The sequence below is a fragment of the Mycobacterium sp. 1245111.1 genome, assembly GCF_001673405.1.
Lineage (GTDB): Bacteria > Actinomycetota > Actinomycetes > Mycobacteriales > Mycobacteriaceae > Mycobacterium.
This window is the reverse complement of sequence record NZ_LZLV01000034.1, coordinates 1-56,520: the sequence shown is the minus strand read 5'-3', so window position 1 is coordinate 56,520 and position 56,520 is coordinate 1. Positions and strand designations below refer to the sequence as shown.

Below are 56,520 nucleotides of genomic sequence, written 5' to 3'. Positions count from 1 at the left end.
CCAGGTCGACTTCTTCGGCGAACCCACGAGAATGCCGGCCGGACCGGCGAAACTGGCGATCACCACCGGGGCAGCCTTGCTGCCCGTGCACTGCTGGTACGACGGCGATGATTGCCGAGTCACGTTCTTCCCGCCGTTGGACTGCTCCAGCGGCGACGTCGGCGTCGTCACCCAGTCGCTGGCCGATGTCTTCGCCCGCAACATCGCCGAGCATCCCGCCGACTGGCACATGCTCCAGCCGCAGTGGCTGGCGGATCTGTCGGAGGAACGCCAGGCCCGATTGGCGGAGAGCTGATGCGGATCGGGATGGTCTGCCCGTACTCGTTCGACGTGCCGGGCGGAGTGCAGTCGCATGTCCTGCAGCTCGCCGCGGTGATGCGCGGCCGCGGTCAGGACGTCAGCGTGCTGGCACCGACTTCGCCAGGCCGGCACGTCACATTGCCCGACTACGTCGTCTCGGCCGGCCGGGCGGTCCCGATTCCCTACAACGGCTCGGTGGCACGCCTGCAGATCAGCCCCGCCGTCAGCGGCAAGATCCGGCGCTGGCTAGCCGACGGCGACTTCGACGTCCTGCACCTGCACGAACCGAACGCCCCCAGCGTGTCGATGTGGGCGTTGCGGATTGCCCAAGGGCCCATCGTGGCCACCTTCCACACCTCGACCACCAAGTCGCTGATGCTGTCGGTGTTCGGCGGATTGCTGCAGCCCATGCACGAAAAGATCATCGGCCGCATCGCGGTGTCCGACCTGGCCCGGCGGTGGCAGATGGAGGCGCTGGGGTCCGATGCGGTCGAGATCCCCAACGGCGTCGACGTCGAGGCGATGGCCTCGGCGCCGCTGCTCGACGGGTATCCGCGGCCGGCCAAGACGGTGTTGTTCCTGGGACGCTACGACGAACCCCGGAAGGGCATGGCGGTGCTGATCGGGGCGCTGCCCAGCCTGGTCGAGCGATTTCCCGGCTTGCAGGTGTTGATCGCCGGCCGTGGTAACGAGGATGAATTACGGTCCAAGGCAGGGGATTTGGCCGGTCACCTCCGTTTTCTCGGCCAGGTCGACGATGCCGCCAAGGCGTCGGCGATGCGCAGCGCCGACGTCTACTGTGCGCCGAACCTGGGCGGGGAGAGCTTCGGGATCGTGCTCGTCGAGGCGATGGCGGCCGGCACGCCGGTGGTGGCCAGCGACCTGCACGCATTCCGGCGGGTGCTGCGCGACGGGGAAGCCGGGCGGCTGGTCGCCGTCGACGACAGCGCGGCGCTGGCCGAGGGCGTGATCGCGGTGCTGGACGACGAGTCGCTGGCGCAGCGCTACGTCGCTGCCGGCGCTGAAGCGGTGCGCCGCTATGACTGGCCCGTGGTGGCCAGCCAGATCATGCGGGTCTACGAGACCGTTGCTGTCAGCGGCAACAAAGTCCAGGTGGCCGGCTGATGTGGTGGACGATTGGGCTGGTCGCGGCCCTGGTCGCGCTGCTGCTGGTGCTGGTCGGGTTCGGCGCCTGGGCATATCGGGCGGCCAATCGGCTCGACCGCCTGCATGTCCGTTACGACCTGTCCTGGCAGGCGCTGGACGCGGCGTTGGCCCGCCGGGCAGTGGTGGCTCGGACAGTCGCCGCGAACGCCTTCGGCGGCCCGGTGGACGCCGAAGCCAAGGAACTGGTGGCCGCCGCCGACGCGGCAGAGACCGCTCCCCGCCAGGCCCGCGAAGGATGCGAGAACAAGTTGGCCGCCGCGCTGGCGATGGTCGATCCGGCCTCGGTGCCGGCCGGTGTGATCGCCGAGCTGGCCGACGCCGAAGCCCGCGTGGTGCTGGCCCGCCGATTCCACAACGATGCGGTTCGCGACACGCTCGCGCTGCGCGAAAAGCGGCTGGTGCGGCTGTTCCGGTTGGCCGGAACAGCCAAGCTGCCAACCTATTTCGAGATCGCCGAGCGATCGCAGGCACTCCGGCAGGCCGATCGCCATCCCGTCGACCGCCGCACCTCGGCGCGGGTGGTGCTGCTCGACGAGACCGGGGCGGTGTTGCTGCTGTGCGGTTCCGATCCCGCGGCCGGCCAGGACCTGGCCGCGGCGCCGCGGTGGTGGTTCACCGTGGGTGGCCGGGTCGGCGACGGAGAATCCCTCGGCCAAGCCGCCGTGCGCGAACTGGCCGAGGAGACCGGTCTGCGGGCCGATCCCACCGACATGATCGGACCTATCTGGCGGCGCGACGCGGTGTTCGACTTCAACGGCGCCGAGATCGACAGCGAGGAATTCTTCTTCGTCCACCGCACCCGGCGCTTCGAGCCGAACACCAGCGGACGCACCGAGCTGGAGAACCGCTACATCCACTGCCATCGCTGGTGTGACGCTGCCGACATCGTTGAGCTGGCAAACTCCGGGGAGACGGTCTATCCGCTTCAGCTGCCCGAACTGCTCGCCGAGGCAGCTGCGCAGGCCAGCGCGCCGGATCGGCCACGGCAGCTACAGTCCATCCGCTAAGGCGCTGGCAGCGCGGCCAGGAAATACGATTTGGCGTCCACCCCTAGAATTGGGTGAGACCAGTTGAAGGAGATCGACCGTGGATAGCGCTCAGCCGCACGGCGCAAATGGCACAGCGCGGACCGGAACCGCGCGGGTCAAGCGCGGCATGGCCGAGATGCTCAAGGGCGGCGTGATCATGGACGTCGTCACCCCCGAGCAGGCCCGGATCGCCGAAGGCGCCGGCGCCGTCGCGGTGATGGCGCTCGAGCGCGTTCCCGCCGACATTCGCGCTCAGGGCGGCGTATCGCGGATGAGCGACCCCGACATGATCGAGGGCATCATCTCCGCGGTCACCATCCCGGTGATGGCCAAGGCGCGTATCGGTCACTTCGTCGAAGCGCAGATCCTGCAGAGCCTTGGCGTGGACTACGTCGACGAGTCCGAGGTGCTGACACCCGCCGACTACACCCACCACATCGACAAGTGGAAGTTCACCGTGCCGTTCGTCTGCGGCGCGACGAATCTCGGTGAAGCGCTGCGGCGGATCAACGAGGGCGCCGCGATGATCCGCTCCAAGGGTGAAGCCGGCACCGGCGACGTATCCAACGCCACCACGCACATGCGTGCCATCGGCGGCGAGATTCGTCGGCTCGGCTCCCTGTCCGAGGACGAATTGTTCGTGGCGGCAAAGGAATTGCAGGCGCCCTACGACCTTGTCGTCGAAGTCGCCCGTGCGGGCAAGCTGCCGGTCACGCTGTTCACCGCCGGCGGTATCGCGACGCCGGCCGACGCCGCGATGATGATGCAGCTCGGCGCCGAGGGTGTCTTCGTCGGCTCGGGCATCTTCAAGTCCGGGGATCCGGCGCAGCGCGCAGCGGCGATTGTGAAGGCCACCACGTTTTACGACGACCCCGACGTGCTGGCCAAGGTGTCCCGCGGCCTCGGGGAGGCGATGGTCGGCATCAACGTCGAGCAGGTACCGGAGCCGCATCGCCTGGCCCAGCGCGGCTGGTAAAAACAGTCCGTGTCGATCGAGAAGATCCTTGACCTCGAGCAGCTCGAGGTCAACATTTACCGGGGCAGCGTATTCAGCCCGGAGCAGGGAAATTTCCAGCGCACCTTCGGCGGCCAGGTGGCGGGCCAATCGCTGGTGTCCGCGGTCCGCACGGTCGACCCGCACTTCCTGGTCCACTCATTGCACGGGTACTTCATCCGCCCCGGAGACTCCTCGGCGCCAACGATTTTTATCGTCGAGCGGTTGCGCGACGGCGGTTCGTTCTGCACGCGACGGGTCAACGCGATCCAGCACGGCGAAACGATCTTCTCCATGTCGGCGTCGTTTCAGACCGATCAGGAGGGCATCCACCATCAGGACATGATGCCCTCGGCACCACCGCCGGACGACCTGCCGGGGCTCAAGTCGATGAAGGTGTTCGACGACGAGGGCTTCAAACAGTTCCAGGAATGGGACATCCGGATCGTGCCGCGCGATCAGGTCCACCAGGTCGCGGGCAAGGCTGCCCAGCAACAGGTCTGGTTCAAGCATCGCGATCCGCTGCCCGACGATCCGGTACTGCACATCTGCGCGCTGGCCTACATGAGCGACCTCACCCTGCTCGGCTCGGCCCAGGTCACCCATCTCGACGAGCGTGACCACCTGCAGGTGGCGTCGCTGGACCACGCCATGTGGTTCATGCGGGTGTTCCGCGCCGACGAGTGGCTGCTCTACGACCAGTCCTCGCCGTCGGCGACGGGTGGGCGTGCGCTGTGCCAGGGCAAGATCTTCAACCAGTACGGCGAGATGGTCGCGGCCGTCATGCAGGAAGGCCTGACGCGCTTCTCGAGCGATCACCGTTGACCGCCGTTCGCATCGGCGTCTTGGCGCTGCAGGGCGATGTCCGTGAACATCTCGCGGCGTTGCGTGATTCGGGCGCATCGGCGTGCAGCGTGCGACGGCGTTCGGAGCTTGATTCCGTCGACGGGTTGGTGATTCCCGGCGGGGAGTCGACCACGATGAGCCACCTGCTGCGTGAGTTGGAGTTGCTGGAACCCCTGCGCTCGAGGTTGGCTTCCGGAATGCCGGCCTACGGCGCCTGCGCGGGAATGATACTGCTGGCCAGCGAGATTCGCGACGCCGGAACCGCCGGCCGCGAAGCGCTTCCGCTGTCGGCGATCGACATCACCGTGCGGCGCAACGCTTTTGGGCGTCAGGTCGATTCGTTCGAAGGCGATGTCGCGTTCGACGGCTTCGACGAGCCGGTGCACGGGGTGTTCATCCGCGCGCCGTGGGTGGAGCGGGTCGGCGACGGCGTGCAGGTGCTGGCGCGGGCCGCGGAGCATCCCGTTGCGGTCCGGCAGGGCCCGATGCTGGCGACGGCGTTTCATCCCGAGGTGACCGGCGACCGGCGCATCCACCAGCTGTTCGTCGACATCGTCAACGGCCGGAGTGTTTGAAGTCAGACTTCGCGGTCAAAAGCTGAGCATGAACTCTTCGGCCGGCGACGCGGTGACCAGTAAGTTCGACGATCCCGTCCGGAGTTGGCGCGACATCCCGGGGTGGTTTCAGTGGCGCCGTCATCAAGAGGAGGCGGTGGCGCATTTCCCCGACGGCAGTTGGTTCGGCGAAGTGGGCTGCTATCTAGGGCGCAGCATCTGCTCGCTGGGCGAGGTGGTGCGCGACGCGGGGCTGGGCAACCGGATCGTCGGCGTCGACACCGCGCGGGGAAGCGGCAGCGAAGGCCGCGCCGACATCGACGCGCACGGGCCCGCCGTCGAGCATGGCGGCGGCACCTTCGCCGGGCTCTTGCACCGCAACATCATTGGCTGCGGGCTGGACGACAGGATCCAGCTGGTGATCAGCGACTCCGTCGCCGCCGCTGCACTATTCGCCGATGAATCGTTCGCGTGGGTGCACATCGACGCCCGCCATGACTACGACAGCGTGGTCGCCGACATCACGGCGTGGGCCCCGAAGGTGAAACCGGGCGGCTGGCTGTCCGGGGACGACTACCAGGCCGACTGGTGGCCCGGAGTGGTGCGAGCGGTGAGCGATCTGTTGCCCGACGCCGAGTCCTGGGGGTCGATGCAGTGGCGGTGGATCAAACCGGACTGAACTGGTGCATCGAAGTGCGTCGGCGGTCCATTACACTTCCCGACGTGCGATATGTATCCAGCGTCGCAGCGGTTTTCGCGGCGGTATGTGTCCTCGTCGCTTCACCCGCAGCAGCCAACCCAGTGGTACCGCAAAACAAGATCGACTCTCTGGTGCTCTCCGACGACGACGTCAGCTCGGTCGTCGGGTTGCCGCTGCATCGGATCGGGGGCGTCTACCCGTCGCCCGGTGCCGCGCCGGCTGGCCACGACGAGTGCCAGACGCTGGTCAGCTCCGACGTCAACCAGTGGAGTGGTGACTTCACCGCTTTCCGCCAGCTTGCGCAGCAAGACAATCCGGATGATCTCCAGTTCTCCGTCACGCAATATGTGGCGACATATCCGAATTCGCTCGTCGTCGCACGTGTCTTTCGGCATACCTTCACCACTGATCTGGTAAACCGTTGCAGCTCAAAGATATTGACTGACGCGGGCGGAAACCAGTGGAGCGTTCTCGGCGTCTCGGTGATGGGCGCCGGCGCAACATGGAAGATTGCCGAGTTGCAGGACGGGCAGGATTCCAGCTGGCATTGCGCTTACCAGGTTCAAGCGAAAGGCAACGTGATGTTTCAAATTTCGGAGTGTCAGTTCGGCAACGGAACTCCGGTGGCCGCGCAACTGGTCGACCTGATCGCAAACCGGATTCCGTCCTGATGCGGGCCGATCGCGTAGATGCGCACCCGATGAAACGTGTCCTTGTCGGCGTCGTCTCCATCGGGTTCGCGGCCGTGCTGAGCGTGGGTTGTTCGCACTCGGGACCGGGCGCCAGCCCCGCGCCGGTCCGCCTTCCGGCACCGACGGACACCGCGAAGGGCCAGACGTCCGACGCGCTCGCACCCAGCGGCCCACCGTCGGCCAGCGCATCCGCGAAACCCGTTCCGCCGCCGTTGGTCACGCCGGACCGCCTGCGCACTTTGTTAGTGCCGCCCGACGTGTCGGGACCGATGGTCGGTTCGCCGCTCGGCTTCGAGAAGCTGTTCAATCAGCCCGCGCCGGCAATCGATTTGGGCGACCGCTCGTCATGCGCCGTGCTGTTCGGGCCGACGGTTCACGACTACGGCCGAGATTGGACCGCCTATAAAGGCGCGCAACAGAAAAACGCCGAAGACAACGCCGACCACGTCGTCGGGCAGGGCGCCGGGTCTTACGAGGACCCCGAAGCCGCGCGTCGCGCATTCGCCGCCGCCTTCCCGCCGGCTCTGACGAACTGCAACTCGGTGGCCGTCAACAACCCGCGCGACAACAACACGCAAATCACGTGGCGTTTCGACGTTTCCAGTGTCGACGGCGCCACCGCGCGTTGGAGTCGGGTCCAACTCAACGGGGGCCAACCGACCGATTGGAGCTGCGGGTACGAGGCCCGGCTGAAAAGCAACGTCGTGGTGTACGCCTCGGTGTGTGAGCGCGGCGATCGCGGAGCCGCGGCCGCCGCTCAGCTCACCGACCGGATGCTGATCTGGTTCCCCGACGCCTGATCGGGTTGTCAGCCAACGCGATCGAGAATGTGATCGGTCAGCCGCTTGACCGCCTGAGCCGGATTGCCCTGCTGTCCGACGCTTGATATCGCGATGACGTTGGCGAGGTGCCAGGCGACCACGACGGTGTTGTACCCGGTGTACTGCCCGTAGTACTTGCTCGCCAGCGTCCACATCATGACAACGTCGTTGAGCTTGAAGTCGTAGAGTTCGACCGAGATGCCGGGATGCATCGGGATCCCGCGCATCTGCGCATGGTCGCAGGTGTGGAAAAGGTTGGGGTTGTAGACCGCGTTGAAGCGATCTACTGCGTTGGCTGTGCTGGCGAACGTGCCTACAGCCTGGCTTACGTACATTTGATCTGCGTCGGGCTGATACGTCCACACTTGGCTGCGGAATGCGGAGTAGTCCGTGCCGAACACATCGACGGTGTTGGTGTACGTGAGCACCCGGCAGTCGTCGCGCTCATCCAGGTGATCGGGTGCCCGGGGCCGTACGCCGACCGGGCCCGCTTGCGTGACCGGCAGGCCAACATATTGGCTCACCTCGTCGTCGGATGGGATCAGCGAAACTATCCGTCCCGGAGGGATATTGGTGGCATGGGCGGATGGTGACAGCACGCACAGCGTGGCAACTGTGACGGCGCACAGTGCGGCCGCTCGTACTACCCACGAATGATTCGTCCCGTCTCCGCCTGAGCCGCTATGACGCACGCGGCGATCATATCGACCCGACGGTGCCGCGCAATTGTTGATTGCGAGCATCGATGTCCGACTGGGTGGCCGGGACGAGCACATCGCCGCCGGGGCCTGCGGTGCCCTGCGCGTAGGTGACGTGTGGAAGCTGTTCGCGCTCATACTGATCGAACGCGGCGGCGACATCGTTGGGGTGGTCGCTCAATGCCTCGGCGAGCAGCCAAGCGCCGGTCATCGCCAGGCTCGTCCCGCGGCCCGACAACGGTGACGCGCAGTAGGCCGAGTCGCCGACCAACACCACCCGGCCGCCGTGCCAGCACGGCAGATGGATCTGGCTGACGGAGTCGAAGTAGAGCTCGTCGTCTCGCGAGGCCGCGTCCAGGAGTTCGGGGATCTTCCATTCGGTGTGACCGTCGAAGGCGTCGCGCAGGATCTGCTTCTGTGCGTTCAGATCGTGGTAGTCGTAGTCAATCCAGGACGAGCGAAACATGAACACCGCCAACGCCTTATCGCGATAGGTCGCGATGCCCGCCATGCGGCCTGGGACGTTGTACATCGGGTTGCGGCGATCGGCCTGCACGTGGCCGGGTAGGTCGGCCAGCGCCACGTAGAAGCCGAGATGGCGCAAGTACCGGTCCTCGGGCCCGAACACCAGCCCACGGGTCGCGGAGTGCATCCCGTCCGCGCCGACTACCACGTCGTAGCGCTGCCGCTCACCGGAGGCGAAACGCACGTCGACACCGTCGCCGTCGTCGCGCAGTTCGACGATCGATTCGCCGAAGCGCAGCGCGGTGGCCGGATTCAGGGCTTCGCGCAGTACGGCGGCGAGATCTTCGCGGGGGATCTCGGTGTCGTCGAGGGAGTCGTTGAATTCGCTGTCGGGCATCTCGGCGAGCAGCTCACCGTTGCGACCGACGAACTCGACGCGTTCGCTCATGTCCACGCGGCGAGCGCGAATCGCGTCGAGAACGCCCATCTTCTCGGCGACCTCCAGCGACGCGCCGCGGATGTCGATCGGAGACCCGTTCACCCGCAGATGATTCGCGCGCTCGACGATGGTGACGTCGTGGCCGGTGGCGCCGAGCGTGATGCCCGCGCTGAGTCCGGCCATGCCGGCGCCTGCAACCAGAATCCGCATCAAAACCCTTCCCTCGATAAGATACGATGTGTATCTAACGGACCTTAGCGCGAGCGGATAGGAAACGCAATGTCTCTTAAAGAAGGGGCGCCGCCGCAGCGCCGACGTGGTGAGGCGCTGGAAACCGCGTTGCTCGATGCGGCGTGGGAGGAGCTGACCGAGCGCGGGTACGACGAGCTGACGATGGATGCGGTGGCGACGCGCGCGGGGACCAGTCGGGCGGTGCTGTATCGGCGGTGGCCGAGCAAGCAGGACCTGGTGGTGGCCACCCTGACGCAGTACGTCAAGACGGAATTCGTCGATGCGCCGGACACCGGGAGTCTGCGCGGTGACGTGATCGGGCTGCTGAAACTGGCCAACAAGCTGCGGGTGCGGCTGGCCATGCTGGTGTTCACCCAGCTCGGCGGGTTCTACCGCGACGCCAACACCAACCTCGCCGAACTCGGGGCCTTCGTTCAGGGCGGTCGCGATGCGATGCTCGACGAGGTGATGGCCCGTGCCGTTGCGCGGGGTGAGATTCGGGCCGGCCAGGTCAGCGACCGCGTCGCGCGGGTACCCGTCGAGCTGTTCCGTTACGAGCTGATGATGACATTGAAGCCGGTCGCCGACGAAGTGATCGAAGAGATCGTCGACGAGATTTTCTTGCCGCTGGTCAGGCTCGGTGCCGCGAAGACGCCGTAAGCGAACCGCCACGTAGACTCGGCAGGCGAATTATGAGCGACAGAAGAGGTAACAGCTGATGAGCGGCCATTCCAAGTGGGCCACCACCAAGCACCAAAAGGCCGTCAAGGACGCGCGCCGCGGCAAGGAATTCGCCCGGCTGATCAAGAACATCGAGGTTGCGGCGCGAACCGGTGGCGGTGACCCCGCGGGCAACCCGACCCTGTACGACGCCATCCAGAAGGCGAAAAAGACATCGGTGCCCAACGACAACATCGAGCGGGCCCGCAAGCGGGGCGCCGGCGAAGAGGCCGGCGGCGCCGACTACCAGACGATCATGTACGAGGGCTACGGGCCGAACGGCGTCGCGGTGCTCATCGAGTGCCTGACCGACAACCGCAACCGCGCGGCCGGCGAGGTGCGGGTGGCGATGACCCGCAACGGCGGCAACATGGCCGACCCAGGATCGGTGTCTTACCTGTTCTCCCGCAAGGGCGTGGTGACGCTGGAAAAGAACGGCCTGACCGAGGACGACGTCCTCGCCGCCGTGCTGGAGGCCGGCGCTGAGGACGTCAGCGACTTGGGCGAGAGCTTCGAAGTCGTCTCCGAGCCAACCGATCTGGTTGCGGTGCGGACCGCCCTGCAGGACGCCGGCATCGACTACGACTCCGCCGAGGCGAGCTTCCAGCCCTCGGTCAGCGTGCCGGTCGACGTCGACGGTGCGCGCAAGGTCTTCAAATTGGTTGACGCGCTGGAGGATAGCGACGACGTGCAGAACGTCTGGACTAATGTCGATCTGTCCGACGAGGTGCTCGCCGCGCTCGACGAGGACTAATCTCCCGCATCGCCGAAATCGACGTTAGCGAGGAGCTGTCTCGCGCTTTCTCACGCTAGCGTCGATCTCGGCGTAGAAGGATTAGTCGTAGCCGTGGCGCATGTCTTCGACGACGCGCGGGTGTTCCAGCGTCGACGGCTCCAGCGTTCGGCGTTGCACGTCGGGTGCGAAAACCGTTGCAGCGTCGAGGACCGACGGGTTGAGGAAGCGCAGTGGCGGCGCGTCGCGGGGAACCGCGGGTCGCGGCGCCGTGTCGCCCCGTCGTGCCAGGGCGAACCCCCAGTCGCCGAACGTCGGGACGTACACGTGGTACGGCGTGACCGCGTAACCTGCTGCGGTGACAGTGGAAATGGTCCGCCAGAACGCGATTGGGGTCGAGTATGGGCTGCCCGATTGCACCACCATCAATCCGCCGGGTGTGAGCACGCGCGACACCAGCGCGTAGAACTCGGTGGAATACAGCCGGCCCAGCACCGGTGTGTCGGGGTCGGGCAGGTCGACGATGACGGCGTCAAACGACGGCGCCTTCGCGGCGCGCAGCCAAGTCATGGCGTCGGCGGTCACGATGTGCACCCGGGGATTGTCCAGCGATCCACTGTTGGCGGAACGCATTGTGGTGCGGGCTAATTCGATGACGGCCGGGTCGAGTTCGACTTGCACGATATTGTCGACGGCGGGGGAGCGCAGCAGTTCACGCGCCGCCAGACCATCGCCGCCGCCCAGTACCAGCACCGAGTGGGCCCCGGCGCCGAGCGCGGGATAGACCAGGCTTTCGGTGTAGCGGTACTCGTCGCGGGTCGAGAATTGCAGGCCGCCGTCGAGGTAGAGCCGCATGTCGTTTCCGCGGCGGGTGACGACGATTTCCTGGTACGCCGACTGTCGGAAAGCGATGATCGGGTCGGCGTAAAGCCTCTGGCGGCTGGTGGTTTCGATGTCCTGGGCTCGCGCCAAGAGGGTGGCAAGCAGTGCAAGTGCCAGGCCCAGCGCGGCCAGCCCCGTCAGCAGCTGCCGCAAGGTCACCACTCGTCGCAGCAGGAAGATCGAAACGACCGCCGCGGCAACCAGATTGATGATGCCGGTGGCCGCGGCGCCGCGGATCATGCCGAGGTGGGGCAGCAGCACGAACGGCCACACCAGTCCACCGATCAGCGCACCCAGGTAGTCGGCGGCGTTGAGGTTGGCCAGCGTCCTGCCGGTGTCGGTGGCACCCGCGGTCCGTCCCTGCTGCAACAGCGTCATCAACAGCGGTACCTCGGCGCCGACCAGTGCGCCGATCAGTGCCGTGCCCACCGCGAGCATCAGCAGGGAGCCACCGATGAACGAGAACATCACGTACAGCGCCGCGGCGGACAACCCGCCGATAATGGCCAGCAGGGCTTCGACCGTGACGAAAGTGATTGCTGCCCAGGGCAGTAACGGCTTGACCAGTAGGGCGCCGGCGCCCAGCGCGGCGATGTAGCCGGCGACGATCAGTGAGGTGGCGACGATGCCGCCGCCGTTCAGGCTGGTCGACAGCGTCAGTAGGGCCAGCTCGTAGATGATGCCGCAGGCCGCACACGCGGCCACCGCGGCGAGCAGGACTGCGCGCCAGCGGGTAGATAGCTCCTGGGCCGGATCGGGCTGCTGCTCAGTCGATGTCATGTCAGCGCGGCAGCGGTCACTCCTCCCACGGCCAGCAGCATCACGGCGGTGGCGAACGCCGCCGGGTGCAATTCTGGCTCGTCGATGTGTTCGTGGAAATCGCCCGGTATCACGAAGTGCATGGCCAAAATGGCGACGCCTTGCAAGATGACGCCGATGATCCCGTAGATGGCTACCCCGATGAGCCCCTGACCGAGTTGTCGGTAGCTGCTGGTAATCGCGCAGATGACGACGGCGGCCACCGCGATGTAGTTGGCGCAGGCGAGGATCACCGCATTGGGGCGACGGTCGATGAATACGAGCTGTCGCAGCTTTCCCGGGGTCAGCACGTCGACGACAGTGAAGCCGAGGACGAGGACGGCCGTGCCGACCAGGAAGTAGGAAATGGTGGCCAGTGCCCCTTGGAAGACCGGATTGAGGTCGATGGAGCCCAACTCAACGGCTAGATACATGACTGAATCTCCTTCTTCTGCAGGTCATTTTGTTCCGCCCGGGCCGCCGGTGCTGCCGCCCGATCCGTGTGACGGAGACCCGGGGTAGAACCCGGGACCGAGGAAGATGAACGAGCCGTGGCTGTAGCCGGCGGCCAAGTCCTCGACGCGGATGCTGCATGGATGCGTCCCGTCGGCGCCGACCGAGACGATCGCGTCGTCATAGCGCAGGTATTCGGTGCCGCTGTTGGAGGCGTGCGCGGCCGGGTTCTGGTAGCCGATCAGGGTGTTGGCCGTCTGGGCGGGCGAGCCCGTGCACAGATATCGGGCGCCGCCGGCATCGCGGGAATATTCGTGGTAGTGCGACGCGATATAAGAACGAATGTCTTTGTGCTGCAGGGATATCCCGAAGATCAGGCTGAGCAAGGCGGAGGCGGCCAGCCCGAACGCCATCACGAACATTCCGCCGCGGCTCATGGGCGCCATCGGCTGCTGGTGTAGACGACGGTTCCGCCAACTTCGGCGGGGTAGAGGTGCCAGGTCTGCCAATGCCAACCCGGCCCGTCCGGCTCGGCGGCAAGCGCGGTCAGCGCGGCGTCGTCGCCCGGGAATGTGCCGCCGAGCCAACCGTTCTCGGTGGCACAACGCGCGCGCAGTCGGTCGGCGAGATCACGGAACGCGGACTCGTCGTGCAGGTCCATGCTCGACTCGAGATGGTATCCGGCGGCCTGGCTGGATTCGGGAAGCTCGCCTTCGAGGTCACACGAGACCTGTTCGGAGAACACGCTATTCGGATGCTCGACGGTGACGACGTGCGATGCGCCCAAGACGCCCAGGACCAGTATCCCGCCGTCGGGATGAGCCAGACGGCACGCCGCCAGGGGGAGCGGAGCGGGTGTGTTCAGGGCAAGCCCGAGCTCGGAACCGCGGACGTCGACAGGGGTGACCGACAGATAGTGGAGGGGCACGGATGACGGTCCCTACTCGGATGCCGGCGGCGGTGCCGGGTACACGGTGAGTTCGCCGGCCAGCACGGCTTTGCCGGTCGATACCTCCCAGGGTGTTTCCGGCGCCCAGCGCTCGAAGGACAACAGGGCGGTCTCATCGGCATTGACGTAGTCGACGAAGTCCATGTCGCCGCCGGGCGGCAGTCCGGTCGTGCCCTCGGTGGTGTAGCCGGCATGGCCGCGCTCTGATTCGTGGTAAGTCACGCCGTCGACCACATGCTGGCCGCCCGGCTGCAACTGCAGGTCCTTGCGGGCCGTCCACATCGCCAGTTTGAGCCGACCGTCGTCGTCTTCGACGCTGAACCAGATCGGCTCGTCGCCGCCTTCCAATAGGTGTTCCCACCAGACGAACGGGCCCTGGCGGTAGGTGACCGAGCCGCGCACCACGTAGTCGACGCCGCCGTGGCTGACGATCGCGCCAGGGCCGAGCTGGCGGGGCCCGAATTGCGGTGCCGCGGTGGCGAACGCGAGCGGATCCTCGCGGCCGCTGCCGCGCGGAGTCTTAGGGCGACGTAACGCGACGATGAAGACGGCGACTGCGGCGATGAACAACACCGCGGCGAGCACCAGCAGCACTGAACTCATGCGCAACCCTTCGTGCACCCCGACCGCGCCGCGGCGATGAATAGTGCCGATAAAGTAGCAGCTTTGCTGGGCTCGCGCGGTTATCTAGTCGATGTCCGCGGCGGCCAGGAAAGATATCGATTCAAAAGATCACGGTCTGGTTGCCGTATTGGACGACGCGGTCCTCGCAGTGCCACCGCACAGCGCGAGACAGCGTGGCCCGTTCGACGTCGGCGCCCAAACGCACGAGGTCGTCGACGCCGTGGCGATGATCGACCCGCACGACGTCCTGCTCGATGATCGGGCCCTCGTCGAGGTCAGCGGTTACGTAATGCGCGGTCGCGCCGACCAGCTTGACCCCCCGCTCTTTGGCCCGCCGGTAGGGGGCTGCGCCGATGAACGCCGGCAGGAAGGAATGGTGGATGTTGATCATCGGGCAGCCCAATTGCTCCAGGAACTGCGGAGTGAGGATCTGCATGTAGCGGGCCAATACCACGAGATCGACGTTGCCCCGCAACAAGTCGAGCTGACGTTGCTCGGCCTGTTCGCGAATGTCCTTGTGTGCCGGGATGTGAACAAACGGTGTGCCGAACGGGCGGACCTGGTCGGCCAGGTCGGGATGGTTGGCGATCACCATCACCACCGACATGCCAAGGTCGCCCCGACGGTTGCGCCACAACAGATCTAGCAGGCAGTGGTCCTCGGTCGACGCCATGATGGCAACTCGTTTGGGCTTGGCCGCCTCGGTAAGCCGGAAGTCCATCCCGAACTTCTCGGCAACCTGCCCGGCGAAGTCGCGAGCCAGATCGTCTCGTGCAGCGGCCAACCCCGGCAGATGAAAGACGGTGCGCTGCATGAACATTCCACCGGACTGCTCGGTTGAGTGCTGATCCAACGAGACGATGTTGGCGCCCGCCTGAGCTAGGAACGTGCTGACCGCCGCCACCAGACCGGGCCGGTCGTCACAGCGCAGCAATAGTCGGCCGATGTCCTTGGCGGGCAGGCCTTCGCGCTTCGCACGGGCGAATTTGTCACTGTCGACTGGGCTGGTCATCTTCCTCACGATCCCTCGCGCGTGCAGAGCCCGGCCCGAGCCTGACGCCGCCGACCTCAGCCTGGTTGGCCGGGCTCTCCTGGTTGGCCGGGCTCTCCAGGCTGACCGGGCGCGCCACCGGGGCCACCGGCGCCGCCCTGGCCGCCCTGACCGGGCATGCCACCCGACCCGCCCTGGCCGCCATTCCCGCCGTTGCCGCCCCGGCCGCCGGCACCTCCGTGGCCGCCAGCTCCGCCCTTACCGCCTTTGCCACCCGCACCGCCGTTGCCATTGTCACCGGGCGCGCCGTCGCCGCCGTTGCCGTCAGGGTCGTCGGTCGCAAAGCCGGTACCGCCGGGATGCACGACAGCCACGCCGCCGATGGTGTGATTGCACCCGGTCGAAGCGGCGCCCACAAGGGTCAATACCGCAACCAGCATCATGCTGGCGGCCGCATTTCCGCCCATCGCGTTAATGATGTTGTGTGATCGGCGATCTCGTGGACCACCGCTGCGACGGGCCATAGGTCTACCTCCATGTCAGCAGGGAATTCTCACCCTTGCCGCCAAAATAGTTCGACAAACGGGGTCGAGTCGCGAAACGCACGAATTCAAAGAGACTTATTGGCTGCGCGGCCGACTAGCGCGGACCACTCACTGTCAGCGGCAGCGATACGTGTCCCGCTCCGCCCTGCATCGTAATGAGCCAGCGGCCATTGAGATTAAGGGTGAGTTGGAATTGGAAGCAGGCAAAGCCGACGGCGGCGTTCGTCAAGTTCATGGGCAGCTCGCGGTGCATATGCAAGGGCTCGCTACCGTTGGGCGGCGACACCTCGATGACGACCAGGCGATCCGAACTACCGGTGTCGTCGGCGTCGTCGCTTTGCGTCAGCACCACGATGTCAAATTTCGCTACTCGATCGCGTCCGACTTTGTAGTTCGAGATCACCCCGCCCTTCACATTGAGTTTGTTGTCGACCGCTTCGACCTTTTCAGCCAGGAACGCCCCGCTTATCCGCATGCCTCTCAGTATGCGTGAACACTGGTGCGCGGTACTGGGTTTGACCCAGATGGTTTGGGGAGTTGAAAAACCTTTCGCAACAGCTTGTTCCGGTGAGCGGGGGACCTCTGGCGGGGGTTGCCGATTTCGTCACGCCGACGGGTTGGGCTGGTGTAGAAGGATTTGATGGAGGATCAACCGTTGCCATCGATCGATTCGGCGGCGTTGCGCGAAGCGATGGCCCGACGGTTGCACCGAGGATCGGTGGCCACCGGGCAGATCAGCCTATCGGCCGCTCCCGGCATGATCGACGAGTACGTCAAGATGTGCGACACGGTCTTCACCGGCTTGGGCGCGCCATTCACTGCAACAGAACTTGCTCACCTCAGGAACGTGCTGGAGAGCCAACTTGCCGAAGCATTCCGAGCGTCGCCGCGGTCGAGAATTGTGATCTCGTACGACTTTCCGGTCGGCAGGGCGCTGAACTACCATGTGCGATCCGAGTGGGCGACGATCGAGAGCAGCTACGACCACTGGGTCGGCACGCGCGAGCCGCCCCTGTTCGGCGTCGAACCGGACGCGCGGATATGGGCGCTTGCCGGCCAAGCGGCCGATCCGCGATCCCACTGGGTGCTGGACATTGGCGCCGGAACCGGGCGCAACGCTTTGGCGCTGGCCCGACGCGGCCACCCGGTGGACGCGGTCGAGATGACCGCCACGTTCGCCGACATCATCCGCGCGGAGGCGCAGCGAGAAGCGTTGGATGTCCGGGTGATTCAACGCGACGTCTTCGCGAGCACGAATGACCTGCGCTGGGACTATCAACTGATCCTGCTCTCAGAAGTGGTGTCGGACTTCAGAACAACGCAGCAATTGCGGGGCGTGTTTGAACTCGCGGACCGCTGTCTGGTGCCCGGAGGACACTTAGTGTTCAATGTGTTCCTCGCGTGTCCTGGATATCTTCCTGACGACGCCGCGCGCGAGCTTGGGCAGCAGGTCTATACCGCGATCTTCACCAGAGAAGAACTCGAGAACGCGATGCGCCTGCTGCCGTTCACACTCGTAGGCGACGACTCGGTCTACGAATACGAGAAAGCCCATCTGCCCGAGGGCGCCTGGCCACCCACCAGTTGGTACGCCCGTTGGGTCAGCGGTCTCGACGTGTTCGACGTCGAACGTGAGGCGTCCCCGATCGAAATGCGCTGGCTCGTCTACCGAAAAAGCGGTAGCGAGTAGCAGCATCGCGGTCCGTCAGGCGCACAACTTATCGGCCTGAGCGATCTGGGAGTCCAAGTCCTTGCGCAGCGGATCCTGAGCTTCGGGCCCCGCTCCGGCCAGGTAGTTGGTGCCCAGCTGCTCAATCGTGTTGGCGAAAGAATTGACGGCGTCCTTGATATCCGCCGGCGCCGCAGCGTTCGCGTCAAGCCGGTCCTTCAGATAAGCGCCGCCGCCGATAAGGGCCAACCGCGCGTTGGTGGCAACCGCGAGCTCCGCAACCGCATCATTCGGGTTTCGGCTCTGCATATGGGTATTGCTGACCACCGACCTTTTGGCCGCCTTGTAGGCGGAGCACACGTTTGCCTTGGCGTCACCGCTCTGCTGGGCTACCGACGCTTGGTGGTGTGCCGGGTGGAAATACGCCAGTGCGGCAAGGGTAGTCGCGAGCACCGCGACCGCCAAGGCCGCAGACGCGATCCAGCGTGACACGTCCGATCCGCCCAGCGAAGGCAATGGATTTCTTGTCGACCCGCTCTCGGCGGCTGGCTTCTGGGTTTCGGTGGACGAGGACTCAGTCACAGGCCTATCAGTCATGGGGCGAGGATATCGTGCATCAGTAGCGCTGTTAACGCATTGCTCAAATCATCTCGGCCGCACCGAGTTTGTCGTATTCACTTCGTCGCATTGTGGTCTGTCGTATATTGACCGACCCCGGCTCTCATCGGGTCAAACGGACGCAAGTGCACCTTCAATGTGGTTGGCAAACCGGCAGTTCCCGAGGACGAGAATTTTCGTGAAAGTCAGGCGTCAACGGGATGGGACACACAGCACAGAGGCCCGCTTATCGCGGGCCTCTCGAATTGTGTTGCCTACCCAGAGCCTTTGAGGTAGGACGCCCGGGGCTGCGTGGCCGCCGATGCCGCCAGTTCCCCCGGTATTAATGCTGACTAAACGCCGTTATTCCGGTACCACCGACTGCTCAGCGCCTTGATAGAGGCACACGGCCCGTCTACCGTTCATCGCCTCAGTGCTGCGAACCTGGGGGGAGCGCCATTGACAGGAAGTCGTAGCGCCACAGCGCCTCGAATAGCTTGCGGGCGAATTTCTCGACGTCAGCCACGCTGCCCCGCGACGAGGCTTCCCCGTGCACGGACGCAGCGATTTCGCGAATGGTCCGCTGTCCGTCGACCTGCTGCACGAAGGGCAGCTGGGCTGAATTCAGCGGTGTCCGCCAGTCCGGGCGGTAGATCTCATTGCCGGACAGTCCACAGCGCATCCGCATCAACGGCACGTAGTCCAGGCTGGCCTGCGCCGAAAAATCAATTTGATAGGAGTCTTTCGGGCGCTCTGGGGAGCACGCCATGAAGAAATGGCAGGCGTTGACGGTGTTCAACCGCTCCGTCGCCGCCCACTTCGCCGGCTCGGGTAATGCTTCGATTGACGGGTAGATCGCATTGGGGCGCGCGAACAAGGTGTGCGGGTAGTACGGCGAGTTGATGAACCAGCCCTGGAACACAAGTCCGGCGGCGGTGACGAGGTCGACGCAATCATCGACGGTGTAACTGCGTTCGCGGCCGTGCAGGAAGGTGTCCACCAGCTCGGCGTCGGATTGCAGGCTTCCGGCTCGTCGCAGATACGGTTGCACCGGGTGCTCGGACGAGAGCAAAGAAAGCGTCTCGCGCACGGTCGCGATCGATGATTCGTTCTGTTTCAGTCCCAAGTCGCGGAAGAGCTGCTGCAGCAACTCGAGCCCGGCCCGACCGTATTTCGCGTACAGCATGATGCCCATGGCACCATCAGGTCGCAGACAGGACGCTATAGCGTTCATCCCCACCTGCGGATCCGCCATGTGGTGTAGTACGCCGGTCGACACAATCAGATCGAAATCGCGGTTCAGCGAGGAGACTTCCTCGATAGGCAACAGATTCAAATCCAGGTTGAACAGCCCGTGTTTGTCCTTGAGGTATTGCTGATGATCCAGTGACGGCTGGCTGATGTCGATCGCTGTGACTTTCGCATCCGGATTCATGAAGGCGAAAACCGCCGCCTGATTGGTGCCGCAGCCCGCGATCAAGATGTCGAGATCGGGTCGGTACTCCCGGTCCGGCCACAACACTCGGTGCGCGTGGCTGGGGTCGTACCACTGCCAGTTATTGGCCAGCCATACTTCGAGGTCCTCGATGGGGTGGGGGTACCGGTAACGCTCGTACTGACGGGCTACCACATCGGCGCGCGGATTGTCGTTCACTTCGGCGCTGCCCCCTTTTGACCATGGACTTGTTGAGTCGCGAATCACGCCGAGTTTAGCGGTGACGCACGGAGTTCGTGGCCAGTTGGAACATCCGAGCGTCTTGTAAGGCGCCGATGAGATCGGCTATGCGAGAGCAACTTTCAAGACTCTAAACGACCTGCAGGCCCTCGGGAATGTTGTGCGGGTCGCGCCAGAACGCGTCGTTGACGAAACGGTTGAACAAGTCGGGCGGCAGCACGGTCGGGCGGGCGTCGGCCTTGACCGTGTGGCGCACGGTGTGCAGTCCGGGAGTACCGGCCCGTCGGTCGAATTCGGTGACGTCGTAGTCGACGTTGTCGAAGTCGTGCTCGAACGCCGGCTCGCCGATAAACGAGTAGATCGCATGCATGGTCTTGGCCGGGTCGCTGGTCAGCGTTTCGTACTGGACCAGCAGCAGGCGGTCTTTTTGCGCGCCGTAACAGGCCTGTTTGAGCGCGTCGTAGGGGGCGCCAACCATTCCTTCGGGTCCCACCACGCCATTGGCGCGGGTGTACACGGTGCCACCGGCGCTGTAGTTGAAGATCGACGACGGGCTAAAGACGTTGCGCTGCACCAAACGTTCGATGCTGTCGATCACCCAAGGCAATTCGCGAACGCAGGCAATCACTTTCGCCCCGGGAAACAGCGTCGCGATCGCCGGCATCCATGCGCACCAGAAGCGGTTGGTGTCAAAGACCACCTGGGCGCCGCAGTCGGCGTAGTAGTTGTCGAACAATCCCCGCAGCATGCGCTCACGCTTGGCGTCGTCGATGAACACGGAATACTCGTTGCGCGCGCTCATCTCGCTGAGCAGGGCGCCGAACAGGCCGGCCAGCGGACCCGACATTCCGGCATCGAAATTCGGGTTCTGTCGCAACAGCGCCGCCAGCAGGGTGGAGCCCGAACGCGGCAACCCCGAGATGAAATGAATGGCCGGCATAGCGCTCCCCCTAACGTCAGCACATATTAACTAGCAGCAGACGACGAACGCTGGCTATTGCGACTCAAGCGGCAGTGACGGACTCCGAGCACAAAAGAGAGGCCCGCCGAAGCGGGCCTCTCTGTTGTAGTGCCTCCTTAGACCGAGGGAGGAACGGTTTGGCCGAGGCCGCCGGTGCCATGGTCACCGCCGGTGCCGCCAGCTCCGCCCACATTGCCGGTCGGCGGTTGGCCAGGCGTGCCGGCGGTGGGTCCGCCTGCGGTGCCCAGTCCTGGCGCTGTGGTGCCAGGAACGCCGTTGCCGTTGGCGCCGCCGTTGCCGCCGACGCTGCCGTTGGTGCCGTTGCCGCCGGTGCCGCCGGTGCCTGCGGCGGTTGCGCTGCCACCGGCTCCGCCGTCAGCGCCATCGCTGCCGTAGGATGCGTCGCCGCCGGCCCCGGCAGTGCCTGCCGTGCCGCCGCCGGGTGCGCCGGCTGCGCCGCCTGCCCCGCCGTTGCCACCATTGCCGCCGGTGCCTGAGGTGCCGGCGTTGCCGCCGTTACCGCCGGTGCCGCCGGGTCCGGCGTCGCCGCCGTTACCGCCGGCGCCGCCTTCGTCACCGTTGGGAGGCGTGCTGTAGCCGCCGGTGCCGCCGTCGCCGCCGTCGCCGCCGTTGCCGCCGCCGACCACGTTGCTGGCCGCTCCACCGCTGCCGCCGTTGCCGCCGGCACTGTCGTTGACGGCGTTACCGCCCGCACCGCCGTTGCCGCCGTGCCCGGATCCGGCCGCGTTACCGCCGTCTCCGCCGCTGCCGGCCGTACCGGCGTAGTTGCCCACACCACCGTCGCCGCCGTCGCCGCCGTCTCGGGTGGCGCTGGCCGCCCCACCTGTGCCGCCGTTGCCGCCGACAGCGTTGGCGCCGTCGTTGCCGCCGGCTCCGCCGTCGCCGCCGTTGCCGTTGCCGAGGGCGTCGCCGCCGGTGCCGCCATCGCCTCCGACGCCGCCAGAGCCGCCGGTGCCACCGTCGCCGCCGTTGCCGCCGACATGGGTGGCGCTGGCCGGGCCACCGTTGCCGCCAGTACCGCCTGCGACGCTGCTGCCGCCGAGGCCGCCGGCGCCGGCGTTGCCGCCGTTACCGGTCGGGCCGTTGGCGGTACCGCCGTCGCCGCCGGTGCCGCCGTCGCCGCCAACGCCGCCGTAGCCGCCGGTGCCTGCGGTGCCGAGCGGGCTGTCGCCGCCGTTGCCCGCGCTGGCGCCGGTGTTACCGCCGGCACCACCTGCGCCGCCGAGGCCGCCGTTACCGCCCAGGCTGCCGCTGTCACCGCCGGTGCCGCCGTAACCACCGTCACCGCCGTCACCGGCGTCGCCGCCGGCTCCGCCGTGGCCGGTGCCGATGGCTGCTCCGCCGTTGGCGCCGGTGCCTCCTACACCACCCGTGCCGCCCGCGGTGGCGTTGCCGCCATTGCCGGTCAGCGAGCCGCTGCCGCCGTCGCCGCCGCTGCCGCCGTCACCGCCGGTGCCGCCGTCGCCGCCGCTACCGCCGCTGGCGTTGGTCACCCCGGGGGCAAGTAGGGCGTTTGAGCCGGCTGCGCCGTTGCCGCCAGCACCACCGTCACCGGCTGCTCCGGCGTTGCCGCCGTTGCCGGCTTGCAGGGTGCCTACCGCGTTACCGCCGGCTCCGGCGTCACCACCGTCACCACCGGTACCACCGTCACCGCCGCTGAAGCCTGGCGATCCGACCACGTTGCCGGTGGCCTGGAAGGCCGCCCCACCGTTGCCGGCCGCGCCGCCGTCACCGGCGCTACCGCCCTGGCCGCCGTCGCCGCCGAGGCTGCCGCTGTCACCGCCGGCCCCGCCGCTACCACCGTCACCACCGGCGCCACCGTAACCGCCGTTGGCCTGAACGATGTTGCCGCCGGCGCCGCCGTTGCTGCCGGTACCACCCTGGCCGCCGGTACCACCGGTGCCGCCGGTGCCGAAGCCGTTGCCGCCGGTGCCACCGGCACCCGCGTCACCACCGTCACCACCGGATTCGCCATGCCCGGCGGTGAAGAGGCTGGCACCCGTGGTGCCGACGCCGTTGCCGCCGTTACCGCCGTTACCGCCGGTGCCGCCGGTCCCGTTGGTGCCGGCTGCGCCTGCGGTGCCGCCGGTGCCGGTGCCGGCACTGCCGCCGTTGCCCGCGGTGCCGGCGTTACCGCCGACCCCACCGGTGCCGCCGTCACCACCGGGGTGGTTGCCGCTGGCGAAGGTGAAGCCATCGCCACCATTGCCGCCGTTGCCGGCTGTGCCGGCACTGCCGCCCTGGCCGCCGTTACCGGCGCTGCCGACCGCCCCAGAGCCACCGGCCGCGCCGGCCGCGCCGCCGTTGCCACCAGTACCGCCGATACCGGCGTCACCGCCCGCACCGCCGTCATAGCCGTCGGGGTGCACCGACGTGCCGTCGACGCCGTCGCCACCGTTACCGCCCGAGCCGGCCGTGCCACCGATGCCGCCGTTACCGCCGTTGCCGCTGACACCGGAGACGGTGCCGCCCTGGCCACCGTTACCGCCGTTGCCACCCAGGCCGCCGTTGCCGCCGTCGGTGCCATCGGTGCCATTACCCAAGTTGCCGCCGGTTACACCGTTAGTGCCATCGAGGCCCTGGCCGCCGTTACCGCCGACCCCGCCGTTACCGCCGTTGCCGACCGATCCGGCGTTACCGCCATCACCGGCCTGGCCACCGTTGCCGCCGGTTGGGTGCGACGCGATGCCCTGGGCACCGGCGCCGCCGTTACCGCCGTTGCCGCCGTTGTCGGTGAACCCGGCCGCGCCGTTGCCGCCGTCACCACCAAGGCCGCCGTTGCCGGCGCTGGCTGCGACGCTGAAGTCGCCGGTTGCGCCGTCGCCACCGTTGCCGCCGTTGCCGCCGATGGTCGAGGCGCCGCCTGCTGCGCCGTGGGTACCCGCGACTCCGCCGGTGCCACCGGTGCCCGCGGCACCGCCGTTGCCGCCCTGGCCGCCCACGGTGCCCGGGGCACCGCCGTTGCCGCCATCGCCGCCGGCGCCGTTGACGCCGTTGGAGCCGGCCAGGCCCCAGACGCCATCTGCGCCGTCGCCGCCGTTGCCGCCGGCGCCGGCGTTGCCGCCGGCGCCGCCGTTGCCGCCGTTGCCGTTGACTCCGGTGCTGCCGAACAGGCCGCCCTTGGCGCCGTCACCGCCGGCGCCACCGTTGCCGCCGTTCATGCCGACACCACCTTGGCCGCCGTCACCGCCGGCGCCGTTGTTGACCCCGGCGACACCGGCCAGACCGGTCGCGCCGGTCGCGCCGGCACCGCCCATGCCGCCGATACCGCCGTCACCACCGGATCCGCCGTTGCCGAAGAAGTTGAACGCGCCCACGCCGCCGCCGTCGCCGCCGGCGCCGCCGTTACCGCCGATGTTGCCGATGGTGCCGGCCACTCCGGCGCCGCCGTCACCGCCGTCGCCGCCGTTACCGAAGAACAGACCACCCATGCCGCCGTCACCGCCGGCTTGGCCGTCGATACCGATGCCGCCGTCACCGCCGTTGCCCCACCAGCCGGCGTCACCACCGGCGCCACCTTGGCCCAGCAGGTCGGTGGCGCCGTCACCACCATTACCGAAGAAGATGCCGCCGCCTTGACCGGTAGCGTCGGCCAGCGAGCCGCCGCCGATACCGTCGGCGCCGTTGCAGATCAAGCCGCACGCGCCCGCAGCGGAGGAGGCCGCCGGGTCGACCTGGTCGAACCAGGTGTTCAGTGCGGTGTCGAACTGCTGACCAAACGATGAACCGATCCAGTCCTGTTCGAGGGCCTGCAACCACGCCGGGGTGGTGGAGTCAGCCACCGAGGCCGCACTGCTGGCGTCACCGAAGACATTGGAGAAGTCGCCGAACAGCGACTCCCAGCCCGCGGTCGCAGACACCGCGTCGGTGGTCGGCAGCGCCAGATCACCAAAGGCGCCCGGGTCGATGCCCAGAAGCGCATCGAAGTTGGACACCGAGCTCAGAACCGAGTTGATGATCGGATCCAGAATCGCATCCAACCCATCGGCATGCGCCGGCGGAACACTGGCCAACGGGGTCAACCCGAACGCCAAAAACGCCCCGGCTGAACCACCGAGGCCAAGCGCCGCACGACGACGGGCTTTCCCCTTACCCCGCCGATTCTTCTTTGAATGCTGTCCCGACATCTCCCCGAACCTTCCTTCAAGTTAAGCATGAGCTGAGTCTTCTCAGGTGTCGCTAAGGTACTACGCGGCCTACCTGAGCGAAACAAGAAAACGCAAAAAAAATCAGACTTTTTTCCGATCTTGAATTCTGGGTCCACCGAACGTATGAATTGGTTTCCTCAGTTAATGAAATGTCAGGCTGTTGTATTTACGTCTGCGTCAACAACAGCCTCAGGAAGCACGGAAGGTTCGCGGCGTGAAATAGCTGCAGCAATCGATTGAGAACGCGCGCGAGTCTTATTACCGCAAGTTTGACCCTGCTGTCGGGCCGGCCAATACCATCACCGTGTGGTGTTGAAGTGCAGATATGACGAGAGTTCGATGCCTGCAGGCGGTACCCAATCTAGGAGTTGCACAGAGCAGATATAGAAATTCCATTGTTTAGCAAAGTAACAAGCTCCCGTACTGGATGGGGCCCTAACGGCTGACTCAGACACCGATCGCTCAAGGCGTGATGGGACTCCCGTTACTTAAACGTTAAGTGAGAAAAGCTGCTCAGCAACCGGCTGTGGACGTTAACCTATGGGAGACGAGCAGCCTTATATGACACGTCTTATCGGCGAAGAAACTTTGTGTCATATCGTTGTCAAGAGGGTTGAGCGGGGTGACCGAACATGAGAAAAGCTGAGAAAAACAGATGACTGGCCTGTTGCGTGCTGTGCGCAGGCAGCGCGGCTTGACGCTCGCCCACCTCGCTGAGCAGACCGGTTTGACGAAGAGCTATCTGTCGAAGATCGAGCGCCGGCAAAGCACGCCGTCGATCGCGGTGGCGCTCAAGGTTGCGCGGGCGCTAGATGTCGACGTCGCACAGTTGTTCTCGGACAATTCGGCGGACGACACGATCGTGATCGACCGTGCCGAGGACCGCAATGGCGACGGTCACTACCGCCTGTTAGCCCCGAACTTGCTCGGAAAAGCTATGTCGCCGTTCGTCATTCGGCCCCCTGATAGCTCAGACGGTCCGAGGCCAGCCCATCCTGGACAGGAATTCTTGTTCGTGCACGCGGGGACGGTTGAACTTGAGTACGGCGACCACATCGTCATACTCGCCGCGGGCGATAGCGCCTATCTTGACGCGTCGGTCAGCTATCAACTCCGGGCCATCGAAGCGGCGCGCGCCGAGGTCGTTGTGGTCGCCTACAACGAGCCGAGCGGCAACCGCGCCTAATCGCTCGCGCCGCGCCGATTTCGCCGCGTGTCCTGCCTGGCGGAGTCGGCGCGGGCCGCTAAGGTATCGAACAAGCGTTCGGCCCGAAGGAGACCAAGGTGCGCGTGATGGGCGTCGACCCGGGGCTGACCCGCTGCGGGCTGTCGGTGATCGAGAGCGGCCGCGGCCGCCAGGTGATCGCACTCGACGTCGATGTGGTGCGCACCCCGTCCGACGAGCCACTCGCGCGCCGCCTGCTCACGATCAGCGACACCGTCGATCACTGGATGGACACCCACCTGCCCGACGTCGTCGCGATCGAGCGGGTGTTCGCCAATCAAAACGCCAACACCGCGATGGGGACCGCGCAGGCCGGCGGCGTGATCGCACTGGCGGCCGCCAAACGCAACATCGACGTGCATTTCCACACGCCCAGCGAGGTCAAGGCGGCGGTGACCGGAAACGGGCGGGCCGACAAAGCGCAAATCACCGCGATGGTCACCAAAATCCTTGCGCTGCAGACGAAGCCGACGCCCGCTGATGCCGCTGATGCGCTGGCGCTGGCGATCTGCCATTGTTGGCGCGCGCCGATGATCGCGCGGATGGCAGCCGCGGAAGCCATGGCGGCCGAGCAGCGACGCACCTACGAGGCGAAAGTGAAGGCAGCCAGATGACCGCCGGCGACGATGCAGAGCGCAGCGATGCTGAGGAGCGGCGCAGATGATCGCGTCGGTGCGGGGCGAGGTGCTCGACATCGCCCTCGACCATGTCGTCATCGAGGCGGCCGGCGTCGGTTACAAGCTGATGGCCGCCCCATCGACGCTCGCGACCCTGCGGCGGGGCAGCGAAGCGCGCTTGATCACCGCAATGATTGTCCGTGAAGACTCGATGACGCTCTACGGCTTTCCCGACGCCGATGCCCGCGACCTGTTCCTGACCTTGCTCGGTGTCTCCGGCATCGGCCCCAAGATCGCGCTCGCCACCCTCGCGGTCTACGACGCGACCGCGCTACGGCAGGCGCTCGCCGACGGCGACGTCACCGCCTTGACCCGGGTGCCCGGCATCGGCAAACGTGGCGCCGAGCGGATGGTGCTCGAGTTGCGCGACAAGATCGGGCCGGTCCCGGCATCGCCCGGCGCCGTGGTCAACGGCCACAGTGTCCGCGGCCCGGTGGTGGAAGCCCTTGTGGGACTTGGCTTTGCGGCTAAGCAGGCGGAGGAGGCGACCGACAAGGTACTGGCCGCCGACGACGAGGCCACCACGTCGACGGCGCTGCGGTCGGCGTTGTCGCTGCTGGGGAAGACGAAGTGAATCGCGCCGACGACGATGACGCCGAGGACCGGGAGGTTTCCGCGGCCCTGACGGTCGGCGAGGGCGATGTCGACGCCAGCCTGCGCCCGCGGTCGTTGGGGGAGTTCATCGGCCAGCCGCGAGTGCGCGAACAGTTGCAATTGGTGATCGAAGGCGCCAAAAACCGCGGTGGCACACCGGATCACATTTTGCTGTCCGGGCCGCCGGGGCTGGGCAAGACGTCGCTGGCGATGATCATCGCCGCCGAACTGGGTTCGTCGCTGCGGGTGACATCGGGTCCGGCGCTGGAACGCGCGGGGGATTTGGCGGCGATGCTGTCCAACCTCGTCGAGCACGACGTGCTGTTCATCGACGAGATTCACCGTATCGCCCGGCCCGCCGAGGAGATGCTGTATCTGGCGATGGAAGACTTCCGCGTCGACGTCGTCGTCGGCAAAGGCCCTGGGGCAACATCGATTCCGTTGGAGGTGGCGCCGTTCACGTTGGTCGGTGCGACCACTCGGTCCGGTGCGCTGACCGGACCGCTGCGGGACCGATTCGGCTTCACCGCGCACATGGACTTCTACGAGCCGGCCGAATTGGAGCGGGTACTGAGCCGCTCGGCGGGAATCCTGGGAATCGAACTCGGCGCCGAGGCCGGCGCGGAGATCGCGCGCCGCTCGCGGGGCACCCCACGAATCGCCAACCGGCTGCTGCGCCGGGTCCGCGACTATGCCGAGGTCCGTGCCGACGGGGTGATCACCCGCGACGTGGCAAAATCCGCGCTGGCGGTTTACGACGTCGACGAGCTCGGCCTCGACCGGCTGGACCGGGGAGTGCTGACGGCGTTGACCCGCAGCTTCGGTGGCGGACCCGTCGGTGTCTCGACGCTCGCGGTCGCTGTCGGCGAAGAGGCCACCACCGTCGAGGAGGTGTGCGAGCCTTTCCTGGTGCGGGCCGGCATGATCGCCCGCACTCCGCGCGGCAGGGTGGCGACCCCCCAAGCGTGGACGCACTTAGGGATGACACCGCCCCCGCGGGCCAGCGGTTTAGGGCAGCCGGGACTGTTCGAGTAGGAGCTCGTAATGATCACTGCCGCAATGGTATTCGCTGTACTGGCTGCACTGCTGCATGTCTACATCTTCACGATGGAGTCGTTGACCTGGACCAGCAAGCGCACCCGCGCCACATTTGGTACGACGGCCGAGGAAGCCGAAACCACCAAGCTGCTGGCGTTCAACCAAGGCTTCTACAACCTTTTCCTGGCGATCGTCACCGGCGTGGGCATCGGAGCAATTGAGTTGGGGCACAAGGGCATCGGCGCTGCCCTGATCTTCGCGGGCGTCGGGTCGATGGCGGCCGCGGCGATCGTGTTGCTGGCGTCTGCGCCGGACAAGGCGCGTGCGGCTCTGTCGCAGGGCACTTTCCCGGCGATCGCCGTTGTCCTGCTTGTCGCCGGTCTGCACTAGTTCGAATCCTTAATAAACTCAGCAGTTGCTGAGCCACCCGAACCGGTCAGTAATTCGTGGACTATCCATTCCGCCTTCTGGTCAGATCGTTGCCCGTTGGGCCGATGGGTCGGTTAGCTCTGAGGTGGATCTAAGGCGCGCCGATTAGCGTGACGCGCACGTTGACGGCACGAAGTTACATCGCCGGGGCGCAGGGGTACTCAGCTCGCTCGTGACACCGCGGTGTCCACTGTTTGAGGAGACTCGAAAAAATGAATGACTCCCGGTCAGGTTTCGGCAGCCTGCACATGCCACGCAGTCGTGGCGCCCTAAGCGGACTGCTCCTACTCATCCTCGGCGCATGGGGAGCACTGATCCCCTTCGTCGGGCCATACTTCCACTTCGCTTACACCCCCGGCCAAGTCTGGGTGTGGAGCACGGCACGTGCCTGGCTGGAGGTATTTCCCGGCGTGACGGCCGCAGCGGGCGGATTTCTTCTACTGATTTCTGGAAACCGGGCCACCGCCATGTTCGGCGGCTGGCTCGCCGTGATCGCCGGCGCTTGGTTCGTCGTCGGGCGCACCCTCGCATCGACGTTGCGCCTCGGTGATATCGGCCAACCCCTGGCGGCGACGGACGCCCACCGCGCGATCATCGAGATCGGGTATTTCTCCGGCCTGGGCGCGTTGATCGTCTTCATCGGCGGAGCGGTGCTGGCGCGCGTGACGATCCGGACCGCCCGCGACGTCGAATTGGCCCAGCGGGCTGCCGAATCTCTGGCGCCTGCGGACTCGGGCAACTTCAACGCGTTCGCGGAGTCCGCCCGCACCGAGGCGTTGACTTCCGCGCCACAGCGTCACCGGCGCGAAGGCAAGGGCGGCTTGTTCCGCCGAAGCAGCGCCGGCGCGACCAGCCACTGACCGCCAGTCAAAAGCCTGGGCCGTGAATCAACGGGATTCACGGCCCAGGCTTCTGTTTTAGAACCCTAGAGCAAACCGAGCAGCTGCAGATCGGTGATGTACTTGACGATCACCGGCTGCGAGACATGCGGAATATCTTTGTCCGGGCCAATTTTCGCCTCTTGCACCGCGGCGCGGAATCGATCGGTCGGTGCCATCGAGCCGTTGAGCGGCAGCTGCGGCTTCTGGTAGTTGTGCAGCAGCGGCAGGAGCGAGTACTGGCGTTGGCGCTCGGGCAGGCCCCGCAGCGTCATCTCGAAGCGCTGCAACCAGCTGCCGTAGTCGCCCACTCGCTGGATCGGGTACCCCGCGTCGACCAGCCAATCCACGTACTCGTCGAGGCCGATGCCGTCGTCGTACGGGTTCATCACGTGGTACGTCTGGAACCCCTCGACCACTTGCGCACCCAGGCTCGAGATCGCCTCGGCGATGAATTCCACTGGCAGACCGTCATAGTGGGCACGTTGGCGGTTGCCGTCGGCGTCGAGCTCGTAGAACGAGCCGGGCGCGATACCGGTGGCGACCAGGCTGAGCATCAACCGGGTGAACATGTCCGGCAGGTTCAGCTGCCCCGCGTAGGTGGTGTCGGCCAGGATCATGTCGCAGCGGAACACCGCGACCGGCAAACCGCACAGGTCGTTGGCTTCGCGTAGCAACACCTCGCCGGCCCACTTACTGTTCCCGTAGCCGTTGGCGTAGCCGTCGTTGATCTGACGGGTAGCACTGATGTCGCGGACATCGGCGTCCTCGACGAACTTCCCGGGCTGGATCTGGTCGCCCACGCCAATCGTCGAAACATAGGTGTACGCCTTGAGTTTCGTGGTCAGTGCGATGCGCAGCAGCTCCGCGGTGCCGACCGCGTTAGGGCCGAACAGCTCGCTGTAGGGCAGCACGTGGTTCACCAGAGCGGCGGGGTCGACGATCAGGTCGACGGTGTCGGCCAGCCGCTGCCAGGTCGCCGCGTCCAGTCCGAGGTTGGCCTCGCCCTTGTCGCCGGCGATCACCTCCAAATGCTCGGCGGCGAGTTTGCGGTAGTGCGCCAACAGCTTTGGGTCGCCGCTGTCGAACGTGCGGTCTAGCCGCGCACGCGCTTCTGCGTCAGACTTGGCGCGCACCAGCGCGATCACCTTGCCGTCGACCGCATCCATCCGCTCCAGCCAGTCCAGCGCCAGGTAGCGACCCAGGAATCCGGTTGCGCCGGTGAGCAACACCGTCCGGACCTGGCTGCCGGCCTTCGGCAGGGTGGGCGCGGCGGCCAGCGTGGCCTCGTCGATGAACTTGTCCAGCGTCAGGTCGGCGGCGTGCACCTCGGTGGCGTCACGGCCGTGCACCGAGGCGAAGCTGGGTCGCTTGCTGCCCTGTCGCTCGCCTTCGATGTAGTCGGCGATCGCCTGGAGGTCGTTGGCTGGGCTGACGATCACGCCCACTGGCACATCCACGTCGAAGATCTCGTGCAGCAGATTGCCGAATGTCAACGCGGACAACGAGTCTCCACCGAGATCGGTGAAATGCGCGTCGGCAGTCAGGTCGGACTTCGCCGCGCCCAGCATCGCCGCCGCGGCCCGGCTGACGGTCTGCAGCACCGGCGCGTCGGCGCCGGTGCTGCGCAGTTCGGCCAGCTCGTTGGCCTGACCCTGCGCCAAGTCAGCGTAGAGCTGCTCAAGGCGCTCGCCGTAGTGCTGCTTGAGCTTGGGCCACGCCAGCTTGCGAATCCCGGTCAGCAGACCGTTCTCCAGGCTGAACGGCGTGGTCTCGATGATGAAATCACGCGGCACCTCGTAGGACTGCAGATTCGCCTGTCGCGCAACGGTTTGCAGCGATTCGGCGATCGCCGACTTCGACGCGTTCACATCCGTCGGTACCACGACGGCCAGCAGATAAGGCTGCGCGCTGTTGCCGTAGATGTAGATCTGGCGGACCAGCGGGCTGTTGCCGAACTCCGCTTCCAACTTGGCCAGCGTGACGAATTCACCCTGCGCCAGCTTCAGCACGTTGTTGCGGCGGTCGACGTAGACCAGGTGGTCTGGAGAAATCTCGGCGAAGACGTCGCCCGTGCGGTAGTAGCCCTCGTCGTCGAACACACCCGCGGTGGTCTCGGGCCGCTTGTAGTAGCCGGGGAACATGTTGGGGGTTTTGAGCAGCAGCTCGCCCCGGGGGTAGGGCCGGTCTGTGGCGTAGTAGCCCAGGTCCGGGACGTCGACCAGTTTGTAGTCGAGAACGGGCGGGCGCTGGATTTCGCCGTCGAGCAAGACCATGCCGGCTTCGGTGGAGCCGTAGCCGTCCACCAGATGAATTTGCAGCAGCGACTCGACCCAGCTCCGCAGCTCGGGGGAGGTCGGAGCGGAGCCGGTCATCGCGAAGATGAACCGACCTCCGAGCAGCTCGTCACGCAGCTCGGTCAGCACCTGCGATTCCGCGGTCTTCTGGTCGACGCCTTCGGCGGTGCGCTTACCGACTTCGCTCTGGTACTCGCTGTAGAGCATCTCCCAGATGCGCGGCACGAAGTTCAGCTCGGTCGGCCGCACCAGGCGCAGATCTTCGAGCAGCGTCGACAGGTCGCTTTTGGCGGCGAAGTAGGCGGTACCGCCGTTGCCCAGCGTGCCGTAGAGGGTGCCGCGACCCATGACGTGGCTCGTCGGCATGAAGTTCAGGCTGATCGACGCGGCGCTGGGGCCGAACCAGTTCTTGGTCGAACGATTCCACATCTTGGCGACGTTGCTCTGCGGGTACATCGCGCCTTTGGGGGCGCCGGTGCTGCCCGAGGTGTAGATCAACAGCGCCAGCGGGTCCTCGTCGTCGTCGGCTTCGTCGGCGACGGTTTGCGTCGCAGGCAAAGTCGCGCCGCGCTCGCGTACATCGTGGAGGGTCTCGATGGTCAGTCCGAGGTCGGCCAGACGCTCGTGGGCGCTCTGCAGGGCTTCGCGGTTGTCGTCGACCTCGCCGCGGTAGTCGAAGACGACCAGCCGGGCCGGGGTGTGGCCGGCTTCCGCGGCCGCGAGGATCACGTCGACGCCGTCGGCCAGGTAGTCGATGCTCGCCGCGAAAACGGTGGGCTCGGTCTCGAGAACGATGGGCTGCAATTGTGCGACGGCGGCGCTGGTCTGCAGCGGGACCGAGACGGCGCCGACGCGGCCCAGGGCGATGTCGATGGTGGTGTAGTCGACGCTGGTGAAGCCGAGTACGCAGACGCGGTCACCGCGGGCGATCATGCCGTCGGTCAGCGCGCGGGAGAGTTGGTCGACGCGCTCGGCCAACTCGCCGTAGCTGACATGGGAGAACCAGGGGAGCAGTTTGGCCGTCGTCCGGCCGGTCTCGGCGTCTTTGACCAGCTCAAACGCCCGCTGAGCCAGCGCCGGCCGATCGGCGTACCCGTCCAGTACGGCCTTGGTCACCGCCGGCAGCCGCGTTCCGGCGGCCTCGATGGCCGCCGCCACGTCGTCATCCGGCCGGGCGGCGGCGAACTCGGGGTCGTTGGCGGCCAACACTGCTGCGCGACGTTCTTGGTCTTCCTGGATCTCGATCGACATAACAGAACCTCACAACTTGCGAACTGGGAAATCTATTTCGGTGCGACGCTGCACGTAGTCAGTACTACGTTAGCAAGGGTAACGATATTCCTGGCGGCCACGGTTTGGCGAGGGTGTGTGACTAACTGCACGGACGCGCGTAGCGTTTTGGCACGCGGGGTCAAATTCGATTATCTGGGTACCCCTAACCATGTCCCGATCACCTCAGCGGAGCAGAATTTCTGATCGCAGCCATGTCGTCCCGCGCAGGGCTCGTTCCGCAAACGCCCAAAGGTGGTGCAATTGTGTACGCCCTGCACGGTTCTAGGCTCGTGATTTACCGCAGACGTTGGCGGACAACGTGTTTGGTACTTCCGACGCGATACGGCGTCCTGTCATGACCCGCACAGACCGGCGCGGCAGGCCGCTCAAGGCCTTTCTGCAGGCCGAGATCGCCGGCACCGACGTCACCATCGAAGAGATGCGCCGGGCGTGTGGCCTGACGCGGGCGAGTTACTACGGGGAACCGAGCGGCACCGGCCGCGGCTTCGACGACAGCTTCCCCAACTCCGAAGAACTACGACAGGTGGCCGAGTACTACAAGTTGGGCGACAACGGGTGGGTCAGTCTGCTGGTCGAATTCGGTTGGCTGGAGCCAGTACCCGGCACACTGCGCATGCCGTACACCGCTGACAAGTCCGATCAACTGACCGCGCCGCCGATCGGATTGGTCGCGCTGCGCGACGCTGTTGATCGCTACCAGAACGCCTCCGTCCTCGTCGTGTCGACCGACGGAACAGAGGTTTCGCTCGCGCCGATGCGCCAAGCGCTCGAGGAGAACCCCGACGACTACCTGGTGGTGTTCGGTAGAACGCCGCCCCGGGAGGGCCCGGGCTAAAGCGCGCTGAGCAGACCGGCCAGCACGTCGAGGCCTTCGCTGAGCAGCTCGTCGCTGATGGTCAGCGGCGGCAGAAAGCGCACGACGTTGCCGAACGTGCCTGCCGTCAACACGATGACCCCGGCCGCGTGGGCGGCGCTGGCGAGCGCGTTCGTGAGTTTGGCGTCCGGCTCGGCATCGTCGGGGTTGACGAACTCGAGGGCGATCATCGCCCCGCGACCCCGCACGTCGCCGATGCGGTCGTCAGAGGCCTGCAGGGCATGCAGGCGGTCCTTCATCAGCCGCTCGATCTCACAGGCACGTTCGATCAGCCCTTCGGCCTCGATGGTTTCGAGGGTGGCCAACGCCGCCGCGCAGGCCAGCGGGTTACCGCCGTAGGTGCCGCCGAGGCCGCTGTTGTGCGGGGCGTCCATGATCTCGGCGCGACCGGTGACCGCGGACAGTGGCAGGCCGTCGGCGATGCCCTTGGCGATGCAGATCAGGTCGGGCTCGATGTGTTCGTGTTCGCAGGCGAACATGGCGCCGGTCCGGGCGATCCCGGTCTGGACTTCGTCGGCGATGAACACCACGTTGTTCTCTCGGCACCAGCGCAGTAGCGCAGGCAGGAATCCTTCGGCCGGGACGATGAAGCCGCCTTCGCCCTGGATGGGTTCGATGATGACAGCGGCCAGATTGTCGGCGCCGACCTGCTTGGAAATGATGTCGATGGCGCGACGCGCCGCCAATTCGCCGTCGGTGGCCAATTCCTTGTCGATCAGCCCGTCGCGATACGGGTAGGACAGCGGCGCGCGGTAGATCTCGGGCGCGAACGGGCCGAACCCGCTCTTGTACGGCATGGATTTCGCCGTCAGCGCCATCGCCATGTTTGTGCGGCCGTGATACGCGTGATCGAAGGCCACCACGGCAGATTTCTTGGTGTGTGAGCGGGCGATCTTGACGGCGTTCTCCACCGCTTCGGAGCCGGAATTGAGCAGCACCGAACGCTTTTCACCCTGGCCTGGGGCGAGCCGGTTGAGTTGTTCGGCAACGGCCACGTACTCCTCGTAAGGCGTCACCATGAAACAGGTGTGGGTGAAATCCGCGGCCTGCGCGGACACCGCGTCGACTACGCGTGGCGCGGAGCTGCCGATAGTGGTGACCGCGATGCCCGACCCCAAGTCGATCAGCCGGTTGCCGTCGACGTCCTCGACGATCCCGCCCGCCGCGCGTGCCGCAAACACCGGCATTGTCATACCCACGCCGGCCGACACCGCCGCGGCGCGTCGCTTGGTCAGCTCAACCGACGCCGGGCCCGGTATTTCCGTGACGATGTGGCGGCTCTGTTCGATGGCAGACACGCCGAAAAGCCTATCCGGCGACGATGCGAGCCGCGAGGCTCAACGTGGCGGTACCTCCCAGCCGCGCAGCGGCGAGGGGGCATGTCGGGCCCGTTGAATGGCGGCCGTGTCGACCGCGAGTCATGACTTCCAGATCAGCCGGCGGCGGTGTGCCCCAGCTCCCGGCACACATTGCCGTTGGGGTCCCACCACTGGCCAGGAGGACAGTTGAGCGCGGGGCCTTGACCGAGGGGTCGACAGATGTTGCTGTACCCGTCCCAATACTGGCCCGGCTCGCAGTTCGCGGGCGGATCGGCCCAGCTCGTGGCCGGCGTTGCGATAGCAACGGCTGCGCCTGCCAGAACCAGAGCACTTGCCAGCCGGCCAATCAGGTTTTTCACTTCGGACCTCCTCGAGAGCGATGTGAAGCCGCTGAATAACAACGGTTCACTCGTGCCACGGTTCGGCTCGGTCTAAACCTCGAAGGCCGCGCCGTCGACCGAATCGACCGTAACAAAAGAGCTCACCGGCTCGCGGCGAAGTCGGCGTGGTCGCCGAACGGGATATCCGAGCGCGATGACAGCGGCGAGCGCCAACGGGTCCGCTGCTCCCAGAATGGTTTTCACCTGAGCCTCTTCCCTAATCGCGATGGTGGTGATAACGCCGCCCAATCCTTCTTCGCGGGCGGCCAGCAACACATTCCACGCAAACGGATAAATGGATGCGCCGGCGGCGAACGTATATCGATTGGCGTCACGATCGATCGCCGCCAGCATCGACAAGTCGGCGAACAGCGCCAGCAATACCGGGGCCTGGTCGAATTTCTCCGCGAAACCCCCTGGCGCAGCGACGTTTTCGGCAGCCAGTGCCCGGGCCTCGGCCTCGCGGTCGTTGGTCGGTGACCACGGCCGTAGGCCGGCGGCCGCCAGCGCCAGGTATTCCCGGGAACCCTGCAGGTAGCAGTCCCGCAGCCGGCGACGCTTCGCGGCGTCCTTGACCACCACCACCCGCCAGGCCTGGGCGTTGCTCCCGCTGGGTGCGAAGCGTGCGGTGTCGAGCACCCGGGCCAGCACCACGTCGTCGACGGTCCGATCGGTGAATTCGCGAACGGCGCCGGTGGTGCGCAGCGCGTCAATGAGCTCCATTGCCCAATGATCAGGCACCGCGTCGGCCTGATGGCACACTGGTGACCGTTACACGACGTCGACGAAAGATCTGTTGCCTTCATGAACCAAACGGTTGTCTTCCTGCCGATGCTGATCGTCTTGGGAGCGTTCATGTTTTTCGCGTCGCGCCGACAGAAGCGCGCGATGCAAGCGACCATCGACCTGCACGAGTCACTGAGGATCGGCGACCGAGTGCAGACCACGTCTGGGCTGCACGGCACGATCACGCGGATCACCGACGACGTCGTGGATCTCGAGGTCGCCGCCGGAGTGGTGACGACCTGGTCCAAGCTCGCGGTGGCGAGCCGCATCGAGCCGGAGGTCCCGGACGCTGAAGCCGGCGAGTTCGGCGATCTGGCCGACGACCCGGGCCGACTGCCCAACGACTGAGGTCGAGGGTCCGCCACGTACTCTTTTCGGTGCAGTCCAACCGAGCGGGGCCCGAGAGGCGAACGGCGGGGTGACCGACCTGCATAAAAGCGCATCGCGCATGAGCGGAGGAGACTCAACACGTGGCATCGCCATCGGCGCCGGTGCATCCTCGCCGCTACCTGGCGGTATTCCTGGTCCTGCTGGTCGGTGTCTACCTATTGGTGTTCTTGACGGGCGACAAGCGCGCCGACCCGAAACTCGGCATCGACCTGCAAGGCGGCACGCGCGTCACGTTGACCGCACGGACACCTGACGGGTCGCGGCCAACCAGAGAGGCGCTGTCGCAGGCGCAGTCGATCATCAGCGCGCGGGTCAACGGGCTGGGCGTGTCTGGGTCCGAAGTCATCGTCGACGGCGACAACCTGGTCATCACCGTCCCGGGAACCGACGGCAGCGAGGCCCGCAACCTCGGCCAGACCGCGCGGCTCTACATCCGCCCGGTGATCAACGCCTTACCGGTCGACAGTGGCGGCATGCAAGGCGGTCCGCGGCTACCTGCGCCGCGCGGCCCTCGTGGCCAACGGGGTGGACCCGGCGCCCCAGCGCCCGGTGGACAACCGGGCGCCCCCGCTCCTGGCGTGGTGCCCGGTGCACCCGCGCCCGGCTTGGCCCCCGGAGCGCCCGCCCCTGGCGTCCAGCCTGGCGGGCCGGCCCCGGGAGCGGCCGGGGTGGTCCCGGGTGGCGCACCGGCACCCGGCGGCGGCCCCGCCGAACAACCGGGTCTGCCCGGTGATGAGCCGTTGTTGCCTGGCGGCCCCGCGGTTCCGGCGCAGCCGCGGCCCTATCCGCAGGACGCGCCGAGCACGCCCTCCCCGACGGCGCCCGCTCCGGCCTCCCCTGCGCCATCGTCGCCCGCTCCGGCCCCGCCGTCTCCCGGACCGGTGTCGCCGACGGCGGAGCAGCCCGCAGCCCCGCAGTTGCCCCCGATCCAGCCGGGGCCGCCGGATCCGCGCAAAGACCTCGCCGAGCGCATCGCCAAGGAGCGCGAGTGGCGGCAGAGCACCAACAAGGGTGTGCAGTTCCTCGCGTTGCAATATGAGGCCACCCGGTGTTTTCAGGAAGACATCCTGGCCGGCAACGACGATCCCGATCTTCCGCTGGTGACCTGCGACAAAGACCACAAGCAGGCCTATCTGCTGGCGCCGTCGATCATCAGCGGTGACCAGATCGAGAACGCCAGCTCCGGCCTGGATCAGCGCAGCGGCGGCTACGTCGTCGATGTCCAGTTCAGGAGCGGTGCGGCCAACACGTGGGCAGACTTCACCGCCGCTCACATCGGCACCCAGACGGCGTTCACGCTGGACTCGCAGGTGGTCAGCGCACCGCAGATCCGGGAAGCGATCCCCGGTGGCCGCACCCAGATCACCGGCGGCGACCCGCCCTTCACCGCGAGCACCGCGAAGGAGCTCGCCAACGTCCTCAAGTACGGCTCGCTGCCGCTGTCATTCGAGTCGTCGGAGGCCCAAACCGTCTCCGCGACACTGGGATTGACATCGCTGCGGGCCGGCCTGATCGCCGGCGGAATCGGACTGATCCTGGTCCTGCTGTACTCGTTGCTGTACTACCGGGTGTTGGGCCTGCTAACGGCTTTGTCGTTGGTGGCTTCGGGCGCAATGGTTTTCGCGATCCTGGTGCTGCTCGGCCGATACATCAACTACACGCTGGACCTGGCGGGTATTGCCGGTCTGATCATCGGTATCGGTACCACTGCCGACTCGTTCGTGGTCTTCTTCGAACGCATCAAAGACGAGATCCGCGAAGGCAAATCGTTCCGGTCCGCGATTCCGCGGGGCTGGCATCGGGCCCGCCGGACGATCCTGTCGGGTAACGCGGTCACCTTCCTTGCCGCCGCCGTGCTGTACGTCCTGGCGATCGGCCAGGTCAAGGGGTTTGCCTTCACGCTGGGGCTCACCACCGCCCTCGATACCGTCGTCGTGTTCCTGGTGACGTGGCCGCTGGTGTACCTGGCGGGCAACTCGAAGCTGCTGGCGAAGCCGGCCTACAACGGCCTCGGGACAGTCCAGCAGATCGCGCGCGAACGTCGCGCTGCGAAGACCGGGGCCTATGCCGGGGGACGGGGGTAGCGAGATGGCGCCAAACGCGGACACGACAGGCACCGACGACACGACTGCCGTCGAGATCGACAAGGAGACCGCACGAGCGGTCCGCCCGAGCGGCGACGACACGGCCACGCTGCCGCAGCACAACTTCCTGGCCCGCCTCTACAGCGGTACCGGCGCGTTCGAGGTCATCGGGCGACGACGGTTGTGGTACACGATCAGCGGGGTGATCGTCGCGATCGCGGTCGTCAGCATCCTGCTGCGCGGGTTCACCTTCGGCATCGACTTCAAGGGCGGCACGACGATGTCGTTCCCGCGTGGCACCGCTACCGTCAGCCAGGTCGAGCAGGTCTTCCGGCAGACGCTGGGCAGCGACCCCGAAACCGTGGTGATCGTCGGCAATGGTTCGTCGGCGACCGTGCAGATTCGCTCCGAGACGTTGTCCAACGAGAAGACCGAGAAGCTGCGCGACGCGCTGTTCGACAAGTACAAGCCCAAGGGCTCTGACGGGCGGCCCAGCAAGAAGGCCATCTCCGATTCGGCGGTGTCCTCGACGTGGGGCGGGCAGATCACCAAAAAAGCCGTCATCGCCTTGGTGGTGTTCCTGGTACTGGTCAGCCTCTACATCACCGTCCGCTACGAGCGATACATGGCGATTTCGGCGCTGACCACAATGGTCTTCGACTTGACCGTCACCGCCGGGATCTACTCGCTGGTCGGCTTCGAAGTCACCCCGGCCACGGTCATCGGCCTGCTGACCATCCTGGGTTTCTCGCTGTACGACACGGTGATCGTGTTCGACAAGGTCGAGGAAAACACCCACGCCTTCCAACACACGACCCGGCGCACGTTCGCCGAGGAAGCCAATCTCGCGGTCAACCAAACCTTCATGCGGTCCATCAACACCAGCCTGATGTCGACGCTGCCGGTGCTGGCGCTCATGGTGGTCGCGGTGTGGCTGCTGGGTGTCGGCACGCTGAAGGACCTGGCCCTGGTTCAGTTGGTCGGCATCATCGTGGGCACCTACTCGTCGATCTTCTTCGCCACGCCGTTGCTGGTGTCCCTGCGCGAGCGCACCGATTTGGTGCGGACCCACACGCGTCGGGTCCTCCGCCGTCGGGGGCCGGATGGCTCCAAGGCCTCAGATAGGGCGCCCAAGAGGCCGGCGGGCGGCGAGGCGGACGACACCGAATCGACCCGCGCGTCCTTCGCCACCCCGGCGCCCAGCAAGCCGGCTCCCGGCGCGCGGCCGGCAAGGCACGCCGCGGGCCGGCATTCGCGGCCGACCGGCAAGCAGAACAAGCGCTAACGCCGATGATGGCCTGGCGTCGGCGTGTGGCCGCCTGTTGTCTGATGGCCGCGCTGGCGGCGACGGGTGCGCTGACGGGGTGTTCGGGGAGCGCAGCGGGGCAGGTCGACTACATCGTCGACGGCGCCCTGGACTCCTACAACACCAACACGGTCAGCGGCGCGGCCTCGGCTGGGGCGCAGGCCTTCGCGCGCACGCTCACCGGCTTCGGCTACCACGGTCCCGACGGTCAGGTCGTCGCCGATCACGACTTCGGTTCGGTCTCGATGGTCGGCGGATCGCCGCTGGTCCTCGACTACCAAATCGCCGACAACGCGGTGTACTCCGACGGCAAGCCGATCACTTGTGACGACCTGGTGTTGACGTGGGCCGCCCAGTCCGGCCGGTTTCCCGGCTTCGACGCCGCGAGCCAGGCGGGCTACGTGGACGTCACCTCGGTCGACTGCCAACCCGGGCAGAAGAAAGCCCGGGTGTCGTTTGCCCCTGACCGCAATATCGTCGACTACAACCAGCTGTTCGCGGCGACCGCGATCCTGCCGTCGCATGTGATCGCCGACGAACTCGGCATCCCCGAAGCCACGGTCACCGCGTCACTGCTGGGCAACAACCAACCCGTCGTCGCCCGCATCGCGCAGACCTGGAATACCACCTGGAACCTCAAGCCGGGCACGGAGTCCGGCGTGGTCGCCAAGCATTTCCCGTCGTCGGGGCCGTACAAGATCGAATCGGTATTGGACGGCGGCGCAGTGGTTTTGGTCGCCAACGACAAGTGGTGGGGCGCCAAGCCGATGACCAAACGGGTCACGGTGTGGCCGCAGAAAGCTGACATCCAGGACCGGGTCAACGCCAAGAGCGCCGACGTCGTCGACGTGGCCGCCGGTTCCTCGGGCGCCCTGGCCACACCAGACACCTACCGTCGCACCGACGCGGCGTCGGACGGCATCGAGCAGTTGATCTTCGCGCCGGGTGGGCCGCTCGCCGACATCGCGGCCCGCCGCGCCGTCGCGTTGTGTACGCCGCGGGACGTGATCGCGCGGGATGCGCAGACGCCCATCTCCAACGCGCGGCTGCACCCCAGCGTTGACGATGCCATCGGGCAGGCCGAAAACATCCCCGAGGTAGGACGATTCGTCAAAGCTGACCCGGTTGCGGCCCGCGCCGAGCTGAAGAACAAACCGCTGGCGGTGCGGATCGGATACCGGGGACCCAACGCGCGATTGGCCGCCATCGTCGGTGCGATCGCCAAATCCTGTGGCCCCGCCGGCATCACGGTCTCCGACGTAACGTCCGACTCGGTCGGCCCGCAGGCGCTCAAGGAGGGCAAAATCGACGTGTTGCTGGCCAGCACCGGCGGCGCCACCGGCAGTGGTTCGACCGGCGCGTCGGCGATGGACGCCTACGCCCTGCACACCGGAAACGGGAACAACGTCTCCGGTTACACCAACGGTCAAATCGATGGGATCATCGGCTCGCTCGCGGTGTCGGCCGACCCGGCCGACCTGGTCCGGCTGCTGGCCGAGAGTGCACCGGTGCTGTGGGCGGGGATGCCGACGTTGCCGCTCTATCGCCAGCAGCGGACCTTGTTGGCCTCCAAAAAGATGTATGCCGTCGGGACCAATCCCAGCCGGTGGGGCGCCGGCTGGAACATGGATCGTTGGGTGCTGGTGAGGTGACGGCAGCCGATCTGGTCGCCGCGCTGACCCGGCAGGTCGCCGATTTCCCGTCGCCCGGAATCCAGTTCAAGGACCTGACCCCGGTGTTCGCCGACCCGCGCGGGCTGGCCGCGGTGACCGATGAGATCGCCGCAACCGCGTCCGGCGCCGACCTGATCGCCGGCCTCGACGCGCGTGGGTTCCTGCTCGGCGGTGCCGTCGCCGCGCGGCTCGGAAAAGGGGTCCTGGCCATCCGCAAGGGCGGCAAGCTGCCGCCGCCGGTGCGCACCGAGCATTACCAACTCGAATACGGCACCGCGAGCCTGGAACTGCCCGGCGACGGGATCGAATTGGCCGGCCGCAGCGTTGTGATCGTGGACGACGTGCTGGCCACCGGCGGCACGCTGGCGGCCGCCCACCGGCTGCTCGAGCACGCCGGCGCGCGGGTGACGACAGCCGCGGTGGTCATCGAACTCGCCGCGCTCGGCGGACGCGACCGGATCGCGCCGCTGCCGGTACACAGCGTCAAGGTCTTCTAGCGGGTCGGTAATGCTGCCGGGCATCCGGCGTAGAACGTTATCCTGGAGCTTTGGAGGTGAGAGGCGTGGCGGACGAAAAGGGTACGGCGATCCAGCCGCCCACCGAGCCGCTGCAGCTCGCCGACCTCCCGTCGCCTGCCGCGCAGGCGACGAACGAGCCCGGGATCGGCCTCAAGGCGCCCAGCAGCGCGTCGCGGCGGGTCCGCGCCCGGTTGGCGCGACGAATGACCGCGCAGCGCAGCACGATCAGCCCCGTGCTCGAGCCGCTGGTCGCGGTGCACCGGGAGATCTATCCGAAGGCCGACCTGTCGTTGTTGCAACGGGCCTACGAGGTGGCCGAGCGCCGTCACGCCAGCCAGCTGCGGCATTCGGGGGACCCGTACATCACCCATCCGCTGGCGGTGGCCAACATTCTCGCCGAATTGGGCATGGACACCACCACGCTGGTGGCGGCCCTGCTGCACGACACCGTCGAGGACACCGGCTACAGCCTGGAGGAACTGTCCGCGGACTTCGGCGAAGAGGTCGGTCATCTCGTCGACGGGGTGACCAAGCTGGACAAGGTTGTTTTGGGCAGCGCCGCCGAGGGCGAGACCATCCGCAAGATGATCACCGCAATGGCGCGTGACCCGCGGGTGTTGGTGATCAAGGTGGCCGACCGGCTGCACAACATGCGCACGATGCGTTTCCTGCCGCCGGAGAAGCAGGCTCGCAAGGCCCGCGAAACGCTGGAAGTCATTGCGCCGCTTGCGCATCGGCTGGGTATGGCCACCGTCAAGTGGGAGCTCGAAGACCTGTCCTTCGCCATCCTGCACCCCAAGAAGTACGAGGAGATCGTGCGGCTGGTCGCCGGCCGGGCGCCGTCGCGCGACACCTACCTCGCCAAGGTCCGCGCCGAGATCATCGCGACGCTCAACGGGTCCAAGATCAACGCGGTCGTCGAGGGACGCCCCAAGCATTACTGGTCGATCTACCAGAAGATGATTGTCAGGGGCCGCGACTTCGACGACATTCACGACTTGGTCGGCATCCGGATTCTCTGCGACGAGGTCCGGGACTGCTATGCCGCTGTGGGCGTGGTGCATTCGCTGTGGCAGCCGATGGCGGGCCGGTTCAAGGACTACATCGCCCAGCCTCGCTACGGGGTGTACCAGTCGCTGCACACCACCGTCGTAGGACCCGAGGGCAAACCGCTCGAGGTGCAGATCCGCACCCGCGACATGCACCGCACCGCGGAGTACGGCATCGCCGCGCACTGGCGCTACAAAGAAACCAAGGGCCGCAACGGCATGCCGCATGTACAAGCGGCCGCCGAGATTGACGACATGGCTTGGATGCGTCAACTGCTCGACTGGCAGCGGGAGGCCGCCGACCCCGGTGAGTTCCTCGAATCGCTGCGTTATGACCTTGCGGTGCAAGAGATCTTCGTTTTCACCCCCAAGGGTGACGTGATCACACTGCCCACGGGATCCACCCCGGTCGACTTCGCCTACGCGGTGCACACCGAAGTGGGGCATCGCTGTATCGGGGCCCGCGTCAATGGCCGACTGGTGGCGCTGGAGCGCAAGCTCGAAAACGGCGAAGTGGTGGAGGTGTTCACTTCGAAAGCGGCCAACGCCGGTCCATCGCGCGACTGGCAGCAGTTCGTCGTCTCGCCGCGGGCCAAGACCAAGATCCGGCAGTGGTTTGCCAAGGAGCGCCGTGAGGAGGCGCTCGAAACCGGTAAAGACGCGATCACCCGCGAAGTACGCCGCGGCGGACTTCCATTGCAGCGCTTGGTCAATGGTGGCTCGATGGCGGCAGTGGCCAACGAACTGCACTACGCCGACGTCTCGGCGCTCTACACCGCAGTGGGCGAGGGTCACATCTCGGCCAAGCACGTGGTGCAACGGTTGCTCGTCGAACTCGGCGGCATCGACCAGGCCGAGGACGATCTCGCCGAGCGCTCCACGCTCACGGCCATCCCGCGCCGCCCGCGCAGCGACGACGTCGGGGTGTCGGTGCCCGGCGCGCCGGGTGTGCTGACCAAGTTGGCCAAGTGCTGCACGCCGGTGCCCGGCGATCAGATCCTCGGATTCGTCACCCGCGGTGGGGGAGTGAGCGTGCACCGTACCGACTGCACCAATGCCACGTCGTTGCAGCAGCAGTCCGAGCGCATCATCGAAGTGCACTGGGCGCCGTCGCCGTCGTCGGTGTTCCTGGTGGCAATTCAGGTCGAGGCGCTGGACCGGCATCGGCTGCTCTCGGACGTGACCCGCGTGCTCGCTGACGAGCGGGTGAACATTCTGTCGGCCTCGGTCACCACCTCCGCCGGCGACCGAGTCGCGATCAGCCGCTTCACTTTTGAGATGGGCGATCCCAAACATTTGGGACACCTGCTCGACGTGGTCCGCAATGTGGAAGGCGTCTACGACGTCTACCGGGTGACGTCAGCGGCCTGACGGGTGACGGTAGAGCGACAGCGGGCGCTGGTCATGGGAGCCAGCGGCAACGTGGGAGCGTGCGTGACCCGCCACCTAGTGGCCGGCGGCGCCGACGTGCGGGTGTTACTACGAAAGACGAGCTCCACCAAGGGAATCGACGGCTTGGAGGTCGACCGCCGGTACGGCGATCTGTTCGACGCCGATGCCGTGGCCGCCGCGATGGCTGACCGCGACGTCGTGTACTACTGCGTCGTCGACACCCGCGCGGAGTTACGGGATCCCGCACCGCTGTTCAAGACGAACGTCGAGGCGCTGCGTCACGTGCTCGACGTGGCCATTCACGCAGACCTGCGGCGCTTCGTCTTCTTGAGCACCATCGGCACCATCGCCGTCGGACGGGACGGTGAAACCGTCGACGAGGACACCCCGTTCAACTGGGCCGATCAGGCCGGCGGCTACATCGAATCACGGCGAGCCGCCGAAGATCTGGTGCTGTCCTATGCCGCGGACCACGGGCTGCCCGCCGTGGTGACCAACGTGTCGAACCCGTACGGACCACCCGATTGGCAACCGCGCCAAGGGATGTTCGTCAAGATGGCCGCCCAGGGCAAGATGCCGTTCTACGTCCGCGGTGTGGGCTCGGAAGTGGTCGGCATCGACGACGTGGCCGAGGCGCTGCTGCTGGCGGCGGAAAAAGGGCGGATCGGCGAGCGTTACATCATCTCCGAGCGTTACATGAGCCAGCGTGAGCTGGTGACCATCGCCGCGCAGGCAGTCGGTGCCCGCCCGCCCCGACTCGGCATTCCGATGGCAGTGATCTACGGCTTGGGGTGGGTCAACGACGCGCTGGGTGCGTTGCTGCGCAAGGACTTTCCGATGAGCAGACAAAGCGCACGGCTGGTGGAGTTGACCTCGCCGGCCAGCCATGCCAAAGCGACCCGTGAACTCGGCTGGCATCCGGCGCCCACCGAAGACTTCATCCGGCGCGCGGCCCATGCCTACGTGGAGAGGTCAATCCCGGCGCGCTGAGGTGATGGCGACCTCGTTGTTGGGCCTACCGTCGTCGCCGCCACCGACCACCCCGCCCGCGGCGATCTTGTCGATCACGGCCAGCCCGGCCGGGGTGATCGTGCCGAAAATCGTGTAGGTTGGCGGCAACAGCGAGTCGCGGTAGACCATGAAGAACTGGCTGCCGTTGGTGCCCGGCCCGGCGTTGGCCATCGCCAGCGTTCCGCGCGGGTAGACGACAGGCACCTTCAATGCCGGCTCGCCCGGCGGATACTGGATGGTCGGAAACTCGTTGGCGAACTGATAGCCCGGGCCCCCGGTGCCGTCGCCCTTGGGATCTCCGCACTGCAACACCGACAACGCGCGGGCCGTGGTCAGCCGGTGGCATTCGGTGTTGTCGAAGTAAGCCTGCTGCGCAAGACTCACGAAACTGCTTACAGTGCAGGGTGATTCGTTGTTGGCAAGCTGCAATCCGATCCGGCCGCGGTCGGTGACGATGGTCAGCCCGATCGTCGCCGGGTCGGTCGGCGCCTTACCGTTGGGCGGCGGGGCCGCCTGCTTGCCGGGTGGTTCCGTGGTCCGCGGATACTGACAATTCGCGCCCACTGTCGGTCCGGGGAAGAACGGCGGCAATTTCGGCCCGGTCACCGGCGCGACCGGCGGCAAGGTCGATGTCGGCGCCGCAGTACTGGCCGACGTGGTGGGCGCCGTCTTGCCAGAGTCGTGGCGGGTGCACGACGTCACGGTCACGGCGACGGCCAGGATCCCGAGCGTCGCGGCAATCCGGTTGAGCTTCATCGTCATCAGTCCAGTAGCACCGACTTGACGGTGACCTCGTTGGCCGGTGGCCCGTCCTCGCTGCCGCCGGCGATGCCGTCCTTCGCGATCTTGTCCAAGGTGGCCAACCCGTCCTGCTGGATCTTGCCGAAAACCGTGTACGCGGGCGGCAATGGCGTGTCCTTGTACACCAGGAAGAACTGGCTGCCGTTGGTATTCGGCCCACTGTTGGCCATTGCCAGCGTGCCCCGCGGGTAGATCACCGGTTCGTGGGCCGCCGGGTCGCCCGGCTTGTATTGGTCGACCGGATATTCGTCGGCGAACTGGTAGCCCGGTCCGCCGGTGCCGTCGGCGCTCGGGTCGCCGCATTGCAGAATTGAATGGGTCAGGCGGTGGCATTTGGTGTCGTCGAAAAACTTCTGTTGCGCAAGACTCGCGAAATTATTGACGGTGCAAGGTGATTCGTTATTTGCGAGCAGCAGACCGATGTGACCCTGGTTGGTGACCATGCTGACGCTCACCTGCGCCGGATCGGTGGGTACCTTCCCGCTCCGGGGCGGTTTCACTTGTTTGGCCGGCTGCTCCGACGACGGCGGATACTGGCAGTTGGCGCCGATGCTGTCGTTCGGCTTGAAGGCCGGCAGCGGCGTACCCGTGGCGCTGGGAGCGGCGCTGGACGAGGTGTCCGAACTGGCCGACGCCTTCTTGTCGTCGTGATTGGTCAAAACCACGGTCGCCACGATCGCCGCCACCACGACCACTGCGGCTACCGACCCTCCGACGATGGCCAAGGTTCGACGACGACGGGCTTGCTGCGCACGGCGTTCGAGCTGCCGCTCCAATTTGCGCTTGGCTGACGCGCGTCGTTGTTCGTTGCTGGGCACCGCCTGTCCCTCCATGATCGTGGGCTGGGTCGGAGACGAGTGTGCCAGTTCACCCCCGATCAGGGTGGCGCGACCCGTCGGCGATCGCCTAGATGGGAAACTGGACCTCGTGTTGATCACCGGATTTCCCGCCGGGTTGCTGCAGTGCAACTGCTACGTGCTGGCGCCGCACCCCGGAGCTGACGCGATCGTCGTCGACCCAGGCCAGCGCGCGATGGGCCAGCTGCGCCGCATTCTGGACAAGAATCGGCTGACGCCGGCGGCGGTGCTGCTCACCCACGGCCACATCGACCACATCTGGTCTGCTCAGAAGGTGTCCGACACGTTCGGCTGCCCGACCTACATCCATCCCGAAGACCGGTTCATGCTGACCGACCCGATCAAGGACTTCGGGCCGAAGATCGGTCAGCTGCTGCTCGCCGCGATCTTCCGCGAGCCAAAGCAGGTCGTTGAACTCGACCGCGACGGAGACAAGATCGATCTGGCCGGGATCAGCGTCACCGTCGACCACACCCCGGGCCACACCCGCGGGTCGGTGGTCTTTCGGATAACCGAGGCCAGGGACGGCAAAGATGTGGTGTTCACCGGCGACACGCTGTTCCGGCGATCGGTGGGCCGCACCGACCTGTTCGGCGGCAGCGGCCGTGATCTGCTGCGTTCGATCGTCGGCAAACTCCTGGTCCTCGACGACCCGACGGTAGTCCTGCCCGGCCATGGCGACGCCACCACCATCGGTGACGAGCGGCGGTTCAATCCCTTCATCGAAGGGCTGAGCCCATGAGCCAATTCAGTGCGCCGAAGGGTGTGCCCGACTACGTCCCGCCGGATTCGGCGGGGTTCGTCGCGGTCCGGTCGGCGCTGCTGGACACCGCCCGTCGCGCCGGATACAGCGACATCGAGTTGCCGATCTTCGAGGACACCGCGTTGTTCGCTCGCGGGGTGGGCGAATCCACCGACGTCGTGTCGAAGGAGATGTACACCTTCGCCGACCGCGGGGACCGATCGGTGACGCTGCGGCCGGAAGGCACCGCCGGGGTGGTGCGCGCGGTGATCGAGCACGGCCTGGACCGCGGAGCACTGCCGGTCAAGCTGTGTTATTCGGGCCCGTTCTTTCGCTACGAGCGTCCGCAGGCCGGTCGCTACCGCCAGATGCAGCAGGTTGGGGTGGAAGCGATCGGTGTCGACGACCCCGCATTGGACGCCGAGGTGATTGCCGTCGCCGACGCGGGTTTCCGTTCGCTGGGTCTCGACGGATTCCGTCTCGAAATTACCTCTCTCGGCGACAACAGCTGTCGCCCGCAATATCGGGAATTGTTGCAGGACTTCCTGTTTCACCTCGACCTCGACGAGGAGACGCGGAGACGCGCCGAGATCAACCCGTTGCGGGTGCTCGACGACAAGCGCCCCGAGGTCAAGGCGATGACGGCCGATGCGCCGGTGATGCTCGACCACCTGTCCGACGAAGCCAAGCAGCACTTCGACACCGTGCTGGCCCACCTCGACGGCCAGGGCGTGCCGTACGTCATCAACCCGCGGATGGTTCGCGGTCTCGATTACTACACCAAGACCACCTTCGAATTCGTGCATGACGGCCTGGGTGCCCAGTCGGGCATCGGCGGCGGCGGTCGCTACGACGGGCTGATGCGCCAACTCGGCGGACAGGACCTGTCCGGCATCGGATTTGGGCTCGGCGTCGATCGCACGATGCTGGCGCTGCGCGCCGAGGGCAAAGACGTCGGGGCGACCGCCCGCTGCGAGGTGTTCGGCGTGCCGTTGGGCGAACAGGCCAAGTTGCGACTGGCGGTGCTGGCCGGGCAGTTGCGCGGGGCCGGTGTGCGGGTCGACCTTGCCTACGGCGCACGCGGCATGAAGAGCGCGATGCGCGCCGCCGACCGGTCCGGGGCGCGGCTGGCACTCGTGGCCGGCGACCGCGACATCGACGCCGGCACGATCGGGGTGAAGGACCTGACAACGGGAGAGCAGGTCGATATTGCGACCGATTCCGTTGTCGGCGAGGTGCTTTCGCGGTTAGATGCGGTGTGAGCTAGGCCGACTCAAGCGTGCTGGACGTGCTTGCCGCGAGTCTCGCGGTTAACGCGGCCAGTTTCTCGTCGAGCGCCTGTGCGGCCGCCTGCAGCGGCGGATTGTCTTCGATGACCATCAGCGATGACGGCTTGATGTAGGTCACGCTGCTTCGATCGTTGTCCTCTTCGAGAAGCAGTAACTCGGCTGGCGCGAACAACCCGGCCGTGAGGTCGTGCCGGAGCATCGTCAGCGAAATCAACGGATTACCGAGGATGACGCGTAACGCCTTGCGGTTGATGCCGGCCGTCTGTAGCCACTCACCGTGATCAATGAGGTGCATCAGCATGAACTCGCTGGAGCCGAGGTGTCGGGTGATCTCCGTGGAAAACGATCCCCAGTCGTCGAAGAAAGCGGTGGGGAGTTCGGTTATCGACTCCGGTCTTTCGCCGACCTCCGCGTGTAATGCGGCGATGAGATCTTCGTAGCTGTTGTCGCTGTCGATGCGTATCCGAATGCCGTCGAATCGGATTTCCTGAGGATCAAGGGATGGCACGGCGCCCTCCTCGCTAGGCAATGTAGGGCAATTGTAGGCCTCGCGGCTCAGGCGCGTCCGTGCTTGACCTGATTGAACGGCACCCCGCGGTCGGCCGCGAATTCGCGGGGAAAGCCCAGGATCCGTTCACCAATCACGTTGCGTGCCATCTCCGTTGTGCCGCCGCCGAGATGCGCGGTTTGACGAGACAGGTAGCGCTCGCCGGCGAACAGCAACTCTGCGGGACCGTCGACGACGCCGGCGCTGCCGGCGATCGCCAGGGCGGTATCGATCTCGAGGGAGACCTCCTCGGCCTGGAACAGCCGGATCAACGAACCGCCGGTAGGGGGAAGCGATCCGTCCAGCACACCCCGGAAGACGTGGTCGATGAGTTGTTCCCACACCGCGCGATGGGTCAGCGCGCGGCCGGCCAGCTCGCGCACCCGCTCGTTGCCGGACAGACCCGCCGCACGAATCATCGCGTGATAGTCCGGCGGCTGCTCCTGGTTGTTCTCGGCACCGCTGCCGCTGGCGAATTCCGAGCCACCGCCGACCGCGCGTCGCTCGTGATACAGCTGACGGGAGGCCACCTCCCAGCCCCTGTCGACTTCGCCGACCACCGCGTCGCCACCGAGTTCGACATCGTCGAAGAATTCCTCGCAGAATTCGGTGGAGCCGTTGACCTGTTTGATCCGCCGCAACGTGATGCCCGGGCTGTCCAGGGGCACCAGGAACATCGTCAGGCCTTCGTGCTTGGGCACGTCCCAGTTGGTCCGTGCCAGCAGCAGCCCGTAGTCGGCGGCGAAGGCTCCAGTGCTCCAGGTCTTGGCGCCGTTGATGATCCACTTGTCGCCGCGCCGCTCGGCGCGGGTGATCACCCCCGCGAGATCGGAGCCGCCGCTGGGTTCCGACAGCAGCTGGACGAGCACCTCGTCACCGCGCAGCGCTGCCGCAATGTGTTGTCGCTTCTGGTCTTCGCTGCCGGTGTCGAGGATCGTCGGGCAGCAGATGGTGAACGTCGGCGTGTTCAAGATCAGCGGCAGCTCATAGCACGCGCTTTCCTCGTCGAACGCCTTTTGGTAGGCGATGTCGAGGCCGAGCCCGCCGTACTCGGTGGGGAAGCAGATGCCGGCGAAGCCGCCGTCATAGAGCCGTCGCTGTAACCGCCGCACGTGCTGCCAGGACTCTTCCTCGCCGCGATCGGCGTAGGGCGGATTGTTCGGGTCGGCGATCCGCGGCATGTTCTCCGAGAGCCACGCGCGGGCCCGCTCGGCGAACTCGGCCACCGATTCCGTCATATGACGCCTCCGAGAGTTCCATTAACGCAAACCGGTAATGACATTACCAGCAGCGCCGCAGCGCTGAACGGTCCCTGGGAGGCTCGCGGTCAGATCTTCACATACCCTTTGTCGGCGGGGATTTGAGCCGCGGTGACCAGCGACGAGGCGTCGCCGGCGAGCCACACCACGATGTCGGACACCAGGTCCGGGGCGGCCAGTGATTCGGTCGGAAGCGCGCCCGGCGAGAAGCTGTGGATGTAGTTGGGGTGGTCGGCGAACACCTGGTACATCGAGACGTCGTTGCCCATCGGCGTATCGGTGCCGTACGGGTGCACGGAGTTGACCCGGATACCGAACTCGCCGAGCTCGACGGCAAGTGAGTTGGTCAGGCCGACCACTCCGAACTTGGTAGCGCAGTAATGCCCGCAGCCGGGAACCGCCTTGATACCCGCCGCCGAGCTGATGGTGATGATCGACCCGCCATTACCCGCCTCGATCATGGCAGGCACAACGGCCTTGATGGTGTTCCACATCCCGGTCAAGTTCGTGTCGACGGTGTCCTGCCACTGCTGTGCCGAAATCTCCCACAGTCGGCCCCAGTTCAGCACGCCGGCGTTGGCGACCACGATGTCCAGGCGACCGAATTGTTCGATGGCTTCGCCGACGACGCGCTGCTGGCCGCCCAGGTCGCGCACGTCGACCTGCGATGCCAACATCTTGCGCCCTTCACCCTCCACGAGACTCACGGTTTCGGCGAGGTCTTCCGGGGCGGCCGGGGGATAGCCGTTATGGGCGGTCACCGGCGCGCACGCATCGATTGCGACGATGTCGGCGCCGGCCCTGGCCAGCCTGACGCAGTGCGAGCGGCCCTGGCCGCGGGCAGCGCCCGTCACGTAGGCGGACTTTGCCGGCCAGCGGGAGATCGGTAGCGGTCATCGCCTCAGCGTAGGAAAAGTTCAGCCCCTGCGAGGCCGAGTGAGGGTGAACTGTTCGACCACGCTGATCGCCCCGTAGGGTCCGTTGACCGCGTAATGGGTGGCCTTGATCGAGGTGTTGCCGCCCGGCGGACCGGGATCGACGTCGAAAGCGACGAAACCGTAGGGGTTTTGGCTGTCCCGAAACGCCGACCACGGCGCGTCCTCGACGAGGTAGATCGGCACCTTGCGGCCGATCGCGTCCCGGGAATCGCCCACGCCGGTCACGACGCGGCACCTCGGCTGCGGGAAGAACAGGCCGTTCGACGGCGCCGATGTTCCGCCTCCGCCGATGACCAGGTGCACGGTCCCCTTCGACGTGTCGATCACGTCGCCGCCGTCTTGCACTGGGATCGGGGTTCGGGTCTCGGTGTCCTGCGCTCCGCGCAGCGGGTGGGAGCGCTCGTAGTGATGCTCGTGACCGCACACCACCAGGTCCACTTGGTAGCGGTCGAACAACGGCAGCCACTCCTGGCGGATACCGAGGTCGGCGCCGTTGGTGTGATCGGCGGTCGACACCGCGGTCTGGTGCATGCAGACAATCACCCAGTCAACCCGCTTGTCGGCTCGCGCGTTGCCGAGTTCGGTTTCCAGCCAACGCCTTTGCGCGCCACCGGAATAGCCGCGGACATAGGAGTTGCCGCCGTCCTGAAAGCAGATGTCGTCGTTGTTGAGGCTGATGATCCGCACCGAGCCGGCGGTGAACGAGTACCACAGCCCACGCAGCTCGGTGTCGGATTGTGCGTCGGGCAAGGCGAAATAGGTTTGATACGCCGCGTAGCCGATGGGGCCGTTGCCCAATTCATTCTCATGGTTACCCGCGGCCGGCATCCACGGCCGGTAGCGCGCCGAGCGGGTGTTGTTGTCGAACCAGTCCGACCACGTCCGGATCCGGTCGTTGGCCAGGTTCGCATAGCACAGGTCGCCGTTGACCAAGTTGAACAGCGGACCGATCCGCTCGATCGCGGTGGTGATGTCGCCGGCGGCCGGCGAACCCAGGTTGTCGCTGCGATAGCTTTCGTTCTTCAGTCGGCCCAGGGTCGGCGTCGCTTGGTCGCCAAAGCTGGTGAAGCGCAACGGACTCCGTCCTGACGGCGCGGTCCGCACGGTGCCCACTTCGGGGTCGGTGCCGTCGTGTACGGCGGCATACACATAGTCGCTATCGGGTGCGAGATTGTCGAGCTTCGCGTGGTGGACCCGGACCTCGGTTTTCGATTTCGCGTCGCGGTATGTCCGGGTTTCGGCGGGCACGGTGCGACCGAAGCCGCCGGTCGGCGTGCCGGCCATGACGCGCGGATTGCTCACTGGATCGGTGGTGTGCCACGACACCACGACTTCGCTGGAAGCATCTCGACCGAATTGCAGATGCAGACCGCCCACGGGCTGGGCTCCGCTGCGCGGGGGCCGACTCCACAGACTGGGCCCGCGCCGGGACGGCCCGAGCAGTGCGACGGCACCGGCGCCCAACCCGGCGCCGATGAGTGTCGTCGTCGCCCCGGTCGTCAGCAGTGTCCGACGGCTGATGCCCGGCGCCGGCTCGGCGCCCTCGCCCGAAGGCGGTTCTTCGACCATGTCTCTTTCATACCGCGCCCGTCCCGGGCGGCCCGGGGAGCGCGCTTATAAGGTAGCCGTCCAAGTCCGGGCTGAACATGGCAGGTTGGGCGTACTGTCGCCGCAGGGTCCGGCAGAAGCACAGCGGCGCCCTGCGCCCCGGAAAAGGGTCACAAACCCGATTCTTTTAAGCCTTTTCTCAGCTTCGTGATGAGCGCGAGATTTCGATCATGATGCGCGGACGCCGACCCAATACCAACGCGGCCAGTTCGGAATATCGGCGCCGCACATTGGTGCTCTCGCCTTTACCGGAGGCGGCTTACCGCCGGTGCCCGGGAGTCATTTGCGGTGCGATGTCGGCGCCCGCCCCGTGACGAGTTCAGAGGCCGGGGCGGGGGCGGTTCAGGCCGCGATATCTGCGGCCCCACGAGGCTTCGGGCACGGTGATCGGTGGATGCGACGCATTCCGGTCAATTGCTCTGACATCAAGGCATTTACGGTTCGGACGAAGTGGTGGGCCGTTAGCTGGGCGCGGCCCGAGTCCTTCGCCCCGGGCGGCGCCAGAATCGCCACGCCGACCCGGTCTTGGCTATCCCAGCCGGTTGGCGTCGGCAACCTTCTGACATACGTCTAATAGCTAGCGTGCGTTAGCGCGGTATTCACGTGGCCCGCGGGGCGCTGAGAACTCCGGTATGGGCGGCCGAAAAATTGTTGCCGGCGCAATGTCTCTTTGGTTTTTCTCAGCACACGATGCGCTTCTGTGATTTAAGATTGCGCAACTGTCAGACCTCGAACTTGGCTTCTTTGCGGATGAGTCAATTTGCACTAACTCACCCGGCGGCCGCAAGGGGTCTGACTCCTGTCTGAAGGAGGATCGGTGTCGTTCGTAACTGCGCAACCGGAGGACCTGTCCGGTGCCGCCGGCAGTCTGGCCGGCCTCGGCGATGCGATGGCAGCGAGAAACGCTGCAGCGGCGACGCCAACTACCAGTCTGGCACCCGCTGCTTCAGATATTGTTTCGGCGATGACGGCGGCACAGTTCGGTCAGCACGGTGCCGCTTATCAGCAGATTGCCGCCCAAGCGGCGGTGGTCCACGAACAAGTAGTAGCGGCGTTGCGTTCCGGGGCGGGGGCGTACGCGCTGACTGAGGTGGCGAATGCAGCTGCAGCAGCCGCCGACTAAGGGGGGCCTGGGTCGATGAGTTTCATGATGTTCCCGCCGGAGATCAACTCCAGCTTGATGTACAGCGGCGCGGGGTCTGGCCCACTGATGGCGGCCGCTTCCGCGTGGAGCGAGCTGGCTGCCGATCTCGAGTCCACCGCGGCCTCCTATCAGGCGGTGCTCGCACAGCTCACCGGATCGACATGGTTGGGTCCGTCTTCGGCGCGAATGGCCGCGGCAACGGCGCCGTATGTGGACTGGCTGTCGATGACCGCGGGCCAAGCCGCGCAGACTTCGGCGCAGGCCCAGTTCGCCGCAGCGGCTTATGAGGGCGCCTTCGCGTCGACGGTTCCGCCGGCGGTCATCGCCGCCAACCGGGCGCTGTTGGCCGCTTTGGTCGCCACCAACTTCCTGGGGCAGAACACCCCGGCGATCATGGCCACCGAAGCCCACTACATGGAGATGTGGTTCCAGGACGGCCTGACGATGGACACCTACGCGGCCGCCTCCGAGCAGGCCGTCGTGCTGCCGCAGCAGACCCCGGCGCCTTCGACGAGCGACGGTGGCCTGTCTGCGGATCTGGCCGCGGCGGTGCAGTCCATCGAGAATTCCATCAGTAGCACGGTGAACAATCTGGTCACGGCATTACAGGGACTGGTCAGTGGAAACACCACCGCCGGCGCCTCGACGAACAGCCTGACGTCCGCGTTGTCGTCGGCGGTGAGCAACCTGAGTGGTGCGAGCACGGCCGCGCAGTCCGCCGCCGCCACCTCGGGGGCCAGCTCGGCAACCACTTCGGCAGCAACCGCTGCGACCGGTTCAACATCCGGCGCGTTGTTAGCGTTCCAGGCGCCGTACTACTTGACGACGTTTGCCAGCATGCCTGCCAAAATGCTTATCAGCCTTGGCAATTCGATGAGTGCCAGCCAGGCGATGCAGGCGGGCCAGCAGGCGATGCTCGCGGACGTGCAGTCCCTGGTCGATGGCAAGCTGAAGGCCTTGATCACCAGCATCTCCGGCCAGATGCGTGGGTTCGGATCGCAGATCACCGCCCAACTCGCCGGGGCAGGCCGCATGAGCGGCCTGTCGGTTCCCCAGGGCTGGGCCCAGAACGCTCCGGAGATGGTGCGCGCGGCACCGGTGCTGCCGGCCAACAGCGTTGCGCCTCCACAGGTGGGGACCCCGCTGCCCAATAGCCCCTACACCCAAGCGCTCATGGGTGCGATGAACGGACGTGGCATGGGCACGCAGGCGGCCAAGACGGCGTCGGTGAAAGTTGAGACTCGCACGCCGGCAGGCGGATGAGAACCGGGGGGATGCCTTTGCTGCAGCACGCATTAACCCAAGACATGACAGTGAGATAAGGAGAAAGATATGCCTACGCGTTTTATGACTGACCCGCACGAGATGCGGGCGATGGCGGGCCGTTTCGACGTGCACGCCCAGACCGTTGAGGACGAGGC

The 56,520-nt window shown here is 66.2% G+C and carries 53 protein-coding genes and 2 pseudogenes (1 of these 55 only partly in view); 31 read left to right on the top strand and 24 right to left on the bottom strand.

The genetic code is table 11. From position 1 onward, the window contains the following. The 9 genes from A5658_RS06235 to A5658_RS06195 all read left to right on the top strand — a co-directional run. On the top strand, positions 1-295 hold the 3' portion of the coding sequence (locus A5658_RS06235; RefSeq protein ID WP_156751290.1) for a phosphatidylinositol mannoside acyltransferase. It extends 647 nt beyond the left edge of the window; 295 of the gene's 942 nt are visible here — the last part of the coding sequence; its start codon lies off the left edge, out of view; its stop codon occupies positions 293-295. Beyond that, the gene (locus A5658_RS06230; protein ID WP_067332375.1) at positions 295-1,425 is read left to right on the top strand and encodes a glycosyltransferase family 4 protein; all 1,131 of its coding nucleotides are present in this window, start codon (positions 295-297) and stop codon (positions 1,423-1,425) included. Before A5658_RS06235 ends, A5658_RS06230 begins: the two co-directional genes overlap by 1 nt. After that, positions 1,425-2,474, top strand: a complete 1,050-nt coding sequence (locus A5658_RS06225; protein ID WP_067332373.1) for an NUDIX hydrolase — start codon at positions 1,425-1,427, stop codon at positions 2,472-2,474. Before A5658_RS06230 ends, A5658_RS06225 begins: the two co-directional genes overlap by 1 nt. 148 nt (positions 2,475-2,622) lie before the next feature. Continuing rightward, the gene (gene pdxS / locus A5658_RS06220; RefSeq protein ID WP_231997235.1) at positions 2,623-3,471 is read left to right on the top strand and encodes a pyridoxal 5'-phosphate synthase lyase subunit PdxS; all 849 of its coding nucleotides are present in this window, start codon (positions 2,623-2,625) and stop codon (positions 3,469-3,471) included. Positions 3,472-3,480: 9 nt separating this feature from the next. Then, a complete protein-coding gene (tesB, locus tag A5658_RS06215) occupies positions 3,481-4,314 on the top strand; it encodes an acyl-CoA thioesterase II (protein WP_067332367.1) in 834 nt (277 codons plus the stop codon). Continuing rightward, entirely contained in the window at positions 4,311-4,910 is a 600-nt protein-coding gene (pdxT, locus tag A5658_RS06210) for a pyridoxal 5'-phosphate synthase glutaminase subunit PdxT (protein ID WP_067332364.1), read from the top strand. Before tesB ends, pdxT begins: the two co-directional genes overlap by 4 nt. 28 nt (positions 4,911-4,938) lie before the next feature. Then, on the top strand, positions 4,939-5,568 hold the full coding sequence (locus A5658_RS06205) for a class I SAM-dependent methyltransferase (RefSeq protein WP_067332361.1): 630 nt from the start codon (positions 4,939-4,941) through the stop codon (positions 5,566-5,568). Continuing rightward, a complete protein-coding gene (locus A5658_RS06200) occupies positions 5,544-6,260 on the top strand; it encodes a sensor domain-containing protein (protein WP_067332358.1) in 717 nt (238 codons plus the stop codon). Before A5658_RS06205 ends, A5658_RS06200 begins: the two co-directional genes overlap by 25 nt. Positions 6,261-6,289: 29 nt before the next feature. Then, a complete protein-coding gene (locus A5658_RS06195) occupies positions 6,290-7,081 on the top strand; it encodes a sensor domain-containing protein (RefSeq protein ID WP_197503070.1) in 792 nt (263 codons plus the stop codon). 8 nt (positions 7,082-7,089) lie between these two features. Here the strand turns inward: A5658_RS06195 and A5658_RS06190 are convergent, their stop codons facing one another. Together A5658_RS06190 and A5658_RS06185 are read right to left on the bottom strand one after the other, a co-directional pair. Then, positions 7,090-7,845 carry a sensor domain-containing protein gene (locus A5658_RS06190; RefSeq protein WP_255361318.1) on the bottom strand — a complete coding sequence of 252 codons (756 nt, stop codon included), beginning with the start codon at positions 7,843-7,845 and terminating at the stop codon, positions 7,090-7,092. Continuing rightward, the gene (locus A5658_RS06185) at positions 7,802-8,914 is read right to left on the bottom strand and encodes an FAD-dependent monooxygenase (protein ID WP_067332350.1); all 1,113 of its coding nucleotides are present in this window, start codon (positions 8,912-8,914) and stop codon (positions 7,802-7,804) included. Before A5658_RS06185 ends, A5658_RS06190 begins: the two co-directional genes overlap by 44 nt. 69 nt (positions 8,915-8,983) lie before the next feature. On the opposite strand from A5658_RS06185, the gene A5658_RS06180 reads away from it, so the two are divergent. Both A5658_RS06180 and A5658_RS06175 read left to right on the top strand, forming a co-directional pair. Further along, positions 8,984-9,595, top strand: a complete 612-nt coding sequence (locus A5658_RS06180) for a TetR/AcrR family transcriptional regulator (RefSeq protein WP_067332348.1) — start codon at positions 8,984-8,986, stop codon at positions 9,593-9,595. Between the two features lie 58 nt (positions 9,596-9,653). Further along, positions 9,654-10,409, top strand: a complete 756-nt coding sequence (locus A5658_RS06175) for a YebC/PmpR family DNA-binding transcriptional regulator (protein WP_067332345.1) — start codon at positions 9,654-9,656, stop codon at positions 10,407-10,409. A gap of 81 nt (positions 10,410-10,490) precedes the next feature. Here the strand turns inward: A5658_RS06175 and A5658_RS06170 are convergent, their stop codons facing one another. The 8 genes from A5658_RS06170 to A5658_RS06135 all read right to left on the bottom strand — a co-directional run bounded on the left by A5658_RS06170 (position 10,491) and on the right by A5658_RS06135 (position 16,105). Next, positions 10,491-12,050 carry a polyamine aminopropyltransferase gene (locus A5658_RS06170; protein ID WP_067332343.1) on the bottom strand — a complete coding sequence of 520 codons (1,560 nt, stop codon included), beginning with the start codon at positions 12,048-12,050 and terminating at the stop codon, positions 10,491-10,493. Next, on the bottom strand, positions 12,047-12,502 hold the full coding sequence (locus tag A5658_RS06165) for a DUF350 domain-containing protein (RefSeq protein ID WP_067332341.1): 456 nt from the start codon (positions 12,500-12,502) through the stop codon (positions 12,047-12,049). The genes A5658_RS06170 and A5658_RS06165 overlap by 4 nt, the downstream gene beginning before the upstream one ends. 24 nt (positions 12,503-12,526) lie before the next feature. Next, the gene (locus A5658_RS06160) at positions 12,527-12,958 is read right to left on the bottom strand and encodes a DUF4247 domain-containing protein (RefSeq protein ID WP_067332339.1); all 432 of its coding nucleotides are present in this window, start codon (positions 12,956-12,958) and stop codon (positions 12,527-12,529) included. Continuing rightward, entirely contained in the window at positions 12,955-13,449 is a 495-nt protein-coding gene (locus tag A5658_RS06155) for a DUF2617 family protein (protein WP_067332336.1), read from the bottom strand. The genes A5658_RS06160 and A5658_RS06155 overlap by 4 nt, the downstream gene beginning before the upstream one ends. A 12-nt stretch (positions 13,450-13,461) precedes the next feature. Continuing rightward, positions 13,462-14,073, bottom strand: a complete 612-nt coding sequence (locus A5658_RS06150) for a DUF4178 domain-containing protein (protein WP_067332333.1) — start codon at positions 14,071-14,073, stop codon at positions 13,462-13,464. 121 nt (positions 14,074-14,194) lie between these two features. After that, the gene (purU, locus tag A5658_RS06145; RefSeq protein ID WP_067332331.1) at positions 14,195-15,106 is read right to left on the bottom strand and encodes a formyltetrahydrofolate deformylase; all 912 of its coding nucleotides are present in this window, start codon (positions 15,104-15,106) and stop codon (positions 14,195-14,197) included. 56 nt (positions 15,107-15,162) lie between these two features. Further along, positions 15,163-15,552, bottom strand: coding sequence for a hypothetical protein (locus tag A5658_RS27385; protein WP_156751289.1), 390 nt, complete (start codon positions 15,550-15,552; stop codon positions 15,163-15,165). 172 nt (positions 15,553-15,724) lie between these two features. Next, positions 15,725-16,105, bottom strand: coding sequence for a hypothetical protein (locus A5658_RS06135; protein ID WP_067332326.1), 381 nt, complete (start codon positions 16,103-16,105; stop codon positions 15,725-15,727). A 165-nt stretch (positions 16,106-16,270) separates the two neighbouring features. Here A5658_RS06135 and A5658_RS06130 point away from each other — a divergent pair, with 165 nt between their 5' ends. Next, positions 16,271-17,320 carry a bifunctional 2-polyprenyl-6-hydroxyphenol methylase/3-demethylubiquinol 3-O-methyltransferase UbiG gene (locus A5658_RS06130; RefSeq protein WP_067332324.1) on the top strand — a complete coding sequence of 350 codons (1,050 nt, stop codon included), beginning with the start codon at positions 16,271-16,273 and terminating at the stop codon, positions 17,318-17,320. 15 nt (positions 17,321-17,335) lie between these two features. On the opposite strand, the gene A5658_RS06125 is transcribed toward A5658_RS06130, so the two are convergent. The 4 genes from A5658_RS06125 to A5658_RS29075 all read right to left on the bottom strand — a co-directional run bounded on the left by A5658_RS06125 (position 17,336) and on the right by A5658_RS29075 (position 24,680). Beyond that, positions 17,336-17,896, bottom strand: a complete 561-nt coding sequence (locus A5658_RS06125) for a hypothetical protein (protein WP_156751288.1) — start codon at positions 17,894-17,896, stop codon at positions 17,336-17,338. 430 nt (positions 17,897-18,326) lie between these two features. Further along, on the bottom strand, positions 18,327-19,550 hold the full coding sequence (locus A5658_RS06120) for a class I SAM-dependent methyltransferase (RefSeq protein WP_067332321.1): 1,224 nt from the start codon (positions 19,548-19,550) through the stop codon (positions 18,327-18,329). Positions 19,551-19,701: 151 nt separating this feature from the next. Next, the gene (locus tag A5658_RS06115) at positions 19,702-20,511 is read right to left on the bottom strand and encodes a sulfotransferase (protein WP_067332319.1); all 810 of its coding nucleotides are present in this window, start codon (positions 20,509-20,511) and stop codon (positions 19,702-19,704) included. A 137-nt stretch (positions 20,512-20,648) separates the two neighbouring features. Continuing rightward, the gene (locus A5658_RS29075; protein ID WP_156751287.1) at positions 20,649-24,680 is read right to left on the bottom strand and encodes a hypothetical protein; all 4,032 of its coding nucleotides are present in this window, start codon (positions 24,678-24,680) and stop codon (positions 20,649-20,651) included. Between the two features lie 676 nt (positions 24,681-25,356). Between A5658_RS29075 and A5658_RS06105 the strand changes: the two genes are divergently transcribed. From A5658_RS06105 to A5658_RS06080, 6 genes are all read left to right on the top strand, one after another. Beyond that, entirely contained in the window at positions 25,357-25,887 is a 531-nt protein-coding gene (locus tag A5658_RS06105) for a helix-turn-helix domain-containing protein (RefSeq protein ID WP_067332315.1), read from the top strand. A 98-nt stretch (positions 25,888-25,985) separates the two neighbouring features. Beyond that, positions 25,986-26,540, top strand: coding sequence for a crossover junction endodeoxyribonuclease RuvC (gene ruvC, locus A5658_RS06100; protein ID WP_067332313.1), 555 nt, complete (start codon positions 25,986-25,988; stop codon positions 26,538-26,540). Positions 26,541-26,586: 46 nt separating this feature from the next. Then, positions 26,587-27,177 (top strand): Holliday junction branch migration protein RuvA, encoded by a 591-nt coding sequence (ruvA, locus tag A5658_RS06095; RefSeq protein WP_067332311.1) that lies wholly within the window; start codon positions 26,587-26,589, stop codon positions 27,175-27,177. Further along, positions 27,174-28,232 carry a Holliday junction branch migration DNA helicase RuvB gene (gene ruvB / locus A5658_RS06090; protein WP_067332309.1) on the top strand — a complete coding sequence of 353 codons (1,059 nt, stop codon included), beginning with the start codon at positions 27,174-27,176 and terminating at the stop codon, positions 28,230-28,232. Before ruvA ends, ruvB begins: the two co-directional genes overlap by 4 nt. A gap of 9 nt (positions 28,233-28,241) precedes the next feature. Next, entirely contained in the window at positions 28,242-28,625 is a 384-nt protein-coding gene (locus A5658_RS06085) for a DUF1304 domain-containing protein (RefSeq protein ID WP_067332307.1), read from the top strand. Between the two features lie 251 nt (positions 28,626-28,876). Further along, complete coding sequence (locus tag A5658_RS06080; RefSeq protein ID WP_067332305.1) at positions 28,877-29,524, top strand: hypothetical protein; 648 nt, start codon at positions 28,877-28,879, stop codon at positions 29,522-29,524. 65 nt (positions 29,525-29,589) lie between these two features. Here the strand turns inward: A5658_RS06080 and car are convergent, their stop codons facing one another. Further along, the gene (car, locus tag A5658_RS06075) at positions 29,590-33,090 is read right to left on the bottom strand and encodes a carboxylic acid reductase (protein ID WP_067332303.1); all 3,501 of its coding nucleotides are present in this window, start codon (positions 33,088-33,090) and stop codon (positions 29,590-29,592) included. A 376-nt stretch (positions 33,091-33,466) separates the two neighbouring features. On the opposite strand from car, the gene A5658_RS06070 reads away from it, so the two are divergent. After that, positions 33,467-33,967: a hypothetical protein gene (locus A5658_RS06070; protein ID WP_067332301.1), complete on the top strand. Its 501-nt coding sequence runs from the start codon at positions 33,467-33,469 to the stop codon at positions 33,965-33,967. On the opposite strand, the gene gabT is transcribed toward A5658_RS06070, so the two are convergent. The 3 genes from gabT to A5658_RS06055 form a co-directional block, all read right to left on the bottom strand. Further along, positions 33,964-35,304 (bottom strand): 4-aminobutyrate--2-oxoglutarate transaminase, encoded by a 1,341-nt coding sequence (gabT, locus tag A5658_RS06065; RefSeq protein WP_067332298.1) that lies wholly within the window; start codon positions 35,302-35,304, stop codon positions 33,964-33,966. The two genes, A5658_RS06070 and gabT, sit on opposite strands and share 4 nt — an antisense overlap. Positions 35,305-35,438: 134 nt before the next feature. Next, positions 35,439-35,684, bottom strand: a complete 246-nt coding sequence (locus A5658_RS27370) for a hypothetical protein (protein ID WP_082992975.1) — start codon at positions 35,682-35,684, stop codon at positions 35,439-35,441. Positions 35,685-35,756: 72 nt separating this feature from the next. Next, entirely contained in the window at positions 35,757-36,428 is a 672-nt protein-coding gene (locus tag A5658_RS06055) for a nitroreductase family protein (RefSeq protein WP_067332767.1), read from the bottom strand. Between the two features lie 81 nt (positions 36,429-36,509). Between A5658_RS06055 and yajC the strand changes: the two genes are divergently transcribed. From yajC to A5658_RS06020, 7 genes are all read left to right on the top strand, one after another. Beyond that, the gene (gene yajC, locus A5658_RS06050) at positions 36,510-36,839 is read left to right on the top strand and encodes a preprotein translocase subunit YajC (RefSeq protein ID WP_067332292.1); all 330 of its coding nucleotides are present in this window, start codon (positions 36,510-36,512) and stop codon (positions 36,837-36,839) included. Between the two features lie 122 nt (positions 36,840-36,961). Then, positions 36,962-38,965 (top strand): protein translocase subunit SecD, encoded by a 2,004-nt coding sequence (secD, locus tag A5658_RS06045; RefSeq protein ID WP_067332290.1) that lies wholly within the window; start codon positions 36,962-36,964, stop codon positions 38,963-38,965. 4 nt (positions 38,966-38,969) lie between these two features. Then, positions 38,970-40,250 carry a protein translocase subunit SecF gene (gene secF, locus A5658_RS06040; RefSeq protein WP_067332766.1) on the top strand — a complete coding sequence of 427 codons (1,281 nt, stop codon included), beginning with the start codon at positions 38,970-38,972 and terminating at the stop codon, positions 40,248-40,250. A gap of 5 nt (positions 40,251-40,255) precedes the next feature. After that, a complete protein-coding gene (locus tag A5658_RS06035) occupies positions 40,256-41,923 on the top strand; it encodes an ABC transporter substrate-binding protein (RefSeq protein WP_156751286.1) in 1,668 nt (555 codons plus the stop codon). Further along, positions 41,878-42,441: an adenine phosphoribosyltransferase gene (locus A5658_RS06030; RefSeq protein ID WP_082992974.1), complete on the top strand. Its 564-nt coding sequence runs from the start codon at positions 41,878-41,880 to the stop codon at positions 42,439-42,441. Before A5658_RS06035 ends, A5658_RS06030 begins: the two co-directional genes overlap by 46 nt. A 110-nt stretch (positions 42,442-42,551) precedes the next feature. Beyond that, positions 42,552-44,882: a bifunctional (p)ppGpp synthetase/guanosine-3',5'-bis(diphosphate) 3'-pyrophosphohydrolase gene (locus tag A5658_RS06025; RefSeq protein WP_369830494.1), complete on the top strand. Its 2,331-nt coding sequence runs from the start codon at positions 42,552-42,554 to the stop codon at positions 44,880-44,882. 33 nt (positions 44,883-44,915) lie between these two features. Further along, positions 44,916-45,893, top strand: a complete 978-nt coding sequence (locus tag A5658_RS06020; RefSeq protein ID WP_067332283.1) for an NAD-dependent epimerase/dehydratase family protein — start codon at positions 44,916-44,918, stop codon at positions 45,891-45,893. Here A5658_RS06020 and A5658_RS06015 read toward each other — a convergent pair. Both A5658_RS06015 and A5658_RS06010 read right to left on the bottom strand, forming a co-directional pair. Continuing rightward, positions 45,876-46,676 carry a peptidylprolyl isomerase gene (locus A5658_RS06015; RefSeq protein WP_067332281.1) on the bottom strand — a complete coding sequence of 267 codons (801 nt, stop codon included), beginning with the start codon at positions 46,674-46,676 and terminating at the stop codon, positions 45,876-45,878. The genes A5658_RS06020 and A5658_RS06015 overlap by 18 nt on opposite strands. Further along, positions 46,676-47,533, bottom strand: coding sequence for a peptidylprolyl isomerase (locus A5658_RS06010; RefSeq protein WP_067332764.1), 858 nt, complete (start codon positions 47,531-47,533; stop codon positions 46,676-46,678). The genes A5658_RS06015 and A5658_RS06010 overlap by 1 nt, the downstream gene beginning before the upstream one ends. 109 nt (positions 47,534-47,642) lie before the next feature. On the opposite strand from A5658_RS06010, the gene A5658_RS06005 reads away from it, so the two are divergent. After that, entirely contained in the window at positions 47,643-48,314 is a 672-nt protein-coding gene (locus A5658_RS06005; protein ID WP_067332763.1) for an MBL fold metallo-hydrolase, read from the top strand. Beyond that, positions 48,311-49,576 (top strand): histidine--tRNA ligase, encoded by a 1,266-nt coding sequence (gene hisS / locus A5658_RS06000; RefSeq protein WP_067332279.1) that lies wholly within the window; start codon positions 48,311-48,313, stop codon positions 49,574-49,576. The genes A5658_RS06005 and hisS overlap by 4 nt, the downstream gene beginning before the upstream one ends. Before the next feature lies 1 nt (position 49,577). On the opposite strand, the gene A5658_RS05995 is transcribed toward hisS, so the two are convergent. From A5658_RS05995 to A5658_RS05980, 4 genes and pseudogenes are all read right to left on the bottom strand, one after another. Then, positions 49,578-50,111, bottom strand: coding sequence for a DUF302 domain-containing protein (locus tag A5658_RS05995; protein ID WP_067332277.1), 534 nt, complete (start codon positions 50,109-50,111; stop codon positions 49,578-49,580). Positions 50,112-50,158: 47 nt separating this feature from the next. Continuing rightward, the gene (locus A5658_RS05990) at positions 50,159-51,388 is read right to left on the bottom strand and encodes an acyl-CoA dehydrogenase family protein (RefSeq protein ID WP_067332275.1); all 1,230 of its coding nucleotides are present in this window, start codon (positions 51,386-51,388) and stop codon (positions 50,159-50,161) included. Positions 51,389-51,477: 89 nt separating this feature from the next. Then, positions 51,478-52,306, bottom strand: a pseudogene (locus A5658_RS05985) (mycofactocin-coupled SDR family oxidoreductase). Between the two features lie 20 nt (positions 52,307-52,326). Next, positions 52,327-53,916, bottom strand: a complete 1,590-nt coding sequence (locus tag A5658_RS05980) for a metallophosphoesterase family protein (protein WP_067332271.1) — start codon at positions 53,914-53,916, stop codon at positions 52,327-52,329. A gap of 856 nt (positions 53,917-54,772) precedes the next feature. Here A5658_RS05980 and A5658_RS05975 point away from each other — a divergent pair. The 3 genes and pseudogenes from A5658_RS05975 to A5658_RS05965 form a co-directional block, all read left to right on the top strand. After that, complete coding sequence (locus A5658_RS05975; RefSeq protein WP_067332269.1) at positions 54,773-55,078, top strand: PE family protein; 306 nt, start codon at positions 54,773-54,775, stop codon at positions 55,076-55,078. Positions 55,079-55,093: 15 nt separating this feature from the next. After that, positions 55,094-56,362, top strand: coding sequence for a PPE family protein (locus tag A5658_RS05970; RefSeq protein WP_067332267.1), 1,269 nt, complete (start codon positions 55,094-55,096; stop codon positions 56,360-56,362). Between the two features lie 69 nt (positions 56,363-56,431). Further along, positions 56,432-56,520, top strand: a pseudogene (locus tag A5658_RS05965) (WXG100 family type VII secretion target); the annotation flags it as partial.

Excerpts from the sequence above, each read along its gene's own strand:
- A5658_RS05990 (WP_067332275.1), bottom strand. The coding sequence starts at position 51,388 with ATGACGGAATCGGTGGCCGAGTTCGCCGAGCGGGCCCGCGCGTGGCTC.
- A5658_RS29075 (WP_156751287.1), bottom strand. The coding sequence starts at position 24,680 with ATGTCGGGACAGCATTCAAAGAAGAATCGGCGGGGTAAGGGGAAAGCC.
- A5658_RS06115 (WP_067332319.1), bottom strand. The coding sequence starts at position 20,511 with ATGCCGGCCATTCATTTCATCTCGGGGTTGCCGCGTTCGGGCTCCACC.
- A5658_RS06175 (WP_067332345.1), top strand. The coding sequence starts at position 9,654 with ATGAGCGGCCATTCCAAGTGGGCCACCACCAAGCACCAAAAGGCCGTC.
- A5658_RS06070 (WP_067332301.1), top strand. The coding sequence starts at position 33,467 with ATGACCCGCACAGACCGGCGCGGCAGGCCGCTCAAGGCCTTTCTGCAG.
- A5658_RS06015 (WP_067332281.1), bottom strand. The coding sequence starts at position 46,676 with ATGACGATGAAGCTCAACCGGATTGCCGCGACGCTCGGGATCCTGGCC.
- A5658_RS06205 (WP_067332361.1), top strand. The coding sequence starts at position 4,939 with ATGAACTCTTCGGCCGGCGACGCGGTGACCAGTAAGTTCGACGATCCC.
- A5658_RS06180 (WP_067332348.1), top strand. The coding sequence starts at position 8,984 with ATGTCTCTTAAAGAAGGGGCGCCGCCGCAGCGCCGACGTGGTGAGGCG.
- A5658_RS06160 (WP_067332339.1), bottom strand. The coding sequence starts at position 12,958 with ATGAGCCGCGGCGGAATGTTCGTGATGGCGTTCGGGCTGGCCGCCTCC.
- secF (WP_067332766.1), top strand. The coding sequence starts at position 38,970 with ATGGCGCCAAACGCGGACACGACAGGCACCGACGACACGACTGCCGTC.
- A5658_RS06055 (WP_067332767.1), bottom strand. The coding sequence starts at position 36,428 with ATGGAGCTCATTGACGCGCTGCGCACCACCGGCGCCGTTCGCGAATTC.
- A5658_RS06035 (WP_156751286.1), top strand. The coding sequence starts at position 40,256 with ATGATGGCCTGGCGTCGGCGTGTGGCCGCCTGTTGTCTGATGGCCGCG.
- A5658_RS06185 (WP_067332350.1), bottom strand. The coding sequence starts at position 8,914 with ATGCGGATTCTGGTTGCAGGCGCCGGCATGGCCGGACTCAGCGCGGGC.
- A5658_RS06105 (WP_067332315.1), top strand. The coding sequence starts at position 25,357 with ATGACTGGCCTGTTGCGTGCTGTGCGCAGGCAGCGCGGCTTGACGCTC.
- A5658_RS06225 (WP_067332373.1), top strand. The coding sequence starts at position 1,425 with ATGTGGTGGACGATTGGGCTGGTCGCGGCCCTGGTCGCGCTGCTGCTG.
- A5658_RS06135 (WP_067332326.1), bottom strand. The coding sequence starts at position 16,105 with ATGCGGATAAGCGGGGCGTTCCTGGCTGAAAAGGTCGAAGCGGTCGAC.
- A5658_RS06020 (WP_067332283.1), top strand. The coding sequence starts at position 44,916 with ATGGGAGCCAGCGGCAACGTGGGAGCGTGCGTGACCCGCCACCTAGTG.
- A5658_RS06170 (WP_067332343.1), bottom strand. The coding sequence starts at position 12,050 with ATGACATCGACTGAGCAGCAGCCCGATCCGGCCCAGGAGCTATCTACC.
- A5658_RS06230 (WP_067332375.1), top strand. The coding sequence starts at position 295 with ATGCGGATCGGGATGGTCTGCCCGTACTCGTTCGACGTGCCGGGCGGA.
- A5658_RS27385 (WP_156751289.1), bottom strand. The coding sequence starts at position 15,552 with ATGGGCGGAAATGCGGCCGCCAGCATGATGCTGGTTGCGGTATTGACC.
- A5658_RS05980 (WP_067332271.1), bottom strand. The coding sequence starts at position 53,916 with ATGGTCGAAGAACCGCCTTCGGGCGAGGGCGCCGAGCCGGCGCCGGGC.
- A5658_RS06190 (WP_255361318.1), bottom strand. The coding sequence starts at position 7,845 with ATGCTCGCAATCAACAATTGCGCGGCACCGTCGGGTCGATATGATCGC.
- car (WP_067332303.1), bottom strand. The coding sequence starts at position 33,090 with ATGTCGATCGAGATCCAGGAAGACCAAGAACGTCGCGCAGCAGTGTTG.
- A5658_RS06085 (WP_067332307.1), top strand. The coding sequence starts at position 28,242 with ATGATCACTGCCGCAATGGTATTCGCTGTACTGGCTGCACTGCTGCAT.
- hisS (WP_067332279.1), top strand. The coding sequence starts at position 48,311 with ATGAGCCAATTCAGTGCGCCGAAGGGTGTGCCCGACTACGTCCCGCCG.
- A5658_RS06165 (WP_067332341.1), bottom strand. The coding sequence starts at position 12,502 with ATGTATCTAGCCGTTGAGTTGGGCTCCATCGACCTCAATCCGGTCTTC.
- yajC (WP_067332292.1), top strand. The coding sequence starts at position 36,510 with ATGAACCAAACGGTTGTCTTCCTGCCGATGCTGATCGTCTTGGGAGCG.
- A5658_RS06080 (WP_067332305.1), top strand. The coding sequence starts at position 28,877 with ATGAATGACTCCCGGTCAGGTTTCGGCAGCCTGCACATGCCACGCAGT.
- pdxS (WP_231997235.1), top strand. The coding sequence starts at position 2,623 with ATGGCCGAGATGCTCAAGGGCGGCGTGATCATGGACGTCGTCACCCCC.
- A5658_RS06130 (WP_067332324.1), top strand. The coding sequence starts at position 16,271 with ATGGAGGATCAACCGTTGCCATCGATCGATTCGGCGGCGTTGCGCGAA.
- A5658_RS06150 (WP_067332333.1), bottom strand. The coding sequence starts at position 14,073 with ATGAGTTCAGTGCTGCTGGTGCTCGCCGCGGTGTTGTTCATCGCCGCA.
- purU (WP_067332331.1), bottom strand. The coding sequence starts at position 15,106 with ATGACCAGCCCAGTCGACAGTGACAAATTCGCCCGTGCGAAGCGCGAA.
- A5658_RS06125 (WP_156751288.1), bottom strand. The coding sequence starts at position 17,896 with ATGACTGATAGGCCTGTGACTGAGTCCTCGTCCACCGAAACCCAGAAG.
- ruvA (WP_067332311.1), top strand. The coding sequence starts at position 26,587 with ATGATCGCGTCGGTGCGGGGCGAGGTGCTCGACATCGCCCTCGACCAT.
- A5658_RS06195 (WP_197503070.1), top strand. The coding sequence starts at position 6,290 with ATGAAACGTGTCCTTGTCGGCGTCGTCTCCATCGGGTTCGCGGCCGTG.
- A5658_RS05970 (WP_067332267.1), top strand. The coding sequence starts at position 55,094 with ATGAGTTTCATGATGTTCCCGCCGGAGATCAACTCCAGCTTGATGTAC.